Genomic DNA, 56,265 nt, shown 5'->3' with positions numbered 1-56,265 from the left:
ATTTGACTTTTTTTCAGCATTGCTCTTGCTATTGAAAGTCTTTGTTTTTCGCCACCAGATAATCTAGTGCCATTTTCACCAATAATAGTTTCATACTTATTTGGAAGTTTTTCTATAAATTCACTTGCAAAAGAATATTTTGCTGCTTCCTCAATTTCTTTTTGACTTGCATGTAGGTTTGCATAAGCAATATTATTTCTAATTGTATCATCAAATAAAGTAGTATCTTGACTAACTAGCGAAATATTTTTTCTTAAAGATTGTATGGTACATTTATAGATAGATTGATTATCTATCTGTATATCTCCTGAAATTGCATCATAAAACCTTGGAATTAAATTTAATATTGTTGATTTACCAGCACCACTATGACCAACAATTGAAGTCATTTTTCCACCTAACATTTTTATACTTACTGAATTTAAGGTTCTGATTTCTTTTTCTTTTTCATACTTGAAAGATACATTTTTAAATTCAATATTGCCTGTATCAACTTTTATTTCAGAGCCATCTTTGTTTTGAACAAGTTCAGATTTTTCGTCAATAACAGGCAAAATTCTTTTTGCAGCTGAAAGCCCTTGGCTAATTGTTATATTCAATGTAGCAAGTGATCTAACCGGTTGATATGCTAGCATCATAGCTGCAAGAAAAGAGAAAAAATTATTTATATCAATCTCATTCTTTAAAACTAACTTTCCAGAGTAAAAAATTAAAACTGCTATCATAATACCTGTTAAGGTTTCCATTATTGGTGATGCTCTAACGTAGACGGTTGCAATTTTTATACTTTTTTCTTTAACATCATTTATGAACTTTTCTGCTCTTATTTTTTCATATTTTTCCTGTTGAAAAATTTTAATAAGTTTATGATTTTTAAAAAGTTCAATTAAATATGTATTAAGAATTCCAGCTCTTAACATTTGTTCTGTTGCAACCTTACCTATTCTTTTACCCAAGCTTCTTGCCGCAAAAGTTGCTAGAGGTATCATTATAATTGCCACTAAAGAAAGCTTCCAATTTTGAAAAAACATTACAATCAATAATCCAATTAAAGTTAAACTATCTTTGAAAATATTTAAAACTGCTGTGCTGATTAAGTTGGTAATATGACCCACATCATTAGTCACATTGGATATAAATTTTCCAGTATGTTTTCCATCAATTAATTTTGTGTCAGCCTCAACCAAGTTATTTAACATATCACATTGAAGGTCTTTTCTTACCTCTTCTGAAACACCTATCATAAGAACTTTTGCTGCATATAATGAAAAGCCTTTTATTGCAAAAGCAGCAATAATGAAAATTGGAATGATAATTATTAAAGCTTGATCTTTTTCAATAAATATTTTTTTTATTGCTGGATCTAAAAGATAGGCAATGGCTGATGTACTACCAGCCACAAGTAAGGCAAAAAATACAGACAATATTATTTTATTAATATGTTTTTTTGTATAATCAAAAAAAAGTCTTTTTATAATATCAATTCTATTCACTTAAAGTTTTCCAATTAAAATATTACACAAAACTATAGCACCAAAAAAATTATTACTTTTAAAAATTTTTAAACAAGTTTTTGGATCTTGATAATTAAAATTATAGATTTGAAAAAAAAATAAATGTACAGCTGAGATAAGAATAAAAAAATAAGACATTGAATTAAGCTTCATAATAAAACTTACTAAAATTAAAGAAATTAAAAAGAGCAAATAACATGTTGTTAAAAATAATTTTGGTTTTTTTTTAAATTTTATTGAAGTTGATTTTACACCTATAATTTCATCATCTTTAATATCTTGAAACCCATAAATCGTGTCATATCCCAGTGTCCAAAATATGGCTCCAAAATAAAAGATAATAGCTACAGCGTTTATTTCCCCTTGTATTGCTGTCCATCCAAGAACCAAACCATAATTGAATGTTATTCCTAAAAATAGTTGAGGCCAATAAGTAAACCTTTTCATTAATGGATAGGTAAATGCTAAAGGCATAGAACCAAGGGCCAGAATAATTGTTAAATTATTAAAATTAATTAAAACTAAAAAAGCAATCGAACATAAAATAATAGTATAGAGTAATCCCAATTTAACAGAGACATTACCTGAAGCGATCGGTCTATTTTTAGTTCTCTCTACCTTTTTATCAAATTCTTTATCAGAAATATCATTTACAATGCAGCCTGCAGAACGCATTAGAACTGATCCCATAAAAAATAAAAATAAATAAAAAAAATAATTATTGAGTGAATTTGAAAAATCATAGGCAAGTGTTAAACCCCATGCACAAGGCCAAAATAATAGCATAAAGCCAATAGGCTTTTTTAATCTAGTTAATTCAATAAAGAGATTTAATTGCTTCATAATATTTTACTTGTAAATAGCAAAGGCTAGTTTCATAATCAAATTGATTCGTATGAATATAGATTACACAGTTACAGCATTGATGTTTCCAGCCATTCCTCTATTGATGAGTGTATATAGTAACAGATTTCACTCTTTGAGTAAGCTTATTAGACAGCTTCATGATGAACATGTGTATGAAAATCATATTCCTCCTGAGTGGAAAAAACAGTTTATAAATTTAAATGGAAGAATTGTTCTTTTAAAGTGGACTATTATGTTTGCTGCATTTGGTTTCTTATTTAATATGCTGACTGTTTTTGCTCTTTACCTAAATGAGATTTTTGCTGCAAGAATAATTTTTGGGTCATGCTGTTTATCGATGATGATTTCAATTATTGTTTTTATGAGAGAAATTCAAGTATCAACAAATGCATTAAAATTGCATATGTCTGATATGGATGTTGATTTAGATTAATTAGGAATAATAACTGCAGGGCCAGTTAATAGTCTTGCTTCTAATTCTTCATGAGCCTTTTTTGCATCATCAAGAGCATATTTTTTTGAAATTTCAACTTTAAATTTTCCAGACAAGATTGCATCAAAAACTTTTTTAGCAGACTCAACTAATTCTTCTCTCGTCATTGTGTAATGAGCAATTGAGGGACGAGTAAAAAATAATCCTTTTGCATTAATATGTTTTTTAACATCTATAGTATCAACGTATCCTGATGCATTACCGAATGCGACCATCATACCTCTAACTTTCAAGGTTTCAATTGATCCATCAAATGTTTTAATACCAACACCGTCATAGACAACATCAACTCCATTTTTACCTGCAATTTTTTCTACCTCTTCAACAAAATTTGTATCTGTATAATTGATTACATGATGACATCCATTTTTTTTAGCAATAGCCTCTTTTTCTTTAGAGCCAACAGTTCCAATAACTTCAGCTCCTAATGCATTAGCCCACTGACATAATATTTGGCCAACACCACCAGCTGCTGCATGGTATAAAACTTTATCACCTTTTTTAATTGGATAAGCTCTGTGTAATAAGTATTCAGCAGTTATTCCTTTAAGCATAATACAAGACGCAATTTCATCTGAGATACCCTCTGGAACTAAAACTAATTTTTCTTGAGGAAATAATTGTTTTTCTGAATAACTTCCAATTGGCATTGACGAGTGAGCCACTCTATCGCCAACTTTAAATAGATCAACATCAGAACCAACTTCTTCTATTATTCCACATGCCTCTAGACCAATTCCACTTGGAAGAGGAATAGGATACAAGCCTGTTCGGTGATAAACATCAATATAGTTAAGACCAATTGATAAATTTTTTATCAAAACTTCTTTTGGACCTGGTTTACCAATCTCAATATCTTTAACTTCTAAGACTTCAGGGCCACCAAATTTTTCTATTTTAATAGTTTTCATTATTTTACAAATGTATCATTATGATAATCTTGAACTGCTTGCAAGATTTCTGCTTTAGTGTTCATTACAAATGGACCTCCCCTAGCAATTGGTTCACCAATAGGCTTTCCAGATATCAATAAAAACTTAGCTTTAGTTAAGCTAGAGACTTTTAATTTTTTACCTCTAGTTAGGATAATTAAAGTAGAATCTTTAACGGCATCATGATCTTGATTGCCAACTTTAATTTCACCTTCAACTAAATATATTAATGAATTGTGAGTTGAGGGAAGATCAAAATTAAATTCTTTTCCTTTTTCAAGTTCTACATCAAAATAAACAGGTTCAACGTTATGGCCCTTAACAGGTCCTTCTGCATCTTGAAATTTTCCAGCAATCACTTTGACAGTCTTATCATCATCTTTATGAGTGCTCATTTTATCTGCATCAATGTAAATATATTCAGGCTTTGTCATTTTTAATTTAGCAGGCATGTTTACCCATAATTGAAACCCATGAAGCTTACCTTCTTTCATTGCAGGCATTTCTGAATGAATGATGCCACTTCCTGTTTTCATCCATTGGACATCTCCAGCAGTCATTATTCCTTCGCCACCTGTGCTATCTTTATGTTCAAAGTCACCAGCCAGCATATACGTTACTGTTTCAATTCCTCTGTGAGGGTGGGGAGGGAAACCTCCAATGTAATCATCTTTATTTTCAGAACCAAACTCATCCAACATTAAAAAAGGATCGTGGTAATCAATAAGGTGAGTACCAATACTTCTTTTTAATTTAACACCAGCACCATCTGATGCTGAAACTGGTTCTATTATCTTTTCAACTTCAATATTTGCCATTTTCTAAATTACTTATTATGAGAGCCATCACAAAGAGGCTGATTGTTTGTTGCTTTGCATGTACAAAAAAAAACTTTTTTTGTCTCTTCAGCTTTATAAGCTAGAGGAGTAAATTCAGAGCCTTTGTGAGAACCATCACATAATGGTTGTTTTGAACTTTTTCCACAAGTACACCAATAATAAGATTTATCTTTTTCAACTTCTACTGCAATCGGTGCATCTCCTGCTCTATGTGCTTTTGTCATTATTAACCTTTCAATTTGATTGAACTGTATTTAATACTTTGTTATGAATAATGCAATAAGGCAATATAATCATACCAGTATATAAAATCATACCATGAAAAATTTAATAGATTGTCCAGCTGAAAGAGCCGTCTACTTTCTTGGAGGTAAATGGAAAATTAGGATCTTGTTTGGTTTACTGCAAAGAAAAAAAATGAGATTTGGTGAGTTTAAAAAAGCATTAAAAACTATTACACAACAAATGTTATCTAAGCAGCTTAAAGAGTTAGAGGCTGATGGTATAATTAATAGAAAAGTTATTCAAATAATGCCTCCAAATGTTGAGTATTCACTTACTGAATTTGGTCTTTCAGTTATGCCTATTTTAAAATCTTTTTCTGAATGGAACAAAAAAAATACTCGAACTATTTCAGTAAAACTAAATAAGAATTTTGAAGAGAATAGAATTAAATAATATCAAGTAATTGTTTTAAGTTTTTAACTTCATCTTTAGGTTTATAATCAAGATTATCAAAAATATTATTATTTCTATTTACCCAAATAGAACTGTAACCATAATTCCCACCACCAGAAACATCCCAAGTGTTAGCACTTAAAAATGCAACTTCTTCTTTTTGTATTTTGTATTTTTTAATTGGCAAGTCATAAACTTTTGCGTCTGGTTTATAAATTCCAACTTCTTCAATTGAAAAAATATCATCAAATATATTATCTAGATTATTGCTCTTAACTAATTCATTAAGAAGAGAGGGTGTTCCATTTGACAGAATACCTAATTTATAATTTTTTTCTTTTAATCTTTTTAAAACCTCAGGTACCTCAGGAAAAGGTGAGAGAACCTTATAAAGATTTAATAATTCATTTCTCATTGATGAATCTATTTCGTAAGCCTTCATAGATTTATCCAAACTATCTTCGGTTACTTGCCAAAAGTCCTTATGTCTATTCATTAGACTTCTAAGCCAAGTGTATTCAAGTTGAGTAGTTCGCCAATAATTAGCAAAGCCTTCCCATTTATCACCAATTTTATCTTTACATTTTTCTGCAGCTGAATTGACATCAAATAAAGTGCCATATGCATCAAAAATTATTGCTTTAATATTTTTCATAATTTAACTTAATATTAATGAGTAATATTAGATTATTTTTTAAAGAAAGTTTATCACTTAATTTAACCGCTAAACTTAATAAATCACAATCTCACTACGTAAACAAAGTTATGAGGATTGAAGTTGGTGAAATTTTTTCATTATTTAATAGCAATGGAGAGTGGGAAGCAAAAATTTTAACTATTTCAAAAAGTATAGTTGAATTTAATATAACGAAACAATTAAGACAAAAAGAGACTTTAAATGAATTATGGTTAGCTTTTTCACCCATCAAATCAAATTATTTTAATTTTATGATTCAAAAAGCAACAGAACTTGGTGTCACAAAATTTCTTCCAATAATATTTGACAGAACAATTGTAAGAAAAATTAACAAAGATAGATTAGAAAAGATAATCATAGAAGCTGCTGAACAATCTAATCGTATTAACGTCCCTTTTGTTGAAGATCCTCAATCTTTGCAAAATTTTTTAAAGGAAAAAAAAATGGATTTAATATTTACAGATTTAAACTCTGAAAATAAAAAATTAAGACTAAATAAATTAACTCATAATCCAACGTGTGTAATTATTGGTCCAGAAGGAGATTTTTCTGAGGAGGAAAGGAAGGAGATTCTTGGTTTTGATGGGGTTCAGCCAATTAAGATAAATGACAATATACTTAGGTCAGAAACTGCTGTAATTTCAGCGTTATCAATTGTTAATTATGCAATTAATTGATATTTTGTCGCGAAAACTAAAGTGTAATTTTTTTAAAGACACTTTATATAGTGTGTAACAAATGAAAAAATTTTTAATAACAATTATAGCTACACTGTTAATGACTAGTGCTTGGGCGGATCAGCCTAAAAACTGGCAACTAGGCTTTCAAGATTCAGCTTCTCAAAGTATGACTGAGATTGTTAGTTTTCATAACAATATTCTTCTTCCTGTAATTATTGCTATAAGTGTTTTTGTTTTATTCCTAATGATTTACGTTTGTATAAGGTTTAGAGCGTCAAACAATCCTAACCCATCAAAAACTACTCATAATGTTGCTGTGGAAGTTTTATGGACATTAATTCCATGTTTAATTTTAATAGTGATGGCTGTTCCATCATTTAAAATTTTATATAAACAAGATACGATTCCAAAAGCTGACCTAACAATTAAAGCTGTAGGTTACCAGTGGTACTGGGGATATGAGTACCCTGATGAAAATATTATTTTTGAATCATATATGATCAAAGATGAAGACCTAAAAGAAAACCAACCAAGATTACTAACTGTTGATAATGAAGTTATCGTTCCAGTTAATAAAGTGGTTAAAGTTTTAATTACAGCTAATGATGTTTTGCATGCTTGGGCATTACCATCATTTGGGGTTAAGAGAGATGCTGTTCCTGGAAGAATTAATGAAACTTGGTTTAAAGCTGAAAAAGTTGGAACGTACTACGGTCAATGTTCTGAACTTTGTGGAATAGAGCATGCTTTTATGCCTATTACAGTAAAAGTTGTGACAGATGAAGAATATGCGATATGGTTAACAGAGGCAAAAATGAAATTTGCTAAAGAGCCAATTACAGAAAATGAATATAAAAAAATAGCGAGTAAATAATAATGTACACACAAACAGCATCACACGACGATCACCACACGCCAACAGGTTGGAAACGTTGGGCTTACTCAACTAACCACAAAGACATTGGTACAATGTATTTAATTTTTGCAATTGTTGCAGGAATTATTGGTACAGCTTTTTCAGTATTAATGAGAATTGAATTGATGCATCCTGGTGATGGAATTTTAGGTGGCAACTATCACCTATACAATGTGTTGGTTACAGGCCATGGATTAATAATGATTTTCTTTATGGTAATGCCTGCAATGATTGGGGGATTTGGTAATTGGTTTGTTCCAATTATGATTGGTGCACCTGATATGGCTTTTCCTAGAATGAATAATATTTCATTTTGGTTATTACCAGCTTCATTTATTTTATTATTACTTTCAATTTTTGTAGATGGCCCTCCAGGTCAACAAGGTGTTGGTGGAGGATGGACTTTATATCCGCCTTTATCATCTAAAGCTGGACAACCAGGACCTGCAATGGATTTTGCTATTTTAAGTTTACACTTAGCTGGGGCTTCTTCAATTTTAGGAGCAGTTAACTTTATTACAACAATTTTAAATATGAGAACACCAGGTATGACTTTGCATAAAATGCCATTATTTGCTTGGTCGGTTTTAGTTACTGCATTTTTATTGTTATTATCACTTCCTGTTTTAGCAGGTGCAATAACAATGCTTTTAACGGATAGAAATTTTGGAACTGCATTTTTTGATGCTCAAACTGGTGGAGATCCAGTTTTATACCAACATTTATTTTGGTTCTTTGGTCACCCTGAAGTTTATATTTTAATTTTACCTGGCTTTGGAATGATTAGTCATATTGTTTCAACATTTTCTAAAAAACCTGTATTTGGATATTTAGGAATGGCTTATGCGATGGTTTCAATTGGTGTTGTCGGGTTTGTTGTTTGGGCTCATCACATGTACACAGTAGGTTTAAGCACAGATACTAAAGCATATTTTTTAGCTGCAACAATGATTATTGCGGTCCCAACTGGGATTAAAATATTTTCATGGATTGCAACAATGTGGGGTGGATCAATTTCATTTAAAACTCCCATGATGTGGGCATTAGGTTTTATATTTTTATTTACGGTAGGTGGTGTAACAGGTGTTGTTCTTGCAAATGCAGGTGTTGATACTGCAATGCATGATACTTATTATGTAGTTGCTCACTTTCATTATGTATTATCTTTAGGTGCGGTATTTGCAATCTTTGCAGGATTTTATTATTGGTTTGGTAAAATGTCTGGGTATGAGTATTCAGAATGGATGGGGCAATTACATTTTTGGTTAACATTCATTGGAGTGAACTTAGTATTTTTTCCTCAACATTTTTTAGGTTTAGCTGGAATGCCAAGAAGATATGCTGATTATCCAGATGCATTTGCAGGTTGGAATTACGTATCCTCTGTAGGTTCTTATATTGCAGTTGTAGGCTTGCTAGTATTTTTTGTTAACTTAATTTATTCTTTTTCAAAGAAAAAAGCTGCAGCTCAAAACCCTTGGGGAGAAGGTGCAACAACTTTGGAATGGACAGTTCCATCACCACCTAACTTCCACACTTTTGAAGAGTTACCAAAGTTTGAAGATATTGATGGTGTCGAAAAATCTACTAGTTAGTAAAACTATAATCTTTTTGAATATTAATGATTAATTCTAAATTAAAAAATAGAAATTTAAGACAAGCAGAAATTTTTAGTTTTTCTGAATTACTTAAATTAATGAAACCAAGAGTTATGTCTTTGGTCATTTTTACTTGTGCTGTTGGACTTTTAATGGCGCCTGTTACAGTACCAACTCTAGACGCAATGATTGCAATTTTCATTGTTTCAGTTGGGGCAGGAGCAGCTGGTGCATTAAATATGTGGTACGAATCTGACCTTGATGCGTTAATGACTCGAACTTGTTTAAGACCAATTCCAATGGGTAAAGTGAATAAAAAACAAGCTTTAATTTTTGGAATTTTGCTATCATTTTTTTCTGTAGTTGCACTAGACTATTATGCAAATACTCTATCAGCAGTTCTACTACTTTTTACAATTTTGTTTTATGTTTTCATTTATACAATTTGGTTAAAAAGAAAAACTCCACAAAATATTGTTATAGGAGGAGCAGCAGGAGCTTTACCTCCAGTAATAGGCTGGACTATTGCAACCAATTCACTTTCTTTAGAAGCATTAACTTTCTTTTTAATTATATTTTTTTGGACACCATCACATTTTTGGGCATTAAGTCTTTATAAGTCAGATGATTATAAAAAAGCTAAAATACCAATGTTACCATTAACTAATGGTATTGAGGCTACAAAAATAAATATTCTTGTTTATTCACTGTTAATGTTGCCAATGGTTGTTTTACCATATGCAATTGATTTTGTTGGACTAATATTTTTAATACCTGCTTTAGCTTTAACGCTTTATTACAATCTTTTATGTTTTCAACTTTATAAATTCAAAAAAAATAAATTTAAACCCAAGAAAGCTAAAACAATATTTGGATACTCAATTTTATATTTATTTTTGATATTCGTTATTTTTTTAATAGATAAAATATTATGATGGTACCTGATAAAAAAACTAAGCGAAAAAATATTTTAACAGCAGTTGCAATATTAGCATTTATGATTTTTTTATTTTTTTTTACTCTCTATAATACGGGTGTTTTTGATAGACAAATATAATGCAAAATAAAACACTTACACCAATTCTATTAGCGGGAATATTTTTTCTAATGTTAGGATTATCTTTTGCTGCAGTTCCTTTGTATGATTTATTTTGTAAAGTAACAGGCTTTGGTGGCACCACCCAGGTATCAAGACAGGCTCCTGAGTTAGTTTTAGATCAAAAAGTAAGTGTTAGATTTGATACCAATGTTAATAAACTTCCGTGGAACTTTAAAGCCAAGACAAATGTTATGGATGTAAAAATTGGTCAAGTAAATAGTATAGAATTTGAAGTTGAGAACTATGGAAATGAGACAACCTATGGTGTTGCAAGCTTTAATGTTTCACCATCAACATTTGGGAAGTATTATAGTAAATTAGGTTGTTTTTGCTTTGAAAAACAAGAGTTAAAACCAGGGGAAAAGGCTATATACATAATGACTTTTTATTTGGATCCAGAAATGGTAAATGATCCTGGTACTAAAAATATTAAAGATGTAACTATGTCCTATACTTTTTTCTCATCAGATTACTATAAACAGCCTCAAATATAAAATATGTCTGCAGAAAAAAAACATGATTATCATTTAGTAGATCCAAGCCCTTGGCCTATTTATGTATCTTTCTCTTGTTTAGTTCTAGCCATAGGTTCGGTTTATTATTTACACAACGAAGTATCTTGGGGAATGTACCTTGGTTTAGCTTTACTTTTATATGGAGCATACATGTGGTTTAGAGATGTTGTTATCGAGGCAGAACATCAAGGTCATCATACTCCAGTTGTACAAATTCACCATAGATATGGAATGACACTATTCATAGCGTCTGAAGTAATGTTTTTTGTTGCATGGTTTTGGGCTTATTTTGATATAAGTTTATTCCCCAATGAATTTGTAGGAAGTGTTTGGCCACCTCAAGATATAGAAACACTTGATGCTTGGGATCTTCCATTAATTAATACACTTATTCTACTATTATCCGGAACAACAGTAACTTGGTCACATCATTCATTGATTGAAGGTGATAGAAAAGGTTTTATTCAAGGATTAATTTTTACAGTTATCTTAGGGTTTAGCTTCACGTTACTTCAAGCATATGAGTATAGTCATGCAGCCTTTAATTTTTCAGGGCACATTTATGGATCAGTATTTTATATGGCAACTGGATTTCATGGATTTCATGTCATAATAGGAACTATATTTTTAGCTGTATGCCTTTGGAGAGGTAAATTAGGTCATTTTAATAAAGACCATCATTTTGGGTTTGAAGCAGCTGCATGGTATTGGCACTTTGTTGATGTTGTTTGGTTGTTTTTATTTGCAGCTATTTATGTTTGGGGAAGTTAGTTTCTAGGCTTTGAGATATAAATTTTTATTTTCTATTTTTGTTTTTTTCTTTATATCTGTATTTGTAGCTTTAGGAAGTTGGCAAATTGTTAGACTTAATTGGAAGTTAGAATTAATTAATCAAATAGAAACATCCCTTAAGGATACTCCGGTTGATTTATCAAGCAGTAAACACACAAACTATCTTAGAGTTAAAACTAGTGGTTTGATTGATTTTGAAAAACAAATCTATCTTTATAATTTAGATGAAAAAGGTAAACCAGGATTTGAAGTTATTAGTCCATTAACAGTTGAGAATAGAAACTATTTACTAAATAGAGGGTGGATACCTTTTGATAAAAAAAATGATCAAACAATAAATCTTATAGACTCTAGTAATATTAATGGAATTTTAAAAAAGCAAACAAAGTCTAACATGTTCAAGCCAGAAAATGACATCCCAAATAATTATTGGTTTACTTTAAATAGAAAGGATGTTTTTAAATATACTGGTAAAAATTTTTCTCCTTATATAATTTATCTTTCTGGACAAAATGATCTTCCTAAAACAAAATCAATTACTGCAAACATTTCAAATAATCATAAAAAATATGCACTAACTTGGTTTTCATTAGCGATTTCGATTCTTTTAATATATTTATATTTAAGAAAAAAAAATTATTAGATGAAGTATATAAGCACTAGAAATAATTCAAAAGAGCATAGTTTTGAAGAAGTATTTATAAAAGGATTAGCTGACGATGGTGGACTATTTATTCCAAAGGAGATTAAAAAATATACTCAAGAAGAATTAAATTCATTAAGTGAATTGAGCTACCAGGATTTAGCTAAAAAGATTATCTATCCCTTTATAGGTGATTTTATGTCTGAGTCTGAGTTATCTTTGATCATAGATAAATCATATTCAACTTTTCGAAAAAAAAATGTTGTTGATTTAATAAAACTTGGTGACACTAAAGTTTTAGAGCTATTTCATGGTCCAACACTTGCTTTTAAAGATGTTGCAATGCAGTTGCTTGGAAATTTTTATGAATTTTATTTAAGCAAAAATAGTAAAAATATAAATATTATTGTTGCAACATCAGGAGATACTGGTGCTGCGGCCATAGATGCAATTAAGGGTAAAAAAAATGTAAATATATTTGTCCTTCACCCTCATAATAAAGTTTCACCCGTTCAAAGAAAAATAATGTCCACTGTTAAAGAGAATAACGTCTTTAATATTGCAATAGAAGGAAACTTTGATGATTGTCAAAATTTAGTTAAAGCGATGTTTGCAGATAAGGATTTTTCAAACTCGATTAATATGTCGGGAGTTAATTCTATAAATTGGGCAAGAATAATTGCCCAAGCTGTTTATTATTTTTATACTTACTTCTTAATTAAAGATAAAAAATCAATTAATTTTTCAGTTCCCACAGGAAATTTTGGTGATGTATATGCTGGCTACTTGTCAAAAAAGATGGGTCTTCCAATAAATAAATTAATAGTTGCAACGAATAAAAACGATATTTTACATAGAGCAATATCAACTGGAAAATATGAGGTTGAAACAGTTTTCGAAACTAATTCACCAAGTATGGATATTCAAGTTGCCAGCAATTTTGAAAGATTAATTTATGATTTGAATGATTTTGATGACATAGAAACTAAAGATGTAATGATTAAAATAAAAGATGAAGGAAAGTATATCTTTGCAAAAAATAGATTAGAAAAAATTAGAAAGGATTTTCTCTCTGAAAGTATGAATGAAGAGGAAGTAATAGAAACGATAAGAAATATCTATAATAAATATAAAGTAATATTAGATCCTCATACAGCGATAGGTCTTGGCGCTTTAAATAAAATAAATATAGAGGGAGATAATATTGTTTTAGCAACGGCACATCCTTGCAAATTTCCAGATGCTATAGATAAATCAATTTCAATAAAGCCAAGCCTACCCAGTGAATTACAATATATTATGGATAAAAAAGAGTATTACGATATAGTTCCTAATAACGTAAGTAAAACCAAGCAATACATTAAGGACAAATTAAAATGAAGTTGAGAGAAAATGAAAATATTCCTAGTGCTGATTTTTTTATCTTAGAGAATGGAAATCCTATAAAAAAAAATACATTAGAATTTTTTAAGGATAAAAAAATAGTTTTATTTGGACTTCCTGGTGCATATACTTCAGTTTGTTCAGCCAAGCATTTACCTAGCTATGTTGAAAGTTATGAGCAATATAAAGCTAAAGGCATCGACCATATTGCTTGTATTTCAGTTAACGATCCTTTCGTAATGGATGCATGGGGAAAAAGTCAAAATGTTGGTGACAAAATTATAATGATGGCAGACCCAATGTTAGATTTTACCAGAGCTATTGGTGCAGATATTGATAAGAGTGCTAGAGGCCTAGGTATTCGATCGAATAGATATACAATGTTAGTAGATAATCTTAAGGTCATTAAAGTACAAGAAGAAAAAGATACAGGTGCTTGTGAAATTTCAGCAGGTCAAAATTTTTTAACTTTAATTTAGTTCAGCAGCTTTTTTAGCTAATAAATCAACTTCTTCATTTAAGGCATTGCCAGCATGAGCCTTAACCCAGATCCATTTTATTTTATACGATTTAGTTAATTCATAAAGTTGCATCCATAACTCTTTATTTTTAACCGGCTCTTTCTTAGAAGTTTGCCAATTATTTTTGATCCATTTATGGATCCATTCAGTAATACCCAACCTTACATATTGTGAGTCAGTATAAATTTCGATTTCGTTATTTTTGTCAATTTCTTGAAGTGCCATGATTGGAGCCATCAGCTCCATTTTATTATTAGTAGTATCTTTAACACTTCCGCTAATTTTTTTAATTATCTCATTATCATTTATAATTGCAGCCCAACCTCCATTTCCAGGATTATTTAAACAGGAGCCATCTGTATAAATTTTGATCATTATTTATAATAATCTTTGTAGTCCGTAAGATTGTTGTGAATAATTAATTTTTGTAAATATTCTCTAGGATCCTTAATCTTAATTAATGCATTATTTGGTGTATTAAAAAAATCATAAATTCTTGTTAAAAGATATCTCAAGGCAGCGCCTCTGCACATTAAATTAAGTGACTGCTTTTCTTTTTTTGACAGAGATCTTATTGCTTCATATCCATTAATTAAATTTTTTATCTTTTTATTATTCATTACAAAATTATCTTTCTTTTTATCAAAACATAATGCATTTATACAAATTGCAATTTCATAAATAAAATAATCATTAGAAGAAAAATAGAAATCAATGAATCCTGAAAATTTGTTTTTTTTAAAAAAAATATTATCTATAAATAAATCTCCGTGAATAATTCCCTGGGGTAAGTTTTTAGGCCAATGTTTCAGAATATCTTTAAAACATAGATTTAGAGTTTTCTTAAGGTTAGGTAAAAATTTATAGGATTTAAAATTAATACTCTTCATTAAGCCACCAAGCTTATTAATTGACATGGAATTCTGTCTACTTAACTTTAGTTTAGATGTAACAGTATGAAATTTTGCAATATTTTTTCCAATATCAAAACAATTTTTGTAGTTAAGATTTGTTTTATCTTTGCCTTCTAAAAAGGTTACAATACAGGCAGATTTTTTTTTAATTTTACTTATATGAGAACCTTTTTTAGTACGTAATGGCTTTGGACATGCAATTTTTTTTTTATTAAGCTCTTCCATCAAGTTCATAAAAAATGGTAAATCTTTTTTTTGAACTCTCTTTTCAAAAATTGTCAGGATAAATTTATTATTTTTTGTTTTAAGTAAATAATTGGTATTTTCTATTCCTTTTTTAATACCTTGAAATTTTTTAACTTCATTTATTTGATAATCATTAACCAATGAAGAGACATCTCTTTTTGAAATTTTTGTATATACAGCCATCTAATTAAGTTTGCCAGGAACTTTAAAAACAATATTTTCTTTTATAATTTCAACAACCTCAATCTTTACTTTATATTTACTTTTAATTTGATCAATAAAGTTTTCAACTAAAACTTCAGGGGCAGAGGCTCCTGATGAAATACCAATTGTTTTACAATTTTTCAATTTATCAAATGGGATGGAACTTTCAGAATGTATTAGTTCAGAATGTGGGCAACCAGCTTGTTCTGCAACTTCAACTAATCTTACAGAATTTGAGGAATTTCTACTTCCAAGGACAAAAAACATATCGCACTTTTTTGCAATATTCTTAACTGCTGCTTGACGATTAGTTGTTGCATAACAAATGTCCTCTTTAAATGGCTCTTTTATTTCTGGGAATTTTTTTTTAAGAGCTTTAATTATTCCTTTAGTGTCATCAATAGAGAGAGTTGTTTGAGTTACATAAGCAATTTTTTTATTCCCATCCAATTCATAGGCCTCAACATCATGCTCATCTTGTATTAAATCAATTGTTCCGTTTGGTAGCTGACCCATAGTACCAATAACTTCTGGATGGTTATTGTGCCCAATAAGAACTATATGATAACCAGCTTTATGTAAATTTTCAGCTTCTCTATGAACTTTAGAAACAAGTGGACATGTAGCATCAATATATTCCATTTTGTAATCATTAGCTTGTGTAGGTACCGATTTTGGAACACCATGTGCTGAAAATATTACTGGTCTGCTTTTATCTTGAATTTCATCAAGCTCTTCAACAAAAATTGCCCCTATGGCTTTAAGGCTATCTACAACATATTTATTATGAACTATTTCATGACGAACATAAACTGGTGCGCCATATTTATTTATACTTTTTTTTACAATTTCTATGGCTCTTTCTACTCCTGCACAAAATCCGCGTGGAGCAGATAGCAAAATTTTTATCTCTTTATTTTTCATTTTTTTCTAAAAGGTATTCGAGCAATATATGTGGAAAGGTCAAAGACGCCAAACCAATAAATATAGTTTTAAATATAGCATCATTGATAGGATAATAATTTGTAAGAAAATATAGGCTTATAATATAAAATATTGCAGTTAATATTGTTAGTGGCATAGCTTTTTTCATAAATTTAAGACTTCCACTTTTGAAATCAATATTATCTATTTCATTTATTAATGAAATGGAGTGTCTAAAAGAATGTAAAAAACAAAAATAAACTGTAAATGCAACCAAAGGTGAAAAAAAATAGTTTAAGATTAATATCGAAATAAAGTCAAAAAAAATTAGAATATTAAGTATTTTAAAATCCCTGCTAAATAAGTAAATATGAACAATCAGAGTAATCAAAAATATATAAAAAATTAGATTATTAGTTTCAATAAAACTGAATATTAGATAAAAATTTTCATTTTCAACTAATAGCAATTTAAAAATATTGACTGTTTCGGTAAAGTGAAACATTAGAGGTGCTATAATCACAAGTAAGCCTTTAAAAAAATAAAAAATAATATCTTTATTCGATTTTTTTTGTATCAAAAAATCTGTATCTTCTTTTCCAAAATGGTAAGCAGCCACAATCAAGAATACAACCAAAGATAATGTGGGAATAGAAAGCCAAAAAATAATTATGATAATAGCAATCAGTAAATACAGTAAGTAAAAAATAGAATTATTTTTAATTTTATAAAAGTTTAGAAGCCTTTTCCCTTTTTGGTTATCTAGTGCACCATGAGAAATACCAATTGAAAGTATAAGAAATAAACAAATCATAGGAGATATATATAAATTTTGAAACTGGTCAAAAATGATTGAAAATATAATAGTAAAAATAAAAAAAACTAAAGAGTGAAAAAAATTGATTTTGTTAATTTGACTATTTATCATTTTTAAATAAAGCTTTAATGAATATCCATTTTGGCATTTTCAATATTACAGATAAGTCTTGGAATAAATTACTTTTATTTGATAAAAATTTTATAACATTCTTAGGTAGACCATTAAACATGTTCATGAATATATTTGGCATTTTATTGGGGTGACTATTAAGCACTCTTAAAAATATTTTATCTAAAAATTTATATTTCGCACCAATATTATATTTTTTACATTCATGGATATTATGAATATTTTTTCTTATATATTTGCTATGTTCTTGAATATTCAAAAAAGTATAACCGGTACTTAGTCTAGTCATTCCCCCGGCGGTACCAATATTTATTATATTTTTTTTATCATTGGTTTTAGGATAAAATAAAGGAATTGCACCTTCCTCTTCATATAATATTTTGTAATCTTTTATATTAAGATGATTAATAATATAATTTTGCAATTGATTATCATAATCTTTTAGTGAATTATTAGCCATTGTTGATAACCAAGTTGTTTCTACTAGTGCTCTATTTTTAGAATATGGAAGTGTATAAAAAAAATGAACACTATCCCTTTGATCACAATCAAAATCCATTAAATTAAAAATTTGGTCATCAAAGTCATTTTTTTTAGTTTCAATTTCAATACCTTTAAAGTGTTGCCATAATTGATTTTGATTAGCTTTAAATGAAGAAACACTATTAAAAATAAAACCTTTATCCAAATTTATTTCCTCAGAACTTTTATAAAAGCTAATATTTTTATTTGTATTTAATTTGTTATTAATTTTTTCATAAAACAAGCCACTATCTATAGATTCATAAGGCAAATCACTACATTCTATAAATTTAGTTTTATTGGGAATATTAATTGAAAAATTAATCCAACTTTTTTTTACACAATCTGTAAAGTTGTGCTCTAAAGTCTTCCAATAAGACCAAGTTTTATCTCTTTTATATTCTAACCTTGGTTCAATTATTGCTAAAGTTTTGTCTCTGAGCTTATTGTGAATCTCAAGCTCATAGGCTAGGGATAGACCTGCACAACCACCACCAATTATAACGTAATCAAATTCTTTCATCTAAATTTATTTCTTCTTTAATCAAGAGATGTTCTTCTTCTCTTAGATGACTTTTTTCATTCGTAAATGATAATAAAATTAAATCATATATTGAGAGAAATGTTTCAAATAATTTACTAAAATTACTCACATAAATCTTTCCACTTTTATTATAATTATCAATATTTCTTTTTTGTAAAATATTGTCTCCGATTTTTTTATAAATTCTTCTAGCTACCAATATTGCAAATCTAAAAGTAAAAGGAATTTTTTTTATAGAGTTAAAAGAGCTCTCATAGAAAAGATCAGCTATCCTTAAAGTTTTTTTTATATTCTCAAAGTCATATTCTATGTAAAATCTATTATTATTTGCATCTTCTACAACATCTCTGGATATATTGGTTAGTTGCATCGCTATGCCAAGATCTATTGCAGCTTTCATTGATTTTTTATCTTCAACATTTAAAATTTTTGCCATCATTAAACCGACTGTGCCAGCTACTCGATAAGAATAAATTAATAGTTCTTTTTTTGTATTTAGTTTAACTATTTCACTTAGATCAGATTCAATACCATCAAATAAATCATCTATAACCTTTATTGAAATCTTATAATTTTCTATTAAAGACCACATATTTCTAATTACCAAGCTATCAAAATTTTTATTTAAGAACTGACTTTTAAACTCTGATAGTTTTTTTATTTTAATATCTAAATCATTCTTATCATCTGCTATATTGTCTACTGTTCTACAAAAATCGTATAAAGAAGAACAATCTTTGTATGTATTTTTTGGAAGAAAAAAAGCTGCCCAATTAAACGACTTGGCATAAATAGATAAATAATTGTTTTTTAACATTATAATATTTTATCTAAAACTTTTGCTGAAGATAGTACGCCTGGAACTCCTGCACCTGGGTGTGTTCCTGCTCCAACAAAATATAATCCATCATAAATTTCTGATTTATTATGAAATCTAAAATATGCAGATTGAGTAAATTTTGGCTGGATCGAAAAACCTGATCCAAATTTGGTATTTAATTCATTTTCAAAATAATCTGGTGTTAAATAGAAATCTTCAATAATATTTTCTCTAAGATTGGGTAGCAATGCTTTTTCCATCTTATCTATTACTAAATTCTTCATTTTTTCACCTTCAATTTTCCAATCAATTTTGGATTGATTGTTTGGGACTGGCACAAGAACATAGAAACAATCATTTCCCTCAGGTGCCATTGATTTATCTGTAGCTGATGGTCTATGCAGGTAATAACTTATGTCATCGTTTAATTTTTTATTTTCAAAAATATCACTCAGATGTTCTTTGTATTTTTCACCAAATTTGATCGTGTGGTGCTCTACATCTGGGTATGTTTTTTTTGTTCCAAAGTAGTAAACGAATAGGCCCATAGAATACTGCATTCGATTTTGCTTCCATTTAAATAGAGAGCTTGTTTTATTTAAACTTAGAAGTTTTTCATATACAGCAGGAGGATCAGCGTTACATATTACGTTATTTGAATGAATTTCTTTTTGATTATCTAATTTTACTCCACTAATTTTTCCATTATTTGAAATTATTTCTGTAACCTCATGTCCTTTGATTAATTCAATTTCTTGTTCAATCATTAATTTTTCTAAGCCGTTGATTATATTACCAGTTCCACCCATTGAGTAATGAATGCCCCATTTTTTCTCTAGATATAGAATTAATCCATATATAGAGGTTGTTGTAAAAGGGTTTCCACCAACTAATAGAGGATGCATACTCAGCATACGTCTTAATTTTTCATTTTTTATATATGAAGAAACTAATGAATAAACTGATTTATAGCTTTTAAGCTTTAGTAAAGAAGGTAATTGCTTCATCATCACAAGAGGCTTATCAAATGGAACATCAGCTAGTTCTGTAAAGCCTTTATCAAATATTTTTTTTGTGAATTTTACAAGCTGCTCATAACCTTTTACATCTTCTTTGCTTATTATCTCAATTTGTTTTTTCATTTGATCTTCATCTCCAGAATAATCAAATACACCTCCATCTTCATAAATGAATCTATACCAAGTTTTTAAAGGAGTGAGTTTTATGTAATCTTGAGACTTTTTATTAAATAAAGTGAAAAGCTCTTCAATTAGATAAGGTGCAGTAATTACTGTTGGACCGCCATCAAAGGTAAAGCCATTTTTTTTAAATACCCTAGCTCTTCCGCCTAAGTCAGGGTGTTTTTCAATTAAAGTTACTTTATGATTTTTAGCTCTTAATCTTAATGCTGCAGCTATACCACCAAACCCAGAACCAATGACTATAGATTTCATTAGGTTAATTTATATTTTTTTTAAAGAATTGTAAGGTAATTATGAGCTTATTTCTTTTAAAGCTATTTTTGTTTCTTCAACATTTTTTTCAAAAAGACCATCAAGTTTTGATTTATCAACAGATGTGTTAATAATTTTTTTAACAGAATCAACAGCGATTTTAATTGAAACATCTTTTATTTCTTTAAGTGCAGCCTCTTTCATTTGTGAAATTTTATTTTCTGCTAATTTTTTTTTAATTTCTGAAGATTTGTGAAATTTATCATTCATTTCGATTATAAGATGTTCACTATCTTTTTTAGCTTGTCGCAAAATATCATTACTTATTGTTTGTGCAGTATCAAGTTTATTTTGAGCGTTATCTAACAAGACTTTCGCTTCTTGTCTTAGCTTTTCACTTTCATCTATTTCATTTTTAATATCAAGGATAAGCTTATTTAAAAGTTCATTAATTTTTTGAGGTATTTTTAAATAAATTAAAACCCCTAAAAATATTAAAAAAGATATAGCTACCCAAAAAGTTCCATCAATTATCATAATATTTAACCATTTTTTTTCTCGAAAGATCTTCTACTATTGCAGAGATGCTACTACTGTTAACTTCAGCCCCTATTAGTTTCTGTAGTAAGTCTGAAGAGGTCTCAACAGCAATCTTCTTAATTTTCTCTGGAGCGCTATCTCTAAAAGTTTTTATTTCAATCTCAGCTTTATTAACTTCTTCATCAAGTTCTTTTTCTAGTGTTTCTTTTTTTATACTAATGTCCTTCAGCACTTCTTCTCTAGCTTGTTTAAAGTAGTTTTTTGCTTCATTTTTGCTGCCTTGTATTATTTTTTCGTATTCTTTAATTTTTTGTTCACTTTCTTCTCTTTGCTTTTCCGCAGCCTCAATGTTTTCTAAAATTTGAGATTTTCTATTTTCTAGATTGGCACTTATTTTTGGAAGTATAAGTTTAGATAAAACAACATATAAAATTCCAAAAGTAATAATTAGCCAAAAAATTTGAGAAACCCAAAACTCAGGATTTAATTGAGGCATTCCACCACTTTCAGCTGCAAAAGCTTCCATAAAAAACAGGAAGCTTAAAAATATCGACTGAAAAAATATTTTTTTAATCATTAAATTTAAAATGCAAATAAAATAATTAACGCTACAACTAATCCAAATAGGCCAGTTGCTTCAGCTAAAGCAAAACCTAATAAAAGATTAGGAAATTGTTTTTGAGCTGCAGATGGGTTTCTCATTGCACCAGAAAGGTAATTACCAAAGATAATTCCAATTCCAACACCGGCACCTGCTAGAGCTATTGCTGCTAGTCCTGCTCCGATCATTTTTGCTGCTTCTAATTCCATTATATCCTCCTTATGTTAGTTAATGGTGTAAATTTAATGCATCATTTAAGTAGATGCAGGTTAAGATTGCGAAAACATATGCTTGAAGAAAAGCAACTAATATTTCCAAGCCAGTTAGCGCAACCGAAAAACTCAGTGGAAGCCATCCACCAACTATTCCAAGGCTTATTACAAAGCCTCCGAAAACTTTCATCATAGTATGACCAGCCATCATGTTTGCAAACAAACGAACTGAAAGACTAATTGGTCTACTTAAGTAAGAAATTATTTCTATAACAACTATTAGCGGCAATAGTAAAGCAGGCACCCCGCTAGGCACAAATAATTTTAAATATCCCAATCCATGTTTCATAAATCCAATAATTGTGACTCCCAAAAAAATAAATGAAGCTAAAATAAAAGTAACAATAATATGACTAGTTACTGTAAAGGCGTAAGGGATCATCCCAAACATATTGCAGAATAGTACAAACATAAATATTGAGAAGATAAACGCAAAGTATGGTTTTGCTTTTGATCCTGCTGTATCACTAATCATTTTGGAAACAAAAGTATAGCTTAATTCAGAAAGAAGTTGCATCTTGCTTGGTAGTAAAGAGTTTTTTTTTGACCCTAAATTAAAAACTAATAAGATTGCAAGTGAACTAATTACCATAAACAAACTTGCGTTTGTGAAAGAAATATCTATTGCTCCTAATTTAATTTCTGGTCCAATTCTATAAACTTCGAATTGGTTCATTGGGTTTGTAGCCATAATTTTTTAAGTCTATTTTTGCATATTCTTTGCAGATCTAAATACGTTTATAATTCCAGCAACAACACCTACAAAAAAAAATATTAATATTAACCAGGGTTTAGTACCAAAGGTCTTGTCTAAAATAAACCCTATAATTGTCCCAACTGCCACTGCAGACACTAATTCTGTACTTAATTTAAAGGCAGTTCCAATAGAGGAGGTTGCCTCTTCATTTTTAATAAGATTTTTCTTTGTAAACTTTGTTTTTGCAATCTCCAAGCGAGTTTTAAGGTCTTCTTTTGGCATCTAGTATTATGCAACCATACTTTCAGCTTTTTGTAAATCAACAGCAACTAACTGGCTAATTCCCTTCTCAGGCATTGTAACTCCATAAAGCCTATCCATTTTAGACATTGTTAAAGCGTGGTGGGTTACAATAATAAATTTAGTATCTGTAATTTTAGTTAGCTCTTCTAATAGGCCACAGAATCTTGTGACATTGGCGTCATCTAAGGGTGCATCAACCTCATCTAAAACGCAAATTGGAGAAGGGTTAGTTAAAAAAACAGCAAAGATCAGAGAAAGAGCAGTCAAAGCTTGCTCTCCACCTGATAATAAAGTGATTGATTGAAGTCTTTTACCTGGGGGACTTACTAGCATTTCTAAGCCTGCTTCAAGTGGATCATCAGAGTCAATCAATTCTAATTTAGCATTACCACCATTGAATAGTTTTGTATAAACTTCATTAAATTTTCTATTAACTTTTTCAAAAGCTTCTAATAATCTTTCTCTTCCTTTTTGGTTCAATTCATTGATGCTCTCTTTTAATTTTATAATAGCCGTTACAAGATCCTCTCTATCTTGTTCCATTTTTTTTATTTCAATTTCATATTTACTAGTTTCCTCATCAGCTCTTAAATTAACAGATCCTAATTTCTCTCTTTCATTTTTTTTTTATCTAAAGCATCTTCTTGTATTGTAGAATTTGGCAACTCTTCAACACCGTTTAAATTTGAGTTTTCAAGAATTTTATCTTCATCAAGATTAAGCTCAGAGCGTACCCTATCAAGTAGATCATCTTTACGTTTTTTTAATCCTTCAATCGTTGCACCAGAACTTGCTTTTCTTTCTCTTATCTGAATAGATTTTTCTTGAACTTCATTTAATTCGAGTCTTAAAGAATTTATTTTTTTGTCTGTTTCTTCTATTATTTTTTCATTTTCAATTTTTTCAGCTGAAGCAATTCGTAAGCCTTCAGTAATCTGACCTTTTCTTTCTGCTTGAGCTTTTGGCTGTTGATCACGTTCATTTAAATTTGATAGTAATTTATTTTTTCTTTCAGTTAATTCTGTAACCATTTTTTGAGAATTTGAATATAAGTTCTTCCAGCTTTCAACTTCTGTTTCTATCGCTTTAATTCGCTCATTTCTTTTTACAGACTCTTTTTTAATTGATTGGTTTTTACTAAAACTATCTGCGTATTTTTCTTGTAATAGTTTTATATTTTCATTTTTTTCATTAATATTAGAAAGTTTCTTTTTACTTTCTTCATCTTCAAGGTTATTTAAAAAATCATCTATCTCTATTTGACATCTATCAAGTAAAACAAGTGCCTGACTTACTTCATTATTATTGATTAACTCTTTTGCTCTTGTTATTGTACTTTTGACATTTCTAATTGGGCCAACACTAATATTTATATTTCCATCGGCAAAAACATTAATTATTTCATCTACTTTTTTTTGTTCCTCTTTTAATTGATTTTTTGCATTTTCAAGATCTTCATTGGAAAGTTTCTCAGTTTCAAAGTACTTGGAGTCAATTTCTATTAATTCAGCTTTTTCTTCTTTCAATCTTTTTTCGTTTGAATTTGCATCAATTACAATCCCTTTTTCTCTATCAATATCCTCTTCAATTATTTTTAAAGATTTTTTAATATTTTCTATCTCATCTTGAGTTCTTACATTTTCTTCATCTAAATTTTGTAATTCTAAATTTAATCTTTGGATTTTAGAGAGATTTTCTATATTTTTTTCTCTTAGTGGTGACACTTTATCAGTTTCAGTTTTAATAGAACCTTCAAACTGAGCTATTTGTTGATTGAAATTGCTTACCTCTCCTTGGGCCTCATTATTAATTACATTTTCCACCCTAATTTCATTGTCAATTTCTAATAATTTTAAATAATACAAACCTGCTTCAATTTTTTTTATTTCCTCAGAGATTAGTTTGTATTTAGTTGCTTCTTCAGCCTGTTTTTGTAGGTTGGCTAATTGTTTTTCTTGTTGTCTTCTTAATTCATCTGCTCTTTTTAAGTTTGTTTCTGCAGCATTCAATCTAAGTTCCGCTTCATGTCTTCTCACATGTAGACCCGAAATATTTGCTGCCTCTTCCAAAATAGCTCTTCTGTCTGTAGGCTTAGCTGTAACAAGAGCTCCTATACGACCTTGACTTATTATTGATGGTGAGTGGGCGCCTGTAGATAAATCTGCAAAAAAAATTTGAGCATCTCTTGCTCTAACTTCTTTGTCATTTATATAAAACTTTGAACCTTTATCTTTTTCAATTTTTCTTCTAATTTCAATCTGGTCTAATTCTTTATATTGCATGGGTCCTTCATGGCTATCGTTATCCAGTGTAATAGAAACTTCCGCTATATTTTTAGATGCTTTATTCGAAGTGCCATTAAAAATAACATCTTCCATACCTGAGCCTCTCATACTTTTAGCAGATGTTTCGCCCATTACCCATCTTAAGGATTCTACAATATTGGATTTGCCACAACCATTTGGGCCGACAATACCTGTCAGGCCATTTTCAATTAAAAAATTTGTTTTTTCGGCAAATGATTTAAACCCATTTAATTGGATTTTTTTAAACTCCATGAACTAACTTATATCAGTTTTTCTAGATATTTTTTTAAATTCTTATAATTAAGGGATTTTTCAAACTTTTTATCGTTTATTATTATCGTAGGAGTAGCATTGACCTTAAATTTTTTAACACCTTCGATTCGGTCATTTAATATGTAATCTTCTATAATTTTATCACTTAAACATTTATCAAAATCTATGTTTACATTCTCACCTTTTAAAAATTTTTTTAAATATCCTGTAGCTTCTTCCGGTGTTTTTCCTCTAGCCCATTTTTTCTGGCCTGAATATAAAATATTCATAATGCTTGAACTGCCGTCGTTATTACACTGAGCAATTTTTGAGGCATTAAATGCTGCAATATTTAATGGAAAATGTCTAAATTCTATTTTTACCAACCCGTTATCAATGAAGTCTTTCTTAAGTTCTGGATACACGTCTTTATGAAAATTTGCACAGTAGCTACAAGTCAACGACTCGTAAGCAATTATTGTTATTTTAGCACTTTCTTCTCCTTCAGTAATTCTTTTAACAATTTCATTTTCTGCAGCAAACGATTTAGAGGAGAAGATTAAAAATATTATGAATAATGTTGAGGCAAATTTTTTCATCTTTGTTTAAATAATTTAGTTAATTCTAGTAGTGATTTTTTTATTTTATCGTTTTTAATATTATTAATTCTATCTGTATATTTGTTATTTGTCACATGATTTTCATTAGTATCTAATTTTTTGAATTTTGTTTGAGCATCATCAAAGCTTATGAATTTCAATTTCTCAACAACGGCATAACCAAAAAAACTATTCATTTTATCCATTATTATTTTTTTTGAGTATTCTAAATCAATTTCATGTCCCCTCTTTACCATTATTTGAAGAGTGCTTACTCCAAATTTATTCGAATTTTTAAAGGATTTGGGATAGCATATCTGAAAAAGATCATCTCCAACTATATACTTCCAGTTACTAAGTGTTTCAGAAAATATATGACCCTTTTTTTTGATTATTTTTTTAATGTTTTTTGGCAAAGTGTCTTTAAAAGACCTTAAGCCTTGAATAGTTTTAAACCTCTGCTTAGTATTATTTTTAAATTGCATATGACTAAATCCATACTAACAAAAAAAATTCTTTATTGGTACGATAATAATAAAAGATCACTGCCATGGAGAAAAAAGCTATCTCAAGTTAAGAGAGAATATTACACGCTAGTAAGTGAGTTTATGTTACAGCAAACGCAGGTTGCAACTGTAATTCCATATTTCAATAATTTTGTAAAAGATATTCCAGATATTAAATCTCTATCAAAAATTAAGGAACATAAACTTTTAAAGTATTGGGAAGGGCTTGGTTATTATTCAAGAGTAAAAAACTTAAAAAAGACTGCACAAATATTAGAAAAAAATTTTAACAGAAGGTTACCAAGCACGATTGACGAATTAAAATTATTACCTGGAATAGGTGACTACACCTCTAATGCAATAATGGCAATTGCCTTTAACAAGCCATTTGTTCCCCTGGATGGAAACATTGAAAGAGTAATTAAAAGATTATTAAATTTAAAATTACCCAAAGAAATTACAAAAGATAATCTTGTTAAGAGTAAAAAAATATTAGGTAATTCAACTAGAGCAAGTGATTATGCACAAGCGATAATGGAGCTAGGTGCATTGATTTGTCGACCTAAAAATCCCTTATGTTACCAATGCCCTTTAATTAAAAATTGTAAGTCTTTTAAAAAAAAAGATTTTGAAATAATAAAAGTAAGAAAAAAGAAGATTGATAAATTTTATTTGTTAGAAGTTTATAAAAAGAATAATAAATTTTTACTGATAAAAAATACTAAATTAAATTTTTTAAAGAATTTACAAATATTTCCTATGAAACAAATACCCAAACCTGACAATTCAGTAAATGCTTTAAACTTCAAGATATCAAATATGAATATGAATATAATAATCAAGTTTTCTAAGTTAAAGGGTACAATTTCTAACTCTTCTTGGATTGATAGCTCTAAGCTTGAAGATTATACTTTGCCCACATTTACTAAAAAAATTTTTAATTATTTAAAAAAAAATTAATGAAAAATATAGCAATAATAGGAGCGGGTATTTCAGGTCTGTACATTGCAAATCTTTTTAGCCAAAACTCAAATTATAAAATTACAATTTATGAGAAAAATAGTTCTGTTAACTTAGAAAAAGGATACGGTATTCAACTTTCAGTTAATAGCATCAAACTATTAAATCAAATAAATTTCCAAAAAATTAGTGTAGAAGATAAATTTCACCCTCATAAACTAGACTTCTATTCTTTAAAAAATAATAAGAAAATATGTGATTTAGATATATCCATGTTTAACAGTGCTGATACAAAATATACTACCTTGCAGCGCTCTACTTTAATTAATTTCTTAAAAGATGGGCTTCATGAAAATATTATCCATTATAATAAAAAAGTTATAAAAATTAATGAAGAAGCTGAAAATAAAGAAGTTTCTTTTGAGGATGGTTCATCTATTAAATGTGATTACTTAATTATCTCTGATGGAACTTTTTCAAAAACAAAATCATTAATTGCCAATAAAGAAATTAAACCAAAATACTTTAACTCTATTGCCTTAAGAGCAACAATAGACCAGAATGCCCTCAAGGGTATTAACCCAGAGAATATATCTTTATTTTTAGGATTTAATTTACACTCAGTTCTTTATCCAGTTAATAGCAAAGGACAGTTTAATTTCGTTACCGTTCTTAGAAAAAAGCTTAGTACTAACGAGTTATCAGACTATTCTTTGTTTGAGAGCAAAGATTTTACTGCATCTATTATATCTGAAATATCAAAGCAAGTAGTTCCTGAAACAATTAACAATCTAAAAAGCATTAAATGCTTCCCAATATTTGTGAGTTCTAAGGTATATGAACCAAAAAATAAAAATACTTTTATTATTGGAGATGCTTTTTTTGCTTTACCTCCAACTTTTGCACAAGGTGCCTCTCAATCAATAGAGGTTGCTCGTGAACTTTATAAAAATTTAGAAAATGAAAACACTCAATTTAACTCTGAAAGAGTTAAAAGAGTAAGGATGATTGATATGAAATCAAAACTTAATTACTTTGCTTTTCATCTATCCAACCCATTAATAATTTGGATTAGAAACTTAGTTATAAAAAAATTAGTTAAAAATAAAAAATTTATTAATAGCTATCTTGGTAAAATTTATAAAGACTAATTTTTAGAAATTAATCTTTGTCTTAAATTATCAATTGGAACAGAAACACCATTCACTGTGCAATGCCAATAAGTCCATCCATTACAGCTTTCAGAACCCAGTATTGTTGCTGCAACTTTATGAATTGATCCTTCGGCTTGATCATGTTTTATACTTCCATCGGCCATAATTTTTGCAACAATTTTTTTCTTTTGATCAAAAATACTTGTTCCAGGCTTTATTATTCCAAGCTCTACCAGTGATCCAAAAGGTATTCTAGGTTTTGATCTATTATTCTTTAAAGTGTCTAAGAAATCATCTTCTATTGGTTTTGTTTTCTTTAGTCTTTCCTCTGCAGCTTTAAAATAGTTTTTTTCTTTTTCTATGCCGTAATAGTTTCTACCTAATTTTTTTGCAACTGTGGCTGTTGTTCCAGATCCTAAGAATGGATCTAGAATTAAATCATTTTTGTTTGATGATGCCAATAAAACTCTATGTAATAGAGACTCTGGTTTTTGAGTTGAGTGAACTTTTATACCATTTTTTTTAAGTCTTTCTGCACCATTACAAATGGGTAAATTCCAATTAGATCTCATTTGTAGATCATCATTTAAACATTTCAAAGATTGATAGTTAAAAGTATATTTTGATTTCTCACTTTTAGAGGCCCAAATTAAAGTTTCATGAGCGTTTGTAAATCTTGTTCCTCTGAAATTAGGCATTGGGTTATTCTTATTCCAGATAACATCATTTAAAATCCAAAAACCCAAGTTCTGTATTGCAGTTCCTACTCTAAAAATATTATGATAGCTTCCTATAACCCAGATGGCTCCGTCCTTTTTTAAAATTCTTTTACATTCAGTAAGCCATTCAATTGTAAACTCATCATATTTTTTAAAGTTTTCAAATTGATCCCATTTATCGTTAACAGCACTGACCTTGCTTCTGTCTGGTCTTGTGAGTGAATTTTTTAGTTGTAAATTGTATGGTGGATCAGCGAAAACAAGATCAAAGATTTCGCTTGGAATTTTTTTTAATTCCTTGAGACTGTCACCATTAATAATCTTATTTTTAAAATTGATATCCATTTTGTATAAAACAATTAGACTCCATAGAGATTCTAGCGTCAACCTGAGATTGAAATAACTAGATTCAAATTGTGTCTGAATTTTTTGAGGGAACCAGATGTTGTGCTGTTACACGTGAAAATTATAAAAGATCACAAATAGGTGAGAAAGTTTTTCGATGATATTTAGTAATACCAAATTTCTTAATTGCTTTTAGGTGTTCTTTTGTACCATAACCAGAATTTGTGTCCCAACCATACTGACTAAATTCCCCAGAAAGTTTAGTTATAAATTTATCTCTGCTAACTTTAGCAATAATTGATGCTGCTGAAATACTTGAAATTTTTTGATCACCTTTAATTATATATTTTAAATTATAATTTTTGATTGTGGGCAGTTTATTTCCATCTATTAGCACTAAAGAAGGTTTTTTTTTTAATTTAAGAATTGCTCTTTTCATAGCTAGTAGACTAGCGTGCAATATATTAATTTTTTCTATCTCCTTAGTAGATGCTTGGCCAATTGCCCATACTGAATTTTGTCTAATATATTTATAAAGCTCGTTTCTTTTTTCTTTTGTTAAACCCTTAGAGTCTTTAAGAAGTTTTTGGTTAATTGAGTTATTTAATATTACAGCAGCTGCATAAACTGGACCAATCAAGCTTCCTCTACCAACTTCATCAACACCAGCTACAATTTTCATTAAATATTAATCTTTAGATCTATAATTTTTTTTTTAATCCTTTTTAAGTCTTCCCAAGAATATTTTTTATTTTCTGGTGTGCGCAAAAGATATGAAGGATTAAAAGTTATAATAACATTATAGCTAGTATTTTTAACAATTATCTCTTTCCACTTTCCTCTTTCATTGGATATTTTACTATTCAGGCCTGTTAAAGACTCCATAGCAGTACTACCCATGAGAATAATTATTTTTGGGTCAATTATTGAAATATGTGTTTGTAGAAATTGTGAATATCTTTTTATTTCAGCTGAAGTTGGTTTTCGGTCTTCTGGAGGTCTAAAATTAACAGCATAAGATGTATAAATATTTTGCTTTTTGATATTAATTGCGAGTAACATTTTTTCTAAAAGATTTCCGACCTCACCTCTAAAAGTCAAACCAGTTTTATCCTCTTCTATTCCGGGAGCTTCACCAATTAACATAATTGAACTATTAATATTTCCATCACCCAAAACAATATTCTTTGAATTATTTTTTAGACTACAATCACTAATTGAGTTTATTTGTTTTTTCAGTTCAGTTAATTGAGTTATTTTATCGATTTTATTTGCCTCTTTTAAATTTAAGTTAGTATCTTTTAATCGATTAATAGGCTTTTCATTAAAAACAAAGTCTGATCCAATTGAGTCTAAGAATTTAGCTTTAAAATTCGAATTTTGATTTATTACTTTTTTAGACATACAATAGTAAAATGTTAGTAAAATTTCTTAAATTTATTTTAATATTATTAATTTATCAAAGCCCATTATACTCAAAAAATAATACTTTAAACGACTTTAATTCAAGCTTTTTATCTAATTATTTTTCTGGAATTGTTGCGTATGAAAATTCAGATAATTCTCAGGCACTGAAATTTTTTAATTCATCAAAATTTTTAATTAAACAGCATGAAATTTACTTAGAGAAATACACATTTGCATTAGTTTTAAATGGCAAAGTAAAAAAGGCAATCAATCAAATTAAACAAAACTCTACAAAAGATAATTCTAATTTTTTTCAAGCTAATTTATTATTAGCAATAGATAGTTTAAAAAAGGGGGACTATAAAAGTAGTGAGCAGTATATTAATAGATCGTATGAGCTTATTAGCAATGATAGATTTTCCCTAATTATTGCAGAAATTTTTAAAGAATATCTTTATGTCTTTAATGAGAAAAAAATTCCCAAATCAAAAAAAAAATTTGGCAATTTTTCTTATATCAATGAAGTTTTCCAAAGGTGTTATTTAGGTGATCAAAGTACAAAAACTTACTTTAAAAGATTAATTAATTCTCAAAATGATGCAGATTATTCAAGGTATGCATTTTTTTTTGTGAACTATTTGATAGAAAGTGAAAAATATGATGAAGCAAAGCAAATCACAGATGACTTTGATTATCTAAATTCTTCTCTTTTAATTTCCCAAGGAAAAAAATGGATAGAAGATAAAAAATTTAAAAATTTTTTAGATATTTTTTCATGTACTAATTCCAGTGATATTATGGGTGAATTTTTTTTTCTAGTTGCTAATTTATATTCATCTCAAGGGGACTATGAAAAATCAAATTTCTATTTGAATATATCTAATTATTTAAACCCAAAATTTACTTTAAACTTATCTCTTCTAGCAGAAAATTATTATACAAATGAAGATTATGAAAATACTAAAAAGACATTAGAAGTTTTTGATAAAACAAATGAATTTTATTATTGGTTTAAAATAAAGAAAGAAGCACAAATTATATCAAATAATTTGGATAAAGATGTTTCTTTAAAGTTTATTAATTCAAAATTTAAAGGAATTAAAAATCCTAACAAGAAAATGATTTTTGATATTGCAAATTTCAATAAAAATGCAAAAAAATATGCAGAGGCGATAAATTATTATGACCAAATACTCCTAAACATTGATAGTAATTCTGATTTATATGCTGAGATCCTTTACAGGAGGGGAGGAAGTTACGAGCGCTCTGGTGACTATAAAAACGCAGACAACGATCTTTTGAAATCACTAGAAATTAACCCAGATGATGCTTATGTACTAAATTATTTAGCGTATTCATGGCTTGAGCGAGAATATAAAATAGATACAGCTCTTGAAATGCTAGAAAATGCCTATGCTTCAAGAAGTAATGATCCTTATATAATAGATTCTATTGGATGGGCTTATTTTTTGGTTGGACAATATGAAAAGGCTGAAAACTTTTTAAAAAGAGCTGTTGAATTAATGCCTCAAGATCCAATAGTTAATGATCACTATGGAGATATTCTTTGGAAATTAAATAGAAAAATACAAGCAAGGTATTTTTGGCAAAATGTTTTGAAGCTTGAAGAGACAGAAGATGAAATGAAAAAAAACATCAAAGAGAAATTAATTGATGGAATCAAGCAATCTTAACCTATGACCTCATTTAAAATAAAATCTCATGCAAAATTAAATCTTGCTTTGAATGTAATAGGACGAGCCGTAAAACTCCACAAGATTGAAAGTTTGATATCCTTTATAAGCTTACATGATTTGATCTATTTAAAAAAAATAAAAAGTAATAATCACAAAATATTTTTTACAGGAAAATTTTCAAAAAATATTAGCAAAATTAATACTATATCAACTTTGCTAAACTTATTAGACGCAGAGAAGCTTTTAAATAATCAAAAATTTGAAATAAAAATTAGAAAAAATATACCTCATGGAGCTGGTATGGGAGGTGGTTCAATGAATGCTGCAAGTTTAATAAATTTTTTGATAAGTAAAAAAATCTTAAAGATTAAAAATAAAAAATTAAATGATTTAGCTGCTAAGATAGGCTCTGATGTCGTTTTGGGCTTAAAACCAGGCAATACCATTCTTTCATCAAATGGTAAAATTAAGAGATTTGTTAATAAAAAGGCACTATATGTTTTAATAGCTAAGCCGTATTTTGGCTGTTCTACAAAACTTATCTATTCAAAAGTTGTTTCATTTTCAAAGTCTCAATTTAAAAGACCGCAACAAAAAATGTTTCAACCACAATATTTAAAAGGCCTAAATAATGATCTCGAAAAGATTGCTTTAAGGAAATATCCAAAACTAAATAAGATCAGATCTTTTATGGTAACTTTACCAAAAAATATATTTGTAAGAATGACAGGATCAGGCTCTTCAATTGTAGCCTATTTTCATTCTCAAAAGGATTGCAGTAACGCATACGGGCAATTTAAAAGGAAATTCAATAGTCATTGGTGTATTGAATCAAAAACTATATAATTTTTTTTTTTGTGTTATATGCAATTAATATTGGGGCGTAGCCAAGCGGTAAGGCACTGGTTTTTGGTACCGGCATCCTAGGTTCGAATCCTAGCGCCCCAGCCATATATGAACAACTTATTAGATAAAATTTTTTTTAGATCTCAAAATCTAAATCATATAAATTTAGGCTTCAAAAAAATAAAAAAAGAAACTGAGGTAGAGCAGTTATTTAAGGCTATTCACTCATTTTCTGTAAATAGTGAAATTCGATATGTTGGTGGATGTGTCAGAAAAATTATTAATAAAGAAGACTTTGATGATATTGACTTAGCAGTAAATTTAAATCCTAAAGATGTTTGTGAGGCGCTTGATAAAAAAAATATTAAATATTATGAAAGTGGTATCAAGCATGGCACGATTACAGCATTAATTAATGATATTAAGTTTGAAATTACATCCCTTAGAAAAGACATTGATACCGATGGTAGACATGCCAAAGTTGAATTTTCTGAAAATTGGAAAGAAGATGCCTCACGAAGAGATTTTACCATAAACTCTATTTATGCTGATATTGATGGAAGTCTTTTTGACCCCTTTGATGGAAAGAAAGATTTAGAAAATGGAAAGGTTCTTTTTATTGGAAATGCAGAAACAAGAATTAAAGAGGACTACCTAAGGATCTTGAGATATATCAGATTTTTTTTAAATTATTCAAAAGTTAAGCATGAGACATCAGTCATTAAGATAATTAAAAAAAATCTTACAGGTATGATGAATATATCTGCTGAAAGATTACTGGATGAGTTACAAAAATTAGTAAGATCAAGAGGGTTTACAAAATTAGCAAAAGATAAAGATAGCCTTGAAATAATAAGTCTTATCTTTCCACAACTTAAGAATATTTCATTATTCAGCAAACTAAATAGTTTTGCACTAAAAAATATTGCTAACGTTGATTTCATTTTATTATTATCTCTAATGATTATTGATGGGACAGATAATGTGGATTATTTTGTTTATAAATACAATTTATCAAAAAAGGATCAAAAACGTCTTTTATTTTTAAATAAATTTTATTCCAAAAAAGTTAATAGGTCATTTTTTTCAGAAAAAAATTTAGAGAAAATTCTCTATTTTAATGGAAGGGAGGCATTGAACGATATTATTTATTTTAAAATTTTTTTATCCAAAAAAGTAGATGATAATTTGATAAAACTGATTAAAATTTTTAAGGAAAAAGAAATTCCAGTATTGCCCCTTAAAGCAAATACATTGATAGAGAAATATCAAATTCCTGAAGGGATAGAATTAGGAAAAAAATTAAAAGCTATCGAAGAAATTTGGAGTAATAATAATTTTAAGATTTCAGAGAAAGAAATTCAAAAAATTGTAAATAATTAAATATATTTAACGTTTTTTATTTCAAAGTTTTTAACACCAGCTGGAGTTTTAATTTCAACCAAATCATTCTTATTTTTGCCAATTAATCCTTTGCCTATCGGGGATTGAAAAAATATAAGTTTTTTTTGCAAATCCGCTTCATCTCTACCAACAATTTTGTAGGTAATTTTTTCTCCAGTATCAAGGTTCTCTAAGTCAACAGTTGAACCAAAAATAACCTTTCCATCATTGTTTAATTTGGTAACATCAATTACATTTGCTCTTGCAATAATATCATTGATTTGAGCAATTCTTCCTTCATTATGAGACTGCTCTTCTTTAGCCGCATGATATTCAGCATTTTCTTTTAAATCTCCATGTGACCTAGCTTCAGAAATTGCCGCTACTATTTCAGGACGTTTTTTTTCTTTTAAAAAGATTAGCTCTTCTTTTAAACTTTCAAGTCCAGCAGATGTTATTGGTTCTTTATCCATATTAATTCCATTTTGCTATTGGAGGTAATGACATTAGAATTCCTTCGACATTACCACCTGTTTGTAGGCCAAACTTAGTTCCTCGATCATAGAGTAAATTGAATTCAGCATATCTACCTCTTTTAATATACTGCATCTCCTTTTCTTTTGTAGTCCATTTCTTTTGATATTTAGAGTTAATTATTGAATTAAATAACATTTGAAAAGTAACACCAAGATCAGTCACAAATTTGAAATCTTTTTTCCAATTATCTTTTTTATAATCAAAAAAAATACCACCAATACCTCTGGTTTCTTTTCGGTGAGGAAGATAAAAATATTCATCACACCATTTTTTATAATTTTTGTAATAATTTTTATTATGTCTATCGCACATTTTTTTTAACTCTTTATGAAGAAATTTTTTTTCTTTAGAATCTTTTATGCAGGGTGTTACATCCATTCCCCCTCCAAACCAGCCATGAGTTGTATAAATAAATCTTGTGTTAAAATGAATAGCAGGAACATGGGGATTATGCATATGCATTACAACAGAAATTCCAGATGCCCAAAATCTAAGGTCTCTTGAGGCGCCAGGTATTTTTTTACCCACTTCTTTAGAAAATTTTCCATAAACTTCAGAAAAATTTACTCCAACTTTTTCAAAAATTTTTCCATTTTTTAAAATTCTGAATTCACCTCCACCCTCATCTTTAATTTGATTTCTTTTCCACACTTTAGATTTAAATTTAAGTTTGTGGTTTTCTAATTTTTCAATATCATTACAAATAGTATTTTGTAATAACTTGAACCAATTAGAGGCAATTTTTTTTTTAATTTCTTTATCCATCATTTAATAAAAATAGTTTGTCTCAAATTTTCTGAAAGAATTATAGCAACTGAAGAGGCTATGTTTAAAGATCTTTTATTATCTTTCATTGGTATTTTTAACTTATATTTTATAGAATTATGCACATGATTAGGTACACCGGCACTTTCTCTACCAAATAATAATGTATCATTATTTTCAAATTTGAATTTTGCATAAGATTCGGAAGATTTAGTAGTTAGTAATATAACTCGCTGATCTTTTTTTGATTTAAAAAATTCTTCAGAACTTTGATAGAATTTTATCATTTTTTCATCCATATAATCCATTACTACTCTTTTAAATCTTTTATCGCTAAACAGAAAACCACAAGGTTCTATTATCTCTAAATCTGCACCCAGACACGCACATGTTCTTATAATAGCGGCTGTATTTTGGGGAATATCAGGTTCATATAAGGCTATTTTAGGTCTCAAATTCATTGGTTCTGTGTCATTGTTTCAGTAGAAAAAAAACTTTTTTCTTATATGAAATCATATATTAGATAACAATATACAAAAAATTACAGATGTCTGACAAAAAACCTGAAAGAAGAGAATTTTTATTTACAGCCTCGTATGCAGTAGGTGCGGTAGGTGTAGGAGCAGTTGTTTGGCCTTTAATTGATCAAATGAATCCTGATGCATCAGTTAAAGCATTAGCAAGCACTGAAGTAGATGTAAGTACAATGGAGCCCGGTAAAACAATCACAGTACTTTGGAGAGGAAAACCAGTTTTTATAAAAAGAAGAACTTCAGAAGAAATCGCTGAAGCAAGAGCCGTTAAGATGGAAGACTTGAAGGATCCTCAAAAAGATGAGGATAGAGCTAAAAATCCAGAGTGGCTAGTTATGGTGGGAGTTTGTACACATTTAGGATGTGTGCCTTTAAATGATAAAGGTGACTACAATGGATGGTTTTGTCCTTGTCATGGATCGCACTACGATACATCTGGTAGAATTAGAAAAGGACCAGCGCCAACGAACATGGAAATACCTAAATATGAATTCGTTAATAGTAATACAATAAAAATCGGATAAGAATTATTATGAGTGATCACGAATACACACCTAAATCAAAGTTTGGAAAATGGTTTAATGATAGACTGCCACTTTTATCTCTTGCCAGTCATTTAACAGATTATCCAACTCCTAAAAATTTAAATTACTGGTGGACATTTGGTGGAATTTTAACTTTTTGTTTAATAACGCAAATCGTAACAGGTTTGACTTTAGCTATGCACTATATTGCTCATGCTGATATGGCTTTTGAAAGTGTTGAACATATCATGAGGGACGTTAACTATGGTTGGTTAATAAGGTATATCCATGCCAATGGTGCTTCAATGTTTTTTCTAGCAGTTTATATTCATATATTTAGATCTTTATTTTATGGATCATATAAATCCCCAAGAGAAATTATTTGGATTTTGGGAATTATAATTTATCTCTTAATGATGGCAGCAGCTTTCATGGGCTATGTTCTTCCATGGGGACAAATGAGTTTCTGGGGCGCAACTGTAATTACAAATCTTTTTAGTGCAATACCTTTAGTGGGTGAGGGTATAGTGAACTGGCTATGGGGTGGTTATTCAGTTGATAATCCAACCTTAACAAGATTTTTTACGTTACACTATTTAATTCCATTTTTAATTTTAGGCTTAGTAGTTCTTCATATCTGGGCACTACACGTACCTGGAAATAATAATCCGGTAGGTATTGATATTAAAAAACCATCAAAGGATACAGTTCCATTCCATCCTTATATTGTCATTAAAGATGGTTTTGCTTTACTAATGTTTATGATCGTTTTTGCTTTTTTTGTGTTCTATACACCAAATATTTTAGGTCATGCTGATAATTATATTGAAGCAAATCCATTAATAACGCCAGCTCACATTGTACCTGAATGGTACCTATTACCTTTTTATGCAATTTTAAGATCTGTACCTGATAAATTATTGGGTGTGATTGCAATGCTATCAGCAATTTTAATTTTAGCTGCTCTACCTTGGCTTGATACATCTAAAATAAGATCAGCTGTATTTAGACCTTTGTATAAACAGTTTTATTGGATCTTAGTTGCTGACGTACTAATACTTGGTTATGTAGGGGCAATGCCAGCTGAGGGGCTGTACTTATTAATTGCTAGAGTGGCAACTGGTTATTACTTTATTCACTTTTTAGTAGTTCTTCCAATATTAGGTTTTAAAGAAAAAACTATGCCTTTACCACTCAGTATTACAGAGCCAGTTTTAGGAGGATCTCCAATGGCCTCAGCAGTTAAAAAAAAAGAAAGTTTAAATTAATTTAGTGAACAATATTTTTAAAATCATTTATCTAATAATATTCATTATAACTGGAACAATTCAGGTTAATTCGGCAGAAAAAATAGATTATTTAAAAACAGATTGGAGCTTTAAAGGTCTTTTTGGTAAGTTTGATAGAGCTTCATTGCAAAGAGGTTATCAAGTCTACAAAGAAGTATGCGCTTCGTGCCATTCGATGAAATATGTAAGTTTTAGAAACTTATCAGAACCAGGTGGACCAGAATTTACTGAGGAACAGGTGAAAGCAATAGCCGCAAGTTATGAGGTGAATGATGGACCTAACAGTGAAGGCGAAATGTTTCTAAGACCAGCAAAATTATCAGATAAGTTTGTTATGCCCTACGAAAATGTTAAAGCTGCACAAGCTGCAAACGGTGGTGCCTATCCACCAGACATGTCTGTATTGGCCAAAGCTAGAAGTGGAGGAGTTGACTATATCTACTCATTGCTCCTTGGTTATGAAGATGCGCCAAGTGATGTGAAACTTGATGATGGCGTTTACTATAATAAATTTATGTATGGTAATAAAATTAAGATGGCTGAGCCAATTACTGATGATTTAATAGAATATGGAGATGGGACTCCTGCAACAAAAGAACAGATGGCTAAAGATGTTACAACATTTTTAATGTGGGCAGCTGAACCGCACTTAGAAAGCAGACACAAGATGGGATTTAAAGCCATCTTATATTTAATAATTTTGACAGTTTTAGTTTATTTCAGTATGAAGAAAATTTGGTCACGTATTGAATCTGAAGTTTAATATATCACCATCTTTGACAATATAATCTTTTCCTTCAAGTCTCATCTTTCCATTTGTTTTTGAATTTACCCAACCTTGATTAGCTATGAAATCTTCATAAGCAATTGTTTCAGCTCTAATAAAACCTTTTTCAAAATCAGAATGTATTTCACCAGCTGCTTTTGGTGCTGTACAATTTTTCTGAATAGTCCAAGCTCTGGTTTCCTCAGGCCCGGATGTGAAATAGGTATCTAACTCTAGGATATTATAACCCTTTTGAATTAACATATTTAGACCAGTTTTTTTTAAACCGATCATCTCCATATAGTTTTCTTTTTCTTCATTTTCTAACTGATTTATTTGATTTTCAATATCAGCTGAAACTATTAAGGTATTTTTTTCTCCAAATTTACTAATAAAAGCCTCAGTATATTTGTTTCCATTTTGAACACTTGGTTCATCAACATTACATACAAAAATTTTTGGCTTTAAAGATAATAAACCACTTTGATTTAATAGTTTTTTTTCAAATTGGTCACGTAGAATTTGAATATCTTTAGAATTATTTATGCAATCTAATGCAATTTCTAATATTTTTACTTGCTCTTCATCTACATTTTTTTTATTACTCTTTTCCAATCTTTTTTGAATAGACTCAAGATCAGCAAGCATCATTTCAGTTTCAATAATCTCCAAATCTCTTACAGGATCAACCGTGGGATTTACATTTTGGATATCATCAGAATCAAAACATCTGATCATATGAATTACAGCATCAACCTCTCTAATATGTGATAAAAATTTGTTTCCCAGGCCTTCACCTTTAGATGCACCCTCTACTAATCCTGCAATATCCACAAATTCTATAGTGGTATTAATCTTTTTTTTTGATTTTGAAATTTCAACTAATTTATCTAGTCTCTCATCAGGAACTGGAACAATTCCTACATTTGGCTCAATTGTACAAAAAGGAAAGTTGGCTGCTTGTGCTTTGCTAGAATTCGTTAGTGCATTGAATAAAGTAGATTTTCCAACATTGGGCAATCCAACAATTCCACACTTAAAGCTCATTATTTATTATTTACGGTGCTTGAAAATAAATCTAATTTCTTATCAAGTAGTATAGATATTGAATCAATGATGTTTTCTGTAATTTTTTCTAATTGTAACATTTCATCTTCATCAAAATCTTTCAAAACATGATCTGAAACATCTGCCTTAGTTTTTGGTCTTCCAATTCCAATTCTCACTCTCGAATAATCTTTTCCAATGAATTTATCTATAGATTCAATTCCATTATGTCCTGCACTTGAACCAGCAAACTTCGCTTTTACTTTGCCAAATTCAATGTCCAGATCATCATGAAATACAATTACATCCTCAGCATCGATTTTAAAATATTCAATTAATTCTCTGATACAAATTCCAGAGTTATTCATAAAGGTAAGAGGTTTTATTGCGTAAACTTTTTTATCCTCAATATTACCCGTCGTTAGCAAGCCTTTGAATTTTGGTTTTTGTTTAGAAAGCCCAAATTTTTGATTAAGGGCATCAATTAACTTAAAACCAATATTATGCCTATTGTTTTCACTATCAGGTGTTGGATTTCCTAAACCTACAAATAAAAGCATATTTTTTTTAAATCGTATCTAGGAAACTTCACTATGATTAGTTAATTATTTTTTCTCTTCAGAGGCTTTTTTGTCATCGCCATCTTTTTTATCACCATCAGCTGCTGCTGGAGCTGCTTCTTTACCTTCTTCTGCTGCACCTTCTTCTGCCGCAGCCTCTTCAGCTGGTTTCTCAGGTTCTTTCATTACTGTAGGAGCCGCTAAAGTTGCAATCACAAAATCTCTACCTGTAATTGTTGGTGTTACACCCTCTTCTAGTTTAACTGCAGAGATTTTAAAGCTTTCTCCAATATCTACTCCGTCCAAATCCAATGTAATTACAGATGGAATTTTTTCACTTGGACACTTTAATTCAATTTTTCTTCTAACTATGTTTAATACTCCACCTCTTTTTAAACCTGGAGATGTTTCATGGTTAATAAATTCAACAGGCACCTCAATTCTAATTTTTACACCAGGTACAATTCTTAAAAAATCAATATGAGTTGGCTCATCAGATAATACATTATAACTAATTTCTCTTGGTAAAACGTTTTGAGGTTTACCGTCTAAATTAAGAGTTATTATGTTTGATAAAAAACTTCCTTTATCAAGTAAAGATTTTACTGTCTTTTTTAATACAGTAATTTTTTGGTTTTGCTCAGGACCACCATAGACTATACCTGGAATGTTACCAGCCAACCTAAGAGATCTAACATCCCCTTTAGATTTTGAGTCTCTAGTATTTGCATCAAGTGAATTCATAAAAAAGAGGTTTCTAGCCCAAGTTTGTTAATAACTCAAGATAATTATTTAAATAAATCTGAAACAGAGGTCGAATTGGAAATTCTTTTAATTGCTTCTCCCATAAGGGTTGAAATAGGCAAAACTTCTATATTTTTAACATTTTTAATTTTATTCCCATTATCAATTGTGTCAGTTATTACTAATTTTTTAATAACTGATTTTTTTATTTTTTCTACAGCTTCTCCACTAAGAACGCCGTGAGTAATATAAACAAAAACTTCTTTTGCACCTCGATCTTTAAGAGCTTTAGCTGCATTTACAATAGTTCCACCCGAGTCAATTATATCGTCAACTATGATACACGTTTTATCTTTAACATTTCCAATGACATTCATAACCTTTGACTGTCCTGGTTTAGGTCTTCTTTTATCTACAATAGCAAGATCAGCATCCAACATTTTACCAAGAGCTCTTGCTCTTTCGGTTCCTCCAACATCTGGAGCAACACAAATAATATTTTTACTTTTAATATTTTTTTTGGCATGTCTTGCAAAAATGGGTGTAGCAAATAAATTGTCTACAGGAATATCAAAGAAGCCCTGTATTTGGCCAGCATGAAGGTCTACTGTCACTACTCTATCAGCACCAGCTTTAGTAATTAAATTTGAAACTAGTTTTGCTGAAATAGAAGTTCTAGGGACAACTTTACGATCTTGTCGAGCATATCCAAAATATGGAATAACAGCAGTAATATTTTTTGCTGAAGATCTTTTTAATGCATCAATACAAAGTAATAATTCCATTAAATTATCATTCGCTGGTGATGAAATAGACTGAAGGATAAAGATGCTATTACCTCTAATATTTTCATTTATTTCAACATAAATTTCACCGTCAGAAAATTTTTTGATACTTGAGTTAACAAGTTTTGTTTTTAAATATTTTGAAATATTCTTACTGAGAGGTTTATTGCTATTTCCAGTTAATAATTTCATGAGATAAACTTAATTAATCATAATTACTGAAATATTTCTACCATAATCATTCTCATTAAGCTTGATAGATCGTCTTGCACTAAAAAAATTGTTTTTTAAGACAAATGTATCTTTTTTGATAACATCAATATTCTTAATATCTAGAGCTTTTAGTTGATGATGAATATATTTACCTAAACTAAAGTAGTTTTTATCTTTTGTTTTTTTAAAAAAAAGGACATTCTTTTTATCTTTTTTTATAAATTTCTTGATAAAATCTTCTTTAACCTCGTAATTATTTACAGATATGCAGGGCCCTATAACAGCAGTTATGTTGTTAGAAGAGCAACCTTTTTTAATCATAAAATTAATAACACTTTGAATGATACCCTTGTAAGCACCTTTCCAGCCAGCATGTATTGCGGCTATCATTTTTGTTTTTTTATCATGTATAAGAATAGGCGCACAATCTGCAGTTAGAACTGCAATTGGAAGATTTGTTCTATTTGTAATTAAAGCGTCACCTTCAAGTTTTTTTTTTGGAACTTGTGTATTTTTACTTATAAAATGAAATTTATTACTATGCACCTGTTTTAGTAAAACAATTTTTTTGGCAGTAGTATTAATTTTTTTTTTAACAATATTAAGATTTTTTAAGATATTTCGTTTATTGTCATTCGATCCAGGACCACAATTTAAACTTTTAAAAATACCAGTAGATTTGCCCCCAGCTCTATTGAAAAAAGCATGATTTAAATTTTGTAACTTACTAAGCTTTTTTGATTTAATCATTACCAAACCCTAGTTTGAATCTATTTTTATGATTTGTTATAAACAATACTTTAAATAATTTTCCCATTTGTTTTTCATCAATTAATCTTTGAATTCTAAAATAAATATCAGCCTTTTCACTAAATTGCATATTCTTAGAGATAATTTCAGCTCGCTCCATTATTCCAAGCTTTGTTAGAAAATGTTTTTGTGTAGTCATTAAAGAATTAAAAGTGCCAAATCTTTTCAGCATTTTAATGATCAAATCAAAGTTTGGGTTATAAGTAATATCTGAATTTCCAAATTCATCGAGAACACCACAGTACTTATGTTTTGATACCGCTTGAAGTGTATTTTTTATTTTTTTATCAACATAAGCATAGTCAATTATTAATACCCCACCATTATTTTTTTTAATTTTATTGGTTATATTTTTTAAATAATCATCAGCTTGAGGTGAATATTCAATAAAAGTTTGTTTATCTGAAATCTTAAATTTAATTTTTTTTTCAAACTTCTCTATATCAAGTGGTATATCCAAATATTCTTTGTGTGTATTATCTATAAATTTTACATATCTTTCGTGCCATTTTTTCTCTTTTTTAATAAATTGCTTAATTGGCAATGCATCAAAAAATTCATTTGCTAGAAAAATACAAGGCAGATTATTCAATTGATCTAAATTATTTAGCCATCTAATTTTATTATTATTGATAATATTTTTTTGAATTTTTCTAAGTAATTTACTTCTTTCCAATATATTAATTTTACAAGCACTAAAAAATTTTGGAAATTTTGAAAATGTTTTATTTAATACCCTCATCATTTCACCGTTACCAGCACCTAGCTCTATTAAATTAAATTTTTTTGGACAACCTAGATTTTCCCAAAACGAAATTACCCAAATTGCCAGCATTTCAGAAAATAATACAGATATATTGGGTGCAGTAATAAAGTCACCACTTTTTCCAAATGGAACTTTTTTAACATAATATCCAAATTTTTTATTATAGAGAGACTCCTCTATATATTCATCTAGAGTAATCTTATCACCATTTTTAATTTTCATTTTTTTTTAAATAAAATAGAAGCACTCCAATTACAAAAAACAGAAGGCTTATGATTTGACCTAAAGTTGAGTTTAAAAATAGAAATCCAATTTGTGGGTCTGGCACTCTGAAAAACTCTAAAGAATATCTAAACAAAGAATAAAAAATTAAGAATAAAGCAGAAAGTTTTCCAGGTGTTACAATATATTTTCGTTTAAAAAGATAATTTAGTATAAAGAAAAGAATAATACCTTCAAAAAAAGCTTCATAAATTTGAGAAGGATGTCTTTTGATATTATCTATTAATACAAATTGAACACCCCAAGGCAAATCTGTAGCTCTTCCATAAAGTTCAGAATTTATAAAGTTTGCAACTCTACCAAAAAAAATACCAATAGGAGCTGATAGCGCAACTAAATCTAAAAAGATAAATGAATTAATTTTATGTTTTTTTCCAAATATTACACAGGATAGAATAACTCCAATTAAACCACCATGAAATGACATCCCACCATTCCATACCATTAGAATTTCAAATGGATTGTTTATATAATATGAGAAGTTGTAGAATAGGGCATAACCAATTCTTCCACCTAAAATTATACCAATGATTAAATAGGTAATAAAGTCATCAAATAGATCAAGTACAATGGGATCTTTAATTAATTTTTTTTTACAATAAATCCAACCAAGCACTATTCCAAAAATATAGGCCAAAGAATACCACCTAATTTCTAGTGAAAAAACTTCAAAGGCAACTGGGTCAAAATTATTAATAAACATTTTTTAAAAACTACTTATAAAGTATATTAATTTTATAAATGAATATATGACAAAATCTAAATTTGTAATTGATAAATTAGCTAAGCTATTTGAGCAAGGTCTTATTTCTTATAAAGATTTAAGTTCTGAAATTATAAATGTTTTAAAATCAAAGAGAGATGAAATAGTTTTTAAAATGAAGCTAGTTAGTAAAGAGGAAACTGATATTTTAATTAAAAGAGTAGAAAATCTTGAAAAAAAATTAGAAAAACTAGAAAAAAATAATTTAAAAAAGAAAGCTACAAAGGTAAAAAAACCTTAACTCTCAAGCCATTCAAGTGAGATTTTTCTAGTATAATATTTCCACCATGAGACTTAATGATATCTGATGTTATGGCTAACCCAAGACCTACGCTTGATTTAGAGTCAGCTCTTCCCTTGTCTATTTTGTAGAAGGGTTTAAATACATTTTGATATTCATTTTTAGGAATACCAATCCCATCATCATCTAAAGTAATTGTAATATTATTATTTTTTTTATTTAATTGTATTTCAATTTTTTTGGCATATTTAATTGAATTATCAATAAGATTATTAATAGATCTCTTAATTAAATTCTTTCGACCACTCATGTAGATTCTTGGTATTATTTTATTTGATATGTCTTTATTATTATATTTTTTAATTATATCTTCTATTAATTCTGAAATATCAAAAGTCTCATCTTTTTCTACAAAAGTTGAACTTGTAAATTGTAAATATTCGTTTAACATTTTTTCCATCTCATCAATATCTGCAGACATTTTTTTTGATAGATCTTTATCTTCAATAAAGGAGAGTTGTAATTTTAATCTTGTTAATGGTGTTCTCAAATCATGACTTATTCCAGATAACATTTCCGATCTTTGATTAAGGTGTCTCATAATTCTTTTTCGCATTTTGTCAAACTCTAGACCTGCTTGTCTGATTTCCATTGCACCAGAAGGTCTATACTCATCAACTTTTTCACCTCTTCCAAATTTCTCAGCAGCTTTTGCAAGATTTACAATAGGGCGAGTTTGATTTTTTAGAAATATTATAGCTATAGTTATCATCAGCAATGCTGGAAGGGTTATCCATAATCCAAACAATCTGGCGGATGTGCTGGTTACCCTGTCCTTTGGAATAAAAAATTCAAAATAACCATCATTATGTTTAATATTTATATGAATGAGCTCTTTATATGTTGTTGTATCAAACCAATAATTATTAGTTCCAATATTTGATTTTAATTCTCTTCTTAATGTTCGATCTATTGGACTAAACCACCTTTGTTTTTGCGGTAATTCAAATGAATCATCTGTTTTAAACTCAACGTTAAGATCTAGGTAAATTGAAAAAAGACCTGACAAATCATTATTATTATATTTACCATTGTCATAGGCTACGATGAAAGTTTTCATTTCACCTACAAGTGCTCGTGTCATTCCTTTATTTGTTTTAATCCACAGACTATCAAAGAAAACAATGGTGATAACCAATTGCAAAACTATTATTGGAACTGCAACAATTAGTAATGCACGGTAAAATAGTCTACGAGGTAATAAATTTTTAATAAAGCTACTCAATCCATAAGACATAGCCAGCACCTCTTAAAGTTTGCAAATATTTTGGATTTTTTGGATCAAGTTCAATTTTCTTTCTTAGTCTTGTAATTATAACATCAATTGATCTCTCTTTGTCTAAATCAATTAGTTTACCAATACTTTCTCTTGAAAAAGTTTTTCCAGGGTTATTAATCATTTTTTCTAAGATAATTTTTTCAGTATTGTTAATTTTAAATTCACTATCATTTTTAATGATTAGCAATTTATTTAAATCTATTTTTATATTATCAAAAGTTATAATTCTCTTTAAATCATTTTTTTTTGTTTTATTTAGTATATTCTTTATTCTTAATACTAGTTCTTTAGGCTCAAAAGGTTTTGGCAAATAATCATCTGCACCTATTTCTAATCCACTAACTCTATCCTCAGTTTCTCCTTTGGCAGTTAAAAGAATGATTGGTGTATCAATATTTGATTTATTTTCCATTATAAAATCTAAACCACTTTTTCCAGGCATCATCACATCAAGAATGATCAAATCAAATTTTACTATTAATATTTTTTCTTTAGCATTTTCAGCACTATTAGCAGTCGTAACTAAAAAATTATTTTCATTTAAAAATTTTTTTATTAATGATCTTATTCCATCATCATCATCAACTACTAAGATATGGGCTATAAAATCATTCATTAATTATTTTTTTTAGTACATTATCAAAATTAATAACTTGCTCTGAACTTGAGTTTAGAAGAGCATTATAAATTCGCTTTTTTTGAGTGGAGAATATGTCATTAAAAATTTTTTCTCCTTTATCATTTAAAAAAATATGTTTTACCCTTGTATCCTGCTGATCTTTTTCAAAAAAAACAACTTCTAGTTTGATCAAATCTTTTAAAACACGATTTAAACTTTGTTTAGTAATGTTAAGTTTTTTTAGTAGTTCTGAAATTGTAATACCTCGATACATAGAAAGAATGTGTAAAACCTTATGATGTGCTATCCCAATTGAGTACTTATCCAAGGTTTTTTTGGAGTCTGCAAAGATTTCTCTATAGCTTGTAAACAACTTCTCTATTAACTCTTTAAGTTGATCATCTTTTAAATATAAAAGTTCTTTCATTATTGGTAAGTTATATTGACATATTATAGATACAAAGATAATTTTGAAAAATAATTAAAAAAAATTTCACACATGATACCCTACGACAAAAGATCTGGTAAAATTTGGTATAATAATGAGCTTGTTGATTGGGCTGATGCTAAAATTCATATACTAAATCATGGTCTTCATTATGCCAGCTGCGTTTTTGAAGGTGAAAGAGTATATAATAGTAAGATTTTTAAATTAGAGGAACACACTTCAAGACTTTTTTATTCAGCAAAACGAATGGGAATTACAATTCCATACTCTGAAAAAGATATAAACCAAGCATCTAATGAAATCATTTCAGTACAAAAAATTGAAAATGGGTATGTAAGACCAATGATTTGGAGAGGTAGTGAGATGATGGCAATTTCTGCTCAACAAACAAAAATACATGTTGCAATAGCTACTTGGGAATGGGGCTCTTATTTTGATCCTAAATTAAAAATAAATGGAATTAGGTTAAATATTTCAAACTGGAGAAGACCCGCTCCAAATACAATACCTTGGGACACTAAAGCCTCAGGATTGTATATGATTTGTACTTTATCCAAGCATGAGGCGGAGCAACAAGGATACACGGATTCTCTAATGTTAGATCATGCAGGCAATGTGGCAGAAGCTACTGGAGCAAATATATTTTTTAAAGATAATAACAATGAATTGCATACTCCAATCCCAGATTCCTTTTTAGATGGAATTACAAGAAGAACAGTTATTGATATTGCAAAATCAAAAGGGATTAAGATCCATGAGAGAAAGATTAAACCTGAAGAGCTAAAAGATTTTGTTGGTTGTTTTTTAACTGGAACAGCAGCAGAGGTTACGCCTGTATCTTGTATAGCTGATAATGAATTTAAAGTCTGTGAAACTATAATTGATTTAAATGAAAGCTATCAAGCATTAGTAAGAAGCAATTAAATTAATTTTTACTGTCTTCAGACATTGCATGATCAATACCTTTTCTTAAATACTCATAACCAGTATATAAAGTCAAAAAAGCAGAAAGCCAAAGCAAGATTATTCCAATAGTTTGTGCATTATAGTCTTGGAAGTTCAAAATTTTATTTCCAGTTTCACCAGTTAATAAAAGTGCTATAGCAACCATCTGTAAAAAAGTTTTTAATTTTGCTAAATTAGATACAGGCAGTCTGATTTTACCTTTTGCTAAAAATTCTCTTAAACCTGAAATTAAAATTTCTCTTGTTAAAATTATTATTGCAGCAATCACTTCATAATGACGGATAGTACCATCCATCACTAATAAAATTAATGCAGTTGCTACAATAATTTTATCTGCAATTGGATCTAATAATTCACCAAGTCTAGACTCTTCTCCGAGCAATCGAGCCAACATACCATCTAAAAAATCAGTGAAGGATGCTACTACAAATAAAATTAGAGCTGTTAAGTCTCCATAAAAACCTGGAAGATAAAATGCTAGTACAAAAAAAGGGACGATTAAAATTCGACCTATTGTTAATATATTTGGAATTTTTCTAAGCATAATTATTCGTGAAAAAAGTTATATATCTTTTTTGCGACTTTTGCTTCAACACCTTCAACAGATTTTATTTCATCAAGACTTGCAGATTCTACTGATCTTGCTGAACCAAAGTGGTTTAATAGAGCTCTTTTTCTTATAGCCCCAATGCCACTTATTTGGTCTAGTAATGATTTTTTAATACCTTTGGCTCTTTTAGCTCTATGTGAAGTAATTGCAAATCGATGTGCTTCATCACGAAGTCGCTGCATAAAAAATAGAGTAGGATCATTTTTTTCAAATTTGAACGATTTTCCATTATAAAAGAATGTTTCATCACCACTATTCCTCATTTTACCCTTGGCTATTGCTATCATGGGCAAGTCATGTAATCCAAATTCATCTAGAACTTCTTTTGCTGATGAGTATTGACCTTTTCCTCCATCAATTAGTATTAAGTCAGGAATTGTTAGGTAATTCCCCTTTTCGAGCATGGCTCTTTTAAATCTTCGGGTGAGAACTTCTTTTAACATTGCAAAATCATCTTGTTCAGAACCTTTAGTTTTTATATCAAATTTACGATATCTTTTTTTTACAAAACCTTCATTACCAAATGTTACCATTGCACCAACACTATTTGTTCCTTGAATATGACTATTGTCATATACCTCAACCAAGTTTATATGATTTTTTAAATCAAACTTTTTAGCAACATTTTCAAATAAATTTTTATTATTGTTGGTCTCATAAAGTTTTCTATTCAAGGATTCTTTGGCGTTTTTTTCTGCCATCGCAATTACTTTTGCTTTAGTTCCTTTTTTAGCAGTACTAATTGAAATGGTGCTATTTTCTTTTTTACTTAAAGTTTCTTCTATTAATTTTTTGTCGTTAATTTCGGCATTAATTATTATTAATTTTGGTACACTTTTATTCTCATAAAATTGCATTAAAAATGAAGACATAATTTCTGAAATATTTTGATCAGGATCATGTTTTGGAAAATAAGCTTGATTGCCCCAATTTTGTTTTGATCTATAAAAAAAAACTTGAATACATGTTTTACCAGACTCCTTATATGCAGCGACAACATCTGCATCAACTAAGTTTGCCTCATTAATTCTTTGTGAAGATTGAATTATATTTAATGATTTAATTCTATCTCTAAAGATTGAAGCTTTTTCAAAATCAAGTTGTTCGCTTGCAGCTTCCATTTCTTTAGAAAGATTCTTTTGAATATCTCTAGATTTTCCCGATACGAATTGAATGGCTTGATCAACTGATTTTTTATAATCATTTTTATCTACATATCCAACACATGGACCTGAGCATCTTTTTATTTGATAGAGAATACATGGTCTTTTTCTATTTTTAAAAGTTCCATCATCACAAACTCTTAATTGAAATATTTTCTGAAGCATCTTTATGGTCCAATTTGCTGTACCTGCTGATGCAAATGGGCCAAAATAAAATCCTTCATTATCCTTTTTTCCTCTATGCTTGGTAACTCTTGGCCATTGGTCTTTTTCACCAATAAATATGAATGGAAAAGATTTATCATCTTTAAGTAAAATATTAAATTTTGGTTTATGTTTTTTAATTAAGTTTGCCTCTAAAAGTAAAGCTTCACTTTCATTAGCTGTGGTTGTTATTTCTAACTTAAAAGTTTGAGATAACATTCTTTCAGTTCTAATAATATGATTTTTCTCAGCAACATAACTTTTTAGTCTATTCGGAAGATTTTTTGCTTTACCCACATAAAGAATATCATCTTTATGATTAAGCATTCTATACACACCAGGGCTTTTAGGAATTAGTGGTAGTTCTTTTTTAATTACTTCTTTTCCAAGTTCAGAGCTTTTCATGACTTCTCTTTTTGGTAATTTGAATACCAACAGATGAACATTCTTTCAAAATTTCCATTTTTTCAATCTTAAGCATTATTTTACCTATTCTTTTATCTTTGAATAATTCATCGAAAACAGCTTCAGCTAAGGTTTCTAGAAAATTATAATGTTTCTTTTTTACAAGTTTAGTAATTAAATTTACAACTGTTCCATAATTAACAATAGATTTTATATCCTTGTCATTAGTTGGTTTTTTATCCTCATAGTCAATTTCAAGACTAAACTTTACTTTCTGTGTTTTTTCTTTTTCAAAATCATAATATCCAAGTTTTAGATCTAAAATTAAGCCATTAATGAGAATTTTTTTTTCATAATTAAATAAACTTTTATTTTTGTCTATTTTTACAATTTTAAAATTCTCTTTTTTCATTAAAGCAAGTTTTCCTTAAAGAAATTGATAAATTGAGGCATGTAAACATTCATATTTTCTCCACCGATTGTAACACCCTTTGATAGACATTTTTCTTTTTTCATCGCTTTAAAAATTTTTTTGAAAGTTTTTCTTGGTTCATTTTGAGCTGCCTCATACCAAGCTTCTTCACTTGGATAAAGTTTATATTTATCTATCAGCCACTCTTTCCATATCGGATTTGTAACTTTACCATTATTATCAACAAATACATCTGGACAATTATGAAGAGTCATTGCCATTTTTTCTCTCCAAGGTTTTTTTCCATAATACCATCCATGGTGCCAGCCTTCTTTGATATCAATTTTAACTTTCCCAGCTGGAGCTTTGATTCTCTCTACATGCTCCTTACAAAACTTGGCCAAAGTGTAATCATCAGCACCACCGTGTATTACAAGTAACGTTGTATTTGATGTCAATTCAGGTTTTTCGAAAAATCCGGCCATTCTGCACTCTGCAGCTTCTGGAAGAATAGCATCAAAACCTTTTGTACCTTCAAGGAACTTGGATGTTAGCTTAACGTCAGCTAAGTACAAAGAATTAGTTCCACCTCTTGAGTGACCAGTGGTACCAAATTTCCCATTAGATCTTGGATGAGCCTGTAAAATTTTTAATGCCATAAGAGCATCAATTGCTCCATTAATTAGGGGGACTCTTGATTGATCTCTCCAAGTTTCTCTTGCGCCTCTTGGACAAAAATTATCAATGTACATTACACCAATACCTTCTTTTAGTAGATTTTGTGTAGAATGATAAACAAAATCATCCCAAACATAATCTCCAGGTCCTCCACTGCTGTGAGTACGTATTACTATGGGAACTTTATCTGTTCCTTCTGGTAATTGAAGATATCCAGTAATTTCAACAGGGTTATTTAAATGACCGTCAATCAAAACAGTTCTTTGATCGAATCCAGTAAAGGAATTAAATTTGATTATCTCACCACCTCTATAACCTTTTAATTTTGAAATGAAATTTAACATTGATTTTTTTTTTGTGCAGTTAACTTTAGTATCAAATTTTATATCTGTTGAGTGAGCTAAAAGATTTGTCGAAAACAAAACAATAAACATTATTAAAATTATTTTTTTCATTCTTTACCTCTCGTTATATCTGGTGTTTGCCAATTTAAATTTTGTCCACTATCTATTGCTAGAACTTGACCTGTAATAGAACTGTTTTTAATAAAAAAGTCAACAGCATTACATACTTCTTCAACACCAACTTGCTTTTTTAGAGGTGTAGCTAAATACTGTTTTTTAAAGTGATTTTCTGATTGTCTCTTATTTTTTATTGTTGGACCAGGAGCTATTCCATTTACTCTAATATTTGGAGACAAGCTCATAGCACTTGTTTTAGTTAATGTATAAAGCCCAGTTTTGCTTAGCGTATATGAAAAGAAAAATGGAGTTAATTTAAATACTCTTTGGTCAATTATGTTAATAATATTATTATTTTTACCTCTTATATTTTTAGCAAATTCTTTAGTTAAATAAGCGGGAGCTTTTAAATTAACATCTAGGTGTTGGTCCCAACTTTTTGATGTAAAATTTTTTAAATTGTCATTTTCAAATAATGAGGCATTGTTTATTAAGCAATCAAAATACTTTAATTTAGATTTTGCAAAAGTAATGATTTTTTTTAAATCATGTTCTTTTGAAAGATCACCTTTAACTAAGTAAACTTTGGTTTTATTCTTAGTTAATTTTTTTTTTAGGTTTTCTGCACTAGCTTTAGATTTATTATAGTGAATAACAATTTCAATATCTGGACCTGAAAGCTTTTTAGCAATTGCAGCACCCATTCTAGTTGCTGCACCAGTTATAATTATTTTGTGTGCTTCCATTTTTTCTTGCCCTTTTGTGCTCTTGTGCCTGGTAGACCCATTGTTGATCTGCCTTTTGGATAAACTTTATTATTTGCACTATAGTGTTTAACTTTTGGATTTAATACTATTTCTAATTCAGAAGCTTCTAACTTTCTAATTTCATCACGAATTTTTGCTGCCTCCTCAAACTCCAAATTTGTAGCTGATTCTTTCATTCTTTTATTCAATGACTTAAGGTGTTTTTTTAGATTTCCCCCAATATTTTCATCAGTACCAACCTTGACGTAATCTTTTTCATAAACACTTTCTAAAACATCGCTAATGTCTTTTTTAATACTGGTAGCACTAATATTGTGTTTTTTATTATACGCCACCTGAATATCTCTTCTTCTATCTGTTTCTTTGATAGCATTTTTTATACTTTTAGTTTCTTTATCTGCATAAAGAATAACCCTACCTTCGAGATTTCTTGCAGCTCTTCCAATTGTTTGCACTAAAGAAGTCTCAGATCTTAAAAATCCTTCTTTATCAGCATCTAAAATTCCAACTAATGCACACTCCGGTATATCAAGTCCTTCTCTTAAAAGATTAATACCAACCAAAACATCAAATACACCAAGCCTAAGGTCTCTCATGATTTCTATTCTTTCAAGGGTGTCAATATCCGAATGCATATATCTAACTTTAATACCATTTTCATGAAAGTACTCCGTTAAATCTTCAGCCATTTTTTTTGTTAATGTTGTAACTAAAACCCGAAAATTTTTTTCTATAACACCTCTACATTCATGCATTAAGTCATCCACTTGATTTTTAGCAGGTCTAATTTCAACCGGTGGATCAATTAAACCAGTAGGTCTAATTACCTGTTCTACAAATTTATTTTTTGTTTGTTTCAATTCCCATGGGCCAGGGGTTGCGGATACAAAAACAGTTTGAGTTCTCATTGCATCCCATTCTTCAAATTTAAGAGGTCGGTTATCCATACAAGAAGGCAATCTAAAACCATACTCTGCAAGATTACTTTTTCTAGATCTATCCCCTTTATACATTCCATTTAATTGTGGAACAGTTACATGACACTCATCAACAAAAATTAAAGTATTATCAGGAAAATATTCAAAAAGAGTAGGGGGTGGTTCTCCAGGTTTTCTTCCAGATAAAAATCTAGAATAATTTTCAATACCAGCGCAAGATCCAGTCGCTTCAATCATTTCTAAATCAAATTTAGTTCTTTCTTCTAATCTTTGTGCTTCGAGTAATTTATTTTGTTCTTTAAATTTTTTTAATGTGACTTCTAATTCTCTTTTTATTTTTATTATTGCTTGTTCAATAGTTGGCTTTGGAGTGATGTAGTGACTGTTTGCGTAAACTTTAATTACATCAAGCTCATTAACCAAATCACCTGTTAGTGGATCAAATTCTTCTATTTTTTCCAACTTATCTCCAAACAAACTTAATCTCCAAGCACGGTCTTCTAAATGAGATGGAAATATTTCAAGATATTCTCCTCTAGCTCTAAACGTTCCTCTGTAAAAATTTTGATCATTTCTTTTATACTGAAGAGCAACCAATGATTTTATTAATTCTTCTCTATTATAATCATAATTTGTCTTTAAGCTTAAAGTCATTTTACTGTAAGCTTCGACCGATCCAAGACCATAAATACAAGAGACACTTGATACAATAATTACATCATCTCTTTCCAACAGTGATCTTGTTGCTGAGTGGCGCATACGATCTATCTGTTCGTTAATAGACGCCTCTTTCTCTATGTAAGTGTCAGAACGTGGAACGTAAGCTTCTGGAGTATAGTAATCATAGTAGGAAACAAAATATTCAACAGCATTATCTGGAAAAAAAGATTTCATTTCACCATATAATTGAGCAGCAAGAGTTTTGTTAGGTGCAAGAATTAGTGCAGGTCTATTAGTTTTTTCAATAACTTTAGCCATTGTGAAAGTTTTTCCTGACCCAGTTACCCCAAGGAGAACTTGGCTCAGTTGATCTTTGTTAGCACCATTTACTAATTGTTTTATAGCTTCAGGCTGATCACCAGCAGGCTTAAAGTCAGTTTTCATCTGAAACTTTTTTCCGCCCTCTAGTTTAGGGCTTATTGCAGGATTTTTATTCTGCACAGCTGTAATTAGATCTTGATAAGTGTTCTGCATTATTTATAAAACTATTAGATTAAAATTATAATTCAATGAGCATAATATCAGACAATTTAAAAAAGATTAAACCATCACCAACAATCGTTGTAAGCACAAAAGCAA

General features: G+C 29.2%; 64 protein-coding genes, 1 tRNA gene and 1 pseudogene (2 of these 66 running past the window's edge). 23 read left to right on the top strand and 43 right to left on the bottom strand.

Translation table 11 applies throughout. From position 1 onward, the window contains the following. Together AC5SLO_RS05350 and ubiA are read right to left on the bottom strand one after the other, a co-directional pair. On the bottom strand, window positions 1-1,493 hold the 5' portion of the coding sequence (locus AC5SLO_RS05350; RefSeq protein WP_494572943.1) for an ABC transporter ATP-binding protein. It extends 250 nt beyond the left edge of the window; the window shows 1,493 of its 1,743 coding nt (coding positions 1-1,493); its start codon is at window positions 1,491-1,493; its stop codon lies beyond the left edge, outside the window. Continuing rightward, window positions 1,494-2,357, bottom strand: a complete 864-nt coding sequence (gene ubiA / locus AC5SLO_RS05345; protein WP_494572942.1) for a 4-hydroxybenzoate octaprenyltransferase — start codon at window positions 2,355-2,357, stop codon at window positions 1,494-1,496. It abuts the gene before it with no gap. A 52-nt stretch (window positions 2,358-2,409) separates the two neighbouring features. On the opposite strand from ubiA, the gene AC5SLO_RS05340 reads away from it, so the two are divergent. Then, window positions 2,410-2,814, top strand: a complete 405-nt coding sequence (locus AC5SLO_RS05340) for a DUF2721 domain-containing protein (protein ID WP_271516301.1) — start codon at window positions 2,410-2,412, stop codon at window positions 2,812-2,814. Here the strand turns inward: AC5SLO_RS05340 and AC5SLO_RS05335 are convergent. The 3 genes from AC5SLO_RS05335 to AC5SLO_RS05325 are packed head-to-tail and all read right to left on the bottom strand — an operon-like array spanning window position 2,811 to window position 4,869. Beyond that, window positions 2,811-3,785, bottom strand: a complete 975-nt coding sequence (locus AC5SLO_RS05335; protein WP_494572941.1) for a quinone oxidoreductase family protein — start codon at window positions 3,783-3,785, stop codon at window positions 2,811-2,813. The genes AC5SLO_RS05340 and AC5SLO_RS05335 overlap by 4 nt on opposite strands. Beyond that, on the bottom strand, window positions 3,785-4,624 hold the full coding sequence (locus AC5SLO_RS05330) for a pirin family protein (protein ID WP_494572940.1): 840 nt from the start codon (window positions 4,622-4,624) through the stop codon (window positions 3,785-3,787). The genes AC5SLO_RS05335 and AC5SLO_RS05330 overlap by 1 nt, the downstream gene beginning before the upstream one ends. A gap of 8 nt (window positions 4,625-4,632) precedes the next feature. Then, window positions 4,633-4,869, bottom strand: a complete 237-nt coding sequence (locus AC5SLO_RS05325) for a CDGSH iron-sulfur domain-containing protein (protein ID WP_494572939.1) — start codon at window positions 4,867-4,869, stop codon at window positions 4,633-4,635. A 94-nt stretch (window positions 4,870-4,963) separates the two neighbouring features. On the opposite strand from AC5SLO_RS05325, the gene AC5SLO_RS05320 reads away from it, so the two are divergent. Further along, window positions 4,964-5,323, top strand: a complete 360-nt coding sequence (locus AC5SLO_RS05320) for a winged helix-turn-helix transcriptional regulator (protein ID WP_271516308.1) — start codon at window positions 4,964-4,966, stop codon at window positions 5,321-5,323. Here AC5SLO_RS05320 and AC5SLO_RS05315 read toward each other — a convergent pair. Next, on the bottom strand, window positions 5,316-5,978 hold the full coding sequence (locus AC5SLO_RS05315) for a haloacid dehalogenase type II (protein WP_494572938.1): 663 nt from the start codon (window positions 5,976-5,978) through the stop codon (window positions 5,316-5,318). The genes AC5SLO_RS05320 and AC5SLO_RS05315 overlap by 8 nt on opposite strands. A gap of 17 nt (window positions 5,979-5,995) precedes the next feature. Between AC5SLO_RS05315 and AC5SLO_RS05310 the strand changes: the two genes are divergently transcribed. The 9 genes from AC5SLO_RS05310 to AC5SLO_RS05270 all read left to right on the top strand — a co-directional run bounded on the left by AC5SLO_RS05310 (window position 5,996) and on the right by AC5SLO_RS05270 (window position 14,125). After that, on the top strand, window positions 5,996-6,697 hold the full coding sequence (locus AC5SLO_RS05310; protein WP_494572937.1) for an RsmE family RNA methyltransferase: 702 nt from the start codon (window positions 5,996-5,998) through the stop codon (window positions 6,695-6,697). A 61-nt stretch (window positions 6,698-6,758) separates the two neighbouring features. Next, the gene (coxB, locus tag AC5SLO_RS05305) at window positions 6,759-7,574 is read left to right on the top strand and encodes a cytochrome c oxidase subunit II (RefSeq protein ID WP_494572936.1); all 816 of its coding nucleotides are present in this window, start codon (window positions 6,759-6,761) and stop codon (window positions 7,572-7,574) included. Window positions 7,575-7,576: 2 nt separating this feature from the next. Then, complete coding sequence (gene ctaD / locus AC5SLO_RS05300) at window positions 7,577-9,211, top strand: cytochrome c oxidase subunit I (protein WP_494572935.1); 1,635 nt, start codon at window positions 7,577-7,579, stop codon at window positions 9,209-9,211. A 26-nt stretch (window positions 9,212-9,237) separates the two neighbouring features. Further along, a complete protein-coding gene (cyoE, locus tag AC5SLO_RS05295) occupies window positions 9,238-10,149 on the top strand; it encodes a heme o synthase (protein WP_494572934.1) in 912 nt (303 codons plus the stop codon). A gap of 121 nt (window positions 10,150-10,270) precedes the next feature. Beyond that, window positions 10,271-10,807 (top strand): cytochrome c oxidase assembly protein, encoded by a 537-nt coding sequence (locus AC5SLO_RS05290; RefSeq protein WP_494572933.1) that lies wholly within the window; start codon window positions 10,271-10,273, stop codon window positions 10,805-10,807. Between the two features lie 3 nt (window positions 10,808-10,810). Further along, entirely contained in the window at window positions 10,811-11,599 is a 789-nt protein-coding gene (locus AC5SLO_RS05285; protein ID WP_494572932.1) for a cytochrome c oxidase subunit 3, read from the top strand. Between the two features lie 10 nt (window positions 11,600-11,609). Then, window positions 11,610-12,263: an SURF1 family protein gene (locus AC5SLO_RS05280; RefSeq protein WP_494572931.1), complete on the top strand. Its 654-nt coding sequence runs from the start codon at window positions 11,610-11,612 to the stop codon at window positions 12,261-12,263. Beyond that, a complete protein-coding gene (gene thrC, locus AC5SLO_RS05275; protein WP_494572930.1) occupies window positions 12,264-13,643 on the top strand; it encodes a threonine synthase in 1,380 nt (459 codons plus the stop codon). Next, window positions 13,640-14,125 (top strand): peroxiredoxin, encoded by a 486-nt coding sequence (locus AC5SLO_RS05270; protein ID WP_494572929.1) that lies wholly within the window; start codon window positions 13,640-13,642, stop codon window positions 14,123-14,125. The genes thrC and AC5SLO_RS05270 overlap by 4 nt, the downstream gene beginning before the upstream one ends. On the opposite strand, the gene rnhA is transcribed toward AC5SLO_RS05270, so the two are convergent. From rnhA to AC5SLO_RS05195, 15 genes and pseudogenes are all read right to left on the bottom strand, one after another. Beyond that, window positions 14,117-14,542 carry a ribonuclease HI gene (rnhA, locus tag AC5SLO_RS05265; RefSeq protein WP_494572928.1) on the bottom strand — a complete coding sequence of 142 codons (426 nt, stop codon included), beginning with the start codon at window positions 14,540-14,542 and terminating at the stop codon, window positions 14,117-14,119. The two genes, AC5SLO_RS05270 and rnhA, sit on opposite strands and share 9 nt — an antisense overlap. Then, the gene (locus AC5SLO_RS05260; protein ID WP_494572927.1) at window positions 14,542-15,510 is read right to left on the bottom strand and encodes a homoserine kinase; all 969 of its coding nucleotides are present in this window, start codon (window positions 15,508-15,510) and stop codon (window positions 14,542-14,544) included. Before AC5SLO_RS05260 ends, rnhA begins: the two co-directional genes overlap by 1 nt. Next, complete coding sequence (gene ispH / locus AC5SLO_RS05255) at window positions 15,511-16,455, bottom strand: 4-hydroxy-3-methylbut-2-enyl diphosphate reductase (RefSeq protein WP_494572926.1); 945 nt, start codon at window positions 16,453-16,455, stop codon at window positions 15,511-15,513. Beyond that, window positions 16,445-17,269, bottom strand: coding sequence for a Brp/Blh family beta-carotene 15,15'-dioxygenase (locus tag AC5SLO_RS05250; RefSeq protein ID WP_494572925.1), 825 nt, complete (start codon window positions 17,267-17,269; stop codon window positions 16,445-16,447). Before AC5SLO_RS05250 ends, ispH begins: the two co-directional genes overlap by 11 nt. Before the next feature lie 103 nt (window positions 17,270-17,372). Further along, window positions 17,373-18,449: a lycopene cyclase family protein gene (locus AC5SLO_RS05245; protein ID WP_494572924.1), complete on the bottom strand. Its 1,077-nt coding sequence runs from the start codon at window positions 18,447-18,449 to the stop codon at window positions 17,373-17,375. Then, on the bottom strand, window positions 18,436-19,287 hold the full coding sequence (locus tag AC5SLO_RS05240) for a phytoene/squalene synthase family protein (protein ID WP_494572923.1): 852 nt from the start codon (window positions 19,285-19,287) through the stop codon (window positions 18,436-18,438). Before AC5SLO_RS05240 ends, AC5SLO_RS05245 begins: the two co-directional genes overlap by 14 nt. Further along, window positions 19,287-20,744 carry a phytoene desaturase family protein gene (gene crtI, locus AC5SLO_RS05235; RefSeq protein WP_494572922.1) on the bottom strand — a complete coding sequence of 486 codons (1,458 nt, stop codon included), beginning with the start codon at window positions 20,742-20,744 and terminating at the stop codon, window positions 19,287-19,289. The genes AC5SLO_RS05240 and crtI overlap by 1 nt, the downstream gene beginning before the upstream one ends. Window positions 20,745-20,783: 39 nt before the next feature. Further along, window positions 20,784-21,281: a F0F1 ATP synthase subunit B family protein gene (locus tag AC5SLO_RS05230; RefSeq protein ID WP_494572921.1), complete on the bottom strand. Its 498-nt coding sequence runs from the start codon at window positions 21,279-21,281 to the stop codon at window positions 20,784-20,786. Continuing rightward, on the bottom strand, window positions 21,271-21,861 hold the full coding sequence (locus AC5SLO_RS05225) for a F0F1 ATP synthase subunit B family protein (RefSeq protein WP_494572920.1): 591 nt from the start codon (window positions 21,859-21,861) through the stop codon (window positions 21,271-21,273). The genes AC5SLO_RS05230 and AC5SLO_RS05225 overlap by 11 nt, the downstream gene beginning before the upstream one ends. Window positions 21,862-21,866: 5 nt before the next feature. After that, window positions 21,867-22,094, bottom strand: coding sequence for a F0F1 ATP synthase subunit C (locus tag AC5SLO_RS05220; RefSeq protein WP_006997791.1), 228 nt, complete (start codon window positions 22,092-22,094; stop codon window positions 21,867-21,869). Between the two features lie 19 nt (window positions 22,095-22,113). Further along, window positions 22,114-22,848 (bottom strand): F0F1 ATP synthase subunit A, encoded by a 735-nt coding sequence (locus AC5SLO_RS05215; RefSeq protein WP_494572919.1) that lies wholly within the window; start codon window positions 22,846-22,848, stop codon window positions 22,114-22,116. 12 nt (window positions 22,849-22,860) lie between these two features. Further along, complete coding sequence (locus AC5SLO_RS05210) at window positions 22,861-23,136, bottom strand: AtpZ/AtpI family protein (protein ID WP_494572918.1); 276 nt, start codon at window positions 23,134-23,136, stop codon at window positions 22,861-22,863. Between the two features lie 6 nt (window positions 23,137-23,142). After that, a pseudogene (locus AC5SLO_RS05205) lies at window positions 23,143-25,715 on the bottom strand (chromosome segregation SMC family protein). A gap of 8 nt (window positions 25,716-25,723) precedes the next feature. Beyond that, the gene (locus AC5SLO_RS05200) at window positions 25,724-26,314 is read right to left on the bottom strand and encodes a thioredoxin domain-containing protein (protein WP_494572917.1); all 591 of its coding nucleotides are present in this window, start codon (window positions 26,312-26,314) and stop codon (window positions 25,724-25,726) included. Continuing rightward, the gene (locus tag AC5SLO_RS05195; RefSeq protein ID WP_494572916.1) at window positions 26,311-26,799 is read right to left on the bottom strand and encodes a DciA family protein; all 489 of its coding nucleotides are present in this window, start codon (window positions 26,797-26,799) and stop codon (window positions 26,311-26,313) included. Before AC5SLO_RS05195 ends, AC5SLO_RS05200 begins: the two co-directional genes overlap by 4 nt. Here AC5SLO_RS05195 and AC5SLO_RS05190 point away from each other — a divergent pair, their 5' ends adjacent. Together AC5SLO_RS05190 and AC5SLO_RS05185 are read left to right on the top strand one after the other, a co-directional pair. Beyond that, a complete protein-coding gene (locus tag AC5SLO_RS05190; protein ID WP_494572915.1) occupies window positions 26,800-27,780 on the top strand; it encodes an A/G-specific adenine glycosylase in 981 nt (326 codons plus the stop codon). Then, entirely contained in the window at window positions 27,780-28,931 is a 1,152-nt protein-coding gene (locus tag AC5SLO_RS05185) for an FAD-dependent monooxygenase (RefSeq protein ID WP_494572914.1), read from the top strand. Before AC5SLO_RS05190 ends, AC5SLO_RS05185 begins: the two co-directional genes overlap by 1 nt. On the opposite strand, the gene AC5SLO_RS05180 is transcribed toward AC5SLO_RS05185, so the two are convergent. From AC5SLO_RS05180 to AC5SLO_RS05170, 3 genes are all read right to left on the bottom strand, one after another. Next, window positions 28,928-29,998, bottom strand: a complete 1,071-nt coding sequence (locus AC5SLO_RS05180) for a site-specific DNA-methyltransferase (RefSeq protein ID WP_494572913.1) — start codon at window positions 29,996-29,998, stop codon at window positions 28,928-28,930. The genes AC5SLO_RS05185 and AC5SLO_RS05180 overlap by 4 nt on opposite strands. A 121-nt stretch (window positions 29,999-30,119) precedes the next feature. Then, window positions 30,120-30,680, bottom strand: a complete 561-nt coding sequence (gene rnhB / locus AC5SLO_RS05175) for a ribonuclease HII (RefSeq protein ID WP_494572912.1) — start codon at window positions 30,678-30,680, stop codon at window positions 30,120-30,122. Then, a complete protein-coding gene (locus AC5SLO_RS05170; RefSeq protein WP_494572911.1) occupies window positions 30,680-31,402 on the bottom strand; it encodes a uracil-DNA glycosylase in 723 nt (240 codons plus the stop codon). Before AC5SLO_RS05170 ends, rnhB begins: the two co-directional genes overlap by 1 nt. An 11-nt stretch (window positions 31,403-31,413) precedes the next feature. On the opposite strand from AC5SLO_RS05170, the gene AC5SLO_RS05165 reads away from it, so the two are divergent. From AC5SLO_RS05165 to AC5SLO_RS05150, 4 genes are all read left to right on the top strand, one after another. Then, window positions 31,414-33,099, top strand: a complete 1,686-nt coding sequence (locus AC5SLO_RS05165) for a tetratricopeptide repeat protein (protein WP_494572910.1) — start codon at window positions 31,414-31,416, stop codon at window positions 33,097-33,099. A gap of 3 nt (window positions 33,100-33,102) precedes the next feature. Further along, entirely contained in the window at window positions 33,103-33,948 is an 846-nt protein-coding gene (locus tag AC5SLO_RS05160; protein WP_494572909.1) for a 4-(cytidine 5'-diphospho)-2-C-methyl-D-erythritol kinase, read from the top strand. Window positions 33,949-33,979: 31 nt separating this feature from the next. Further along, window positions 33,980-34,053, top strand: a tRNA-Gln gene (locus AC5SLO_RS05155). Window positions 34,054-34,056: 3 nt separating this feature from the next. Further along, window positions 34,057-35,331, top strand: coding sequence for a CCA tRNA nucleotidyltransferase (locus AC5SLO_RS05150; protein ID WP_494572908.1), 1,275 nt, complete (start codon window positions 34,057-34,059; stop codon window positions 35,329-35,331). Here AC5SLO_RS05150 and greA read toward each other — a convergent pair. Genes greA through AC5SLO_RS05135 form a run of 3 tightly spaced genes read right to left on the bottom strand, consistent with a single transcriptional unit; the run spans window position 35,328 to window position 37,094 of the window. Continuing rightward, window positions 35,328-35,804: a transcription elongation factor GreA gene (gene greA, locus AC5SLO_RS05145; RefSeq protein WP_494572907.1), complete on the bottom strand. Its 477-nt coding sequence runs from the start codon at window positions 35,802-35,804 to the stop codon at window positions 35,328-35,330. The genes AC5SLO_RS05150 and greA overlap by 4 nt on opposite strands. Window position 35,805: 1 nt before the next feature. Then, window positions 35,806-36,633: an oxygen-dependent coproporphyrinogen oxidase gene (hemF, locus tag AC5SLO_RS05140; RefSeq protein WP_494573788.1), complete on the bottom strand. Its 828-nt coding sequence runs from the start codon at window positions 36,631-36,633 to the stop codon at window positions 35,806-35,808. Next, on the bottom strand, window positions 36,633-37,094 hold the full coding sequence (locus AC5SLO_RS05135; protein WP_494572906.1) for a tRNA (cytidine(34)-2'-O)-methyltransferase: 462 nt from the start codon (window positions 37,092-37,094) through the stop codon (window positions 36,633-36,635). Before AC5SLO_RS05135 ends, hemF begins: the two co-directional genes overlap by 1 nt. Window positions 37,095-37,180: 86 nt before the next feature. Here AC5SLO_RS05135 and petA point away from each other — a divergent pair, with 86 nt between their 5' ends. The 3 genes from petA to AC5SLO_RS05120 are packed head-to-tail and all read left to right on the top strand — an operon-like array spanning window position 37,181 to window position 39,742. Then, a complete protein-coding gene (gene petA, locus AC5SLO_RS05130; protein ID WP_494572905.1) occupies window positions 37,181-37,690 on the top strand; it encodes a ubiquinol-cytochrome c reductase iron-sulfur subunit in 510 nt (169 codons plus the stop codon). A gap of 8 nt (window positions 37,691-37,698) precedes the next feature. Beyond that, the gene (locus AC5SLO_RS05125) at window positions 37,699-38,958 is read left to right on the top strand and encodes a cytochrome b (protein ID WP_494572904.1); all 1,260 of its coding nucleotides are present in this window, start codon (window positions 37,699-37,701) and stop codon (window positions 38,956-38,958) included. 4 nt (window positions 38,959-38,962) lie between these two features. After that, on the top strand, window positions 38,963-39,742 hold the full coding sequence (locus AC5SLO_RS05120) for a cytochrome c1 (protein WP_494572903.1): 780 nt from the start codon (window positions 38,963-38,965) through the stop codon (window positions 39,740-39,742). Here AC5SLO_RS05120 and ychF read toward each other — a convergent pair. Genes ychF through lgt form a run of 7 tightly spaced genes read right to left on the bottom strand, consistent with a single transcriptional unit; the run spans window position 39,719 to window position 45,655 of the window. Then, complete coding sequence (gene ychF, locus AC5SLO_RS05115; protein WP_494572902.1) at window positions 39,719-40,792, bottom strand: redox-regulated ATPase YchF; 1,074 nt, start codon at window positions 40,790-40,792, stop codon at window positions 39,719-39,721. The two genes, AC5SLO_RS05120 and ychF, sit on opposite strands and share 24 nt — an antisense overlap. After that, a complete protein-coding gene (gene pth, locus AC5SLO_RS05110; protein WP_494572901.1) occupies window positions 40,792-41,352 on the bottom strand; it encodes an aminoacyl-tRNA hydrolase in 561 nt (186 codons plus the stop codon). Before pth ends, ychF begins: the two co-directional genes overlap by 1 nt. A gap of 45 nt (window positions 41,353-41,397) precedes the next feature. After that, window positions 41,398-42,096, bottom strand: a complete 699-nt coding sequence (locus AC5SLO_RS05105) for a 50S ribosomal protein L25/general stress protein Ctc (RefSeq protein WP_494572900.1) — start codon at window positions 42,094-42,096, stop codon at window positions 41,398-41,400. Between the two features lie 44 nt (window positions 42,097-42,140). Beyond that, the gene (locus AC5SLO_RS05100) at window positions 42,141-43,073 is read right to left on the bottom strand and encodes a ribose-phosphate pyrophosphokinase (protein ID WP_494572899.1); all 933 of its coding nucleotides are present in this window, start codon (window positions 43,071-43,073) and stop codon (window positions 42,141-42,143) included. Window positions 43,074-43,082: 9 nt separating this feature from the next. Further along, the gene (gene pgeF, locus AC5SLO_RS05095; protein WP_494572898.1) at window positions 43,083-43,844 is read right to left on the bottom strand and encodes a peptidoglycan editing factor PgeF; all 762 of its coding nucleotides are present in this window, start codon (window positions 43,842-43,844) and stop codon (window positions 43,083-43,085) included. After that, on the bottom strand, window positions 43,837-44,892 hold the full coding sequence (locus AC5SLO_RS05090) for an SAM-dependent methyltransferase (RefSeq protein ID WP_494572897.1): 1,056 nt from the start codon (window positions 44,890-44,892) through the stop codon (window positions 43,837-43,839). Before AC5SLO_RS05090 ends, pgeF begins: the two co-directional genes overlap by 8 nt. Further along, complete coding sequence (gene lgt / locus AC5SLO_RS05085) at window positions 44,882-45,655, bottom strand: prolipoprotein diacylglyceryl transferase (protein ID WP_494572896.1); 774 nt, start codon at window positions 45,653-45,655, stop codon at window positions 44,882-44,884. The genes AC5SLO_RS05090 and lgt overlap by 11 nt, the downstream gene beginning before the upstream one ends. Window positions 45,656-45,701: 46 nt before the next feature. Between lgt and AC5SLO_RS05080 the strand changes: the two genes are divergently transcribed. Further along, on the top strand, window positions 45,702-45,956 hold the full coding sequence (locus AC5SLO_RS05080; RefSeq protein WP_494572895.1) for a hypothetical protein: 255 nt from the start codon (window positions 45,702-45,704) through the stop codon (window positions 45,954-45,956). Here AC5SLO_RS05080 and AC5SLO_RS05075 read toward each other — a convergent pair. Genes AC5SLO_RS05075 through AC5SLO_RS05065 form a run of 3 tightly spaced genes read right to left on the bottom strand, consistent with a single transcriptional unit; the run spans window position 45,934 to window position 48,341 of the window. Beyond that, window positions 45,934-47,253, bottom strand: coding sequence for an ATP-binding protein (locus tag AC5SLO_RS05075; protein ID WP_494572894.1), 1,320 nt, complete (start codon window positions 47,251-47,253; stop codon window positions 45,934-45,936). The two genes, AC5SLO_RS05080 and AC5SLO_RS05075, sit on opposite strands and share 23 nt — an antisense overlap. Further along, window positions 47,234-47,911: a response regulator gene (locus AC5SLO_RS05070; RefSeq protein ID WP_494572893.1), complete on the bottom strand. Its 678-nt coding sequence runs from the start codon at window positions 47,909-47,911 to the stop codon at window positions 47,234-47,236. Before AC5SLO_RS05070 ends, AC5SLO_RS05075 begins: the two co-directional genes overlap by 20 nt. Beyond that, window positions 47,904-48,341: a MarR family winged helix-turn-helix transcriptional regulator gene (locus AC5SLO_RS05065; RefSeq protein WP_494572892.1), complete on the bottom strand. Its 438-nt coding sequence runs from the start codon at window positions 48,339-48,341 to the stop codon at window positions 47,904-47,906. Before AC5SLO_RS05065 ends, AC5SLO_RS05070 begins: the two co-directional genes overlap by 8 nt. Window positions 48,342-48,413: 72 nt before the next feature. Between AC5SLO_RS05065 and AC5SLO_RS05060 the strand changes: the two genes are divergently transcribed. After that, on the top strand, window positions 48,414-49,286 hold the full coding sequence (locus AC5SLO_RS05060) for a branched-chain amino acid aminotransferase (RefSeq protein ID WP_494572891.1): 873 nt from the start codon (window positions 48,414-48,416) through the stop codon (window positions 49,284-49,286). Between the two features lies 1 nt (window position 49,287). On the opposite strand, the gene pgsA is transcribed toward AC5SLO_RS05060, so the two are convergent. The 6 genes from pgsA to uvrB are packed head-to-tail and all read right to left on the bottom strand — an operon-like array spanning window position 49,288 to window position 56,160. Then, complete coding sequence (gene pgsA, locus AC5SLO_RS05055) at window positions 49,288-49,872, bottom strand: CDP-diacylglycerol--glycerol-3-phosphate 3-phosphatidyltransferase (protein ID WP_494572890.1); 585 nt, start codon at window positions 49,870-49,872, stop codon at window positions 49,288-49,290. 2 nt (window positions 49,873-49,874) lie between these two features. Then, on the bottom strand, window positions 49,875-51,710 hold the full coding sequence (gene uvrC, locus AC5SLO_RS05050; RefSeq protein ID WP_494572889.1) for an excinuclease ABC subunit UvrC: 1,836 nt from the start codon (window positions 51,708-51,710) through the stop codon (window positions 49,875-49,877). Further along, complete coding sequence (locus AC5SLO_RS05045) at window positions 51,697-52,122, bottom strand: dihydroneopterin aldolase (protein WP_494572888.1); 426 nt, start codon at window positions 52,120-52,122, stop codon at window positions 51,697-51,699. Before AC5SLO_RS05045 ends, uvrC begins: the two co-directional genes overlap by 14 nt. Next, complete coding sequence (locus AC5SLO_RS05040; protein ID WP_494572887.1) at window positions 52,122-53,255, bottom strand: alpha/beta hydrolase family protein; 1,134 nt, start codon at window positions 53,253-53,255, stop codon at window positions 52,122-52,124. Before AC5SLO_RS05040 ends, AC5SLO_RS05045 begins: the two co-directional genes overlap by 1 nt. Further along, entirely contained in the window at window positions 53,252-54,007 is a 756-nt protein-coding gene (locus AC5SLO_RS05035; protein WP_494572886.1) for an SDR family oxidoreductase, read from the bottom strand. The genes AC5SLO_RS05040 and AC5SLO_RS05035 overlap by 4 nt, the downstream gene beginning before the upstream one ends. Next, window positions 53,989-56,160 (bottom strand): excinuclease ABC subunit UvrB, encoded by a 2,172-nt coding sequence (gene uvrB / locus AC5SLO_RS05030; protein ID WP_494572885.1) that lies wholly within the window; start codon window positions 56,158-56,160, stop codon window positions 53,989-53,991. Before uvrB ends, AC5SLO_RS05035 begins: the two co-directional genes overlap by 19 nt. Window positions 56,161-56,195: 35 nt before the next feature. Here uvrB and AC5SLO_RS05025 point away from each other — a divergent pair, with 35 nt between their 5' ends. Beyond that, window positions 56,196-56,265, top strand: the beginning of a protein-coding gene (locus tag AC5SLO_RS05025) for a pyridoxal phosphate-dependent aminotransferase (RefSeq protein ID WP_494572884.1). Its footprint extends 1,130 nt past the window's final position; the window shows 70 of its 1,200 coding nt (coding positions 1-70); the start codon lies at window positions 56,196-56,198; its stop codon lies off the right edge, out of view.

Source organism: Candidatus Pelagibacter sp. PS_44 (genome assembly GCF_059417735.1).
Note: the sequence above shows the minus strand (reverse complement) of the source record. Positions and strands in the feature narration are given on the sequence as shown.

Excerpts from the sequence above, each read along its gene's own strand:
- ctaD (WP_494572935.1), top strand. The coding sequence starts at position 7,577 with ATGTACACACAAACAGCATCACACGACGATCACCACACGCCAACAGGT.
- AC5SLO_RS05315 (WP_494572938.1), bottom strand. The coding sequence starts at position 5,978 with ATGAAAAATATTAAAGCAATAATTTTTGATGCATATGGCACTTTATTT.
- AC5SLO_RS05080 (WP_494572895.1), top strand. The coding sequence starts at position 45,702 with ATGACAAAATCTAAATTTGTAATTGATAAATTAGCTAAGCTATTTGAG.
- ispH (WP_494572926.1), bottom strand. The coding sequence starts at position 16,455 with ATGAAAAATAAAGAGATAAAAATTTTGCTATCTGCTCCACGCGGATTT.
- AC5SLO_RS05185 (WP_494572914.1), top strand. The coding sequence starts at position 27,780 with ATGAAAAATATAGCAATAATAGGAGCGGGTATTTCAGGTCTGTACATT.
- AC5SLO_RS05330 (WP_494572940.1), bottom strand. The coding sequence starts at position 4,624 with ATGGCAAATATTGAAGTTGAAAAGATAATAGAACCAGTTTCAGCATCA.
- AC5SLO_RS05075 (WP_494572894.1), bottom strand. The coding sequence starts at position 47,253 with ATGTCTTATGGATTGAGTAGCTTTATTAAAAATTTATTACCTCGTAGA.
- AC5SLO_RS05260 (WP_494572927.1), bottom strand. The coding sequence starts at position 15,510 with ATGGCTGTATATACAAAAATTTCAAAAAGAGATGTCTCTTCATTGGTT.
- AC5SLO_RS05210 (WP_494572918.1), bottom strand. The coding sequence starts at position 23,136 with ATGCCAAAAGAAGACCTTAAAACTCGCTTGGAGATTGCAAAAACAAAG.
- rnhA (WP_494572928.1), bottom strand. The coding sequence starts at position 14,542 with ATGATCAAAATTTATACAGATGGCTCCTGTTTAAATAATCCTGGAAAT.
- pgsA (WP_494572890.1), bottom strand. The coding sequence starts at position 49,872 with ATGCTTAGAAAAATTCCAAATATATTAACAATAGGTCGAATTTTAATC.
- pgeF (WP_494572898.1), bottom strand. The coding sequence starts at position 43,844 with ATGATTAAATCAAAAAAGCTTAGTAAGTTACAAAATTTAAATCATGCT.
- AC5SLO_RS05090 (WP_494572897.1), bottom strand. The coding sequence starts at position 44,892 with ATGAAAATTAAAAATGGTGATAAGATTACTCTAGATGAATATATAGAG.
- AC5SLO_RS05230 (WP_494572921.1), bottom strand. The coding sequence starts at position 21,281 with ATGATAATTGATGGAACTTTTTGGGTAGCTATATCTTTTTTAATATTT.
- AC5SLO_RS05200 (WP_494572917.1), bottom strand. The coding sequence starts at position 26,314 with ATGAAAAAATTTGCCTCAACATTATTCATAATATTTTTAATCTTCTCC.
- AC5SLO_RS05340 (WP_271516301.1), top strand. The coding sequence starts at position 2,410 with ATGAATATAGATTACACAGTTACAGCATTGATGTTTCCAGCCATTCCT.
- AC5SLO_RS05065 (WP_494572892.1), bottom strand. The coding sequence starts at position 48,341 with ATGAAAGAACTTTTATATTTAAAAGATGATCAACTTAAAGAGTTAATA.
- uvrB (WP_494572885.1), bottom strand. The coding sequence starts at position 56,160 with ATGCAGAACACTTATCAAGATCTAATTACAGCTGTGCAGAATAAAAAT.
- pth (WP_494572901.1), bottom strand. The coding sequence starts at position 41,352 with ATGCTTTTATTTGTAGGTTTAGGAAATCCAACACCTGATAGTGAAAAC.
- AC5SLO_RS05170 (WP_494572911.1), bottom strand. The coding sequence starts at position 31,402 with ATGTCTAAAAAAGTAATAAATCAAAATTCGAATTTTAAAGCTAAATTC.
- AC5SLO_RS05135 (WP_494572906.1), bottom strand. The coding sequence starts at position 37,094 with ATGAATTTGAGACCTAAAATAGCCTTATATGAACCTGATATTCCCCAA.
- AC5SLO_RS05335 (WP_494572941.1), bottom strand. The coding sequence starts at position 3,785 with ATGAAAACTATTAAAATAGAAAAATTTGGTGGCCCTGAAGTCTTAGAA.
- AC5SLO_RS05100 (WP_494572899.1), bottom strand. The coding sequence starts at position 43,073 with ATGAAATTATTAACTGGAAATAGCAATAAACCTCTCAGTAAGAATATT.
- AC5SLO_RS05250 (WP_494572925.1), bottom strand. The coding sequence starts at position 17,269 with ATGATTTGTTTATTTCTTATACTTTCAATTGGTATTTCTCATGGTGCA.
- ubiA (WP_494572942.1), bottom strand. The coding sequence starts at position 2,357 with ATGAAGCAATTAAATCTCTTTATTGAATTAACTAGATTAAAAAAGCCT.
- AC5SLO_RS05070 (WP_494572893.1), bottom strand. The coding sequence starts at position 47,911 with ATGAATGATTTTATAGCCCATATCTTAGTAGTTGATGATGATGATGGA.
- AC5SLO_RS05040 (WP_494572887.1), bottom strand. The coding sequence starts at position 53,255 with ATGAAAAAAATAATTTTAATAATGTTTATTGTTTTGTTTTCGACAAAT.
- AC5SLO_RS05285 (WP_494572932.1), top strand. The coding sequence starts at position 10,811 with ATGTCTGCAGAAAAAAAACATGATTATCATTTAGTAGATCCAAGCCCT.
- thrC (WP_494572930.1), top strand. The coding sequence starts at position 12,264 with ATGAAGTATATAAGCACTAGAAATAATTCAAAAGAGCATAGTTTTGAA.
- AC5SLO_RS05320 (WP_271516308.1), top strand. The coding sequence starts at position 4,964 with ATGAAAAATTTAATAGATTGTCCAGCTGAAAGAGCCGTCTACTTTCTT.
- AC5SLO_RS05160 (WP_494572909.1), top strand. The coding sequence starts at position 33,103 with ATGACCTCATTTAAAATAAAATCTCATGCAAAATTAAATCTTGCTTTG.
- AC5SLO_RS05240 (WP_494572923.1), bottom strand. The coding sequence starts at position 19,287 with ATGTTAAAAAACAATTATTTATCTATTTATGCCAAGTCGTTTAATTGG.
- AC5SLO_RS05125 (WP_494572904.1), top strand. The coding sequence starts at position 37,699 with ATGAGTGATCACGAATACACACCTAAATCAAAGTTTGGAAAATGGTTT.
- cyoE (WP_494572934.1), top strand. The coding sequence starts at position 9,238 with ATGATTAATTCTAAATTAAAAAATAGAAATTTAAGACAAGCAGAAATT.
- AC5SLO_RS05220 (WP_006997791.1), bottom strand. The coding sequence starts at position 22,094 with ATGGAATTAGAAGCAGCAAAAATGATCGGAGCAGGACTAGCAGCAATA.
- AC5SLO_RS05150 (WP_494572908.1), top strand. The coding sequence starts at position 34,057 with ATGAACAACTTATTAGATAAAATTTTTTTTAGATCTCAAAATCTAAAT.
- AC5SLO_RS05290 (WP_494572933.1), top strand. The coding sequence starts at position 10,271 with ATGCAAAATAAAACACTTACACCAATTCTATTAGCGGGAATATTTTTT.
- petA (WP_494572905.1), top strand. The coding sequence starts at position 37,181 with ATGTCTGACAAAAAACCTGAAAGAAGAGAATTTTTATTTACAGCCTCG.
- AC5SLO_RS05215 (WP_494572919.1), bottom strand. The coding sequence starts at position 22,848 with ATGGCTACAAACCCAATGAACCAATTCGAAGTTTATAGAATTGGACCA.
- coxB (WP_494572936.1), top strand. The coding sequence starts at position 6,759 with ATGAAAAAATTTTTAATAACAATTATAGCTACACTGTTAATGACTAGT.
- AC5SLO_RS05060 (WP_494572891.1), top strand. The coding sequence starts at position 48,414 with ATGATACCCTACGACAAAAGATCTGGTAAAATTTGGTATAATAATGAG.
- AC5SLO_RS05225 (WP_494572920.1), bottom strand. The coding sequence starts at position 21,861 with ATGATTAAAAAAATATTTTTTCAGTCGATATTTTTAAGCTTCCTGTTT.
- AC5SLO_RS05105 (WP_494572900.1), bottom strand. The coding sequence starts at position 42,096 with ATGAATTCACTTGATGCAAATACTAGAGACTCAAAATCTAAAGGGGAT.
- AC5SLO_RS05180 (WP_494572913.1), bottom strand. The coding sequence starts at position 29,998 with ATGGATATCAATTTTAAAAATAAGATTATTAATGGTGACAGTCTCAAG.
- AC5SLO_RS05325 (WP_494572939.1), bottom strand. The coding sequence starts at position 4,869 with ATGACAAAAGCACATAGAGCAGGAGATGCACCGATTGCAGTAGAAGTT.
- AC5SLO_RS05195 (WP_494572916.1), bottom strand. The coding sequence starts at position 26,799 with ATGCAATTTAAAAATAATACTAAGCAGAGGTTTAAAACTATTCAAGGC.
- AC5SLO_RS05310 (WP_494572937.1), top strand. The coding sequence starts at position 5,996 with ATGAGTAATATTAGATTATTTTTTAAAGAAAGTTTATCACTTAATTTA.
- ychF (WP_494572902.1), bottom strand. The coding sequence starts at position 40,792 with ATGAGCTTTAAGTGTGGAATTGTTGGATTGCCCAATGTTGGAAAATCT.
- AC5SLO_RS05165 (WP_494572910.1), top strand. The coding sequence starts at position 31,414 with ATGTTAGTAAAATTTCTTAAATTTATTTTAATATTATTAATTTATCAA.
- uvrC (WP_494572889.1), bottom strand. The coding sequence starts at position 51,710 with ATGAAAAGCTCTGAACTTGGAAAAGAAGTAATTAAAAAAGAACTACCA.
- lgt (WP_494572896.1), bottom strand. The coding sequence starts at position 45,655 with ATGTTTATTAATAATTTTGACCCAGTTGCCTTTGAAGTTTTTTCACTA.
- AC5SLO_RS05270 (WP_494572929.1), top strand. The coding sequence starts at position 13,640 with ATGAAGTTGAGAGAAAATGAAAATATTCCTAGTGCTGATTTTTTTATC.
- AC5SLO_RS05245 (WP_494572924.1), bottom strand. The coding sequence starts at position 18,449 with ATGAAAGAATTTGATTACGTTATAATTGGTGGTGGTTGTGCAGGTCTA.
- rnhB (WP_494572912.1), bottom strand. The coding sequence starts at position 30,680 with ATGAAAATTGTAGCTGGTGTTGATGAAGTTGGTAGAGGAAGCTTGATT.
- greA (WP_494572907.1), bottom strand. The coding sequence starts at position 35,804 with ATGGATAAAGAACCAATAACATCTGCTGGACTTGAAAGTTTAAAAGAA.
- AC5SLO_RS05035 (WP_494572886.1), bottom strand. The coding sequence starts at position 54,007 with ATGGAAGCACACAAAATAATTATAACTGGTGCAGCAACTAGAATGGGT.
- AC5SLO_RS05190 (WP_494572915.1), top strand. The coding sequence starts at position 26,800 with ATGACTAAATCCATACTAACAAAAAAAATTCTTTATTGGTACGATAAT.
- AC5SLO_RS05045 (WP_494572888.1), bottom strand. The coding sequence starts at position 52,122 with ATGAAAAAAGAGAATTTTAAAATTGTAAAAATAGACAAAAATAAAAGT.
- crtI (WP_494572922.1), bottom strand. The coding sequence starts at position 20,744 with ATGAAATCTATAGTCATTGGTTCTGGGTTTGGTGGTATAGCTGCAGCA.
- hemF (WP_494573788.1), bottom strand. The coding sequence starts at position 36,633 with ATGGATAAAGAAATTAAAAAAAAAATTGCCTCTAATTGGTTCAAGTTA.